We start from the raw sequence: 56,511 nt of genomic DNA, 5'->3' as shown, positions 1-56,511 counted from the left end.
ATAGTTAAACTTTTGAGTCTTTGTCCGCTCACCCGATCACGTCCCCTAGGAGGAGTCCCGCTGTGGCGTTGACATCCCAGGTCAAGGATGAGCTGAGCAGGCTCTCCATCACGCAGGTGAGCTGCCGCCGCGCCGAAGTGGCCTCCCTGCTGCGCTTCGCCGGCGGCCTGCACATCCAGGGTGGCAGGGTGATCGTCGAGGCCGAGGTGGACATGGGCATCATCGCCCGGCGCCTGCGCAAGGAGATCCTCGATCTCTACGGCTACAACTCCGATGTGCACGTGCTCAGCGCGGGCGGGCTCCGCAAGGCGGCCCGGTACATCGTGCGCGTGGTCAAGGACGGCGAGGCCCTCGCCCGGCAGACGGGCCTGCTCGATATGCGCGGCCGGCCGGTCGTCGGACTGCCCTCGCAGATCGTCGGCGGATCGGTCGGCGATTCGGAGGCGGCGTGGCGCGGAGCCTTCCTCGCCCACGGCTCGCTCACCGAGCCCGGACGGTCGAGTGCGCTCGAGGTCTCGTGCCCCGGCCCCGAGGTCGCGCTCGCGCTCGTCGGCTGCGCTCGGCGGCTCGGTGTGACGGCGAAGGCTCGGGAGGTGCGCGGGGCCGACCGGGTCGTGGTCCGCGACGGCGAAGCCATCGGTGCCCTCCTCACTCGGATGGGTGCCAACGACACCCGCCTGGTGTGGGAGGAGCGGCGCATGCGCCGTGAGGTCCGGGCGACGGCGAACCGTCTGGCGAACTTCGACGATGCCAACCTCCGACGGTCCGCCCGTGCCGCGGTGGCGGCCGCCGCCCGCGTCGAGCGCGCCCTGGAGATCCTCGGCCCCGACGTTCCCGATCATCTCGCCCAGGCGGGTTCGCTGCGCGTGCAGCACCGTCAGGCCTCGCTCGAGGAACTCGGTCAGCTGGCCGATCCGCCGATGACGAAGGATGCAGTGGCCGGCCGCATCCGCCGCCTGCTGTCGATGGCGGACAAGCGTGCCGCGGCCGACGGTGTCCCGGACACCGAGTCCGCCGTCACCGCCGACATGCTCGACGACGGCGAGTAAGTTCAACGCATTTGATATCCACTGATGTGGATATAGTCGACGTGTGAGCGAACCCGAGACCGGCAGCGCCAGCCGTCGCGGCTGCCTCGGGGCCGTCGTCGCAGTAGTGGCGGCACTTCTGTTGTGCGTACTCGTCGTGTTCAGTCCCGACCTGTACGGCAGGTTCCGCGCTGGCGACTCGGCGGCCGACCGGTGGTTGGCAGTGGCGACGGGGGCGTTCGCCGCGATTCAGCTGCTCATCCTGGCGACGGCCTACGGCTACGCCGTCATGGCATCGGTGCGGCGCCTGTACTGGTGCGCCCACCGCCGCAAGGCCGTCAAACGGTGGCGGCGAATAGCCCGGGCGGCGGGAATCGGTCCCGTCCGGCGATGGGCGGCGCTCCGGGCGGGGACCAACGCCCCGACGAAGCAATCGATCAAGCGTCTGTGGAAAGCGCGAACCCCGGCGTGGTTGGGGCGCGGCCTCTTTCTCCTCGGTTTTGCCGGCGCGATCGGCGCTTGGGTGGACATGGGCGCCGACCTCGCGGATCCGCCGATCGGTATGTTCTCCTTCGTGATCCTGGCGCTGGTCGTCCTCAGTGACGACCGGGCGCCCAGCGTCTTCGAATCGCCCACCCTCGGCAAGCATGCGCTGCGCCCCGACGACGATCCGGACTCCGCGACTCGTCACGCCCGCGCCGACTGATCGGCTCCCCGCCGGGAGCACGTGTCCCCCTGATTTGTCGGTGTCCCCTTGTCGGTTGTCGATGGGAGGCCACGCCGACGAGGGGAGGCCGGCTCCCCGCCGGGAGCGGGCGGTGGAGTTCGCCGGAAATGTCCGAAGCCAGGCGAAGAAAGTGTGACGAGCGCGAACCCCCAGCTCCCTGCCGGTGCGTACGGGCCACGCGATAGGGTGTGGTGACAGGCACATCCAGTCGAAGGAGCAGTTAAGTGACGGTTCGCGTTGGCATTAATGGTTTCGGTCGGATCGGCCGTAACTTCTTCCGCGCGGTGGCGGCCCAGAAGGCGCTGGGCACCACTGATATCGAGATCGTGGCGGTCAACGACCTGACCGACAATGCCACTCTGGCCCACCTGCTGAAGTTCGACTCGATCCTCGGTCGCCTGGACGCGGACGTCTCCGCCACCGGCGACGAGATCCGCATCGGCGACCAGGTGATCAAGGCTCTCGAGGTCCGCGAGGGCCCGGCCGCCCTGCCGTGGGGCGACCTCGGCGTGGACATCGTGGTCGAGTCCACCGGCATCTTCACCGCCCGCGACAAGGCTCAGGGCCACCTGGACGCCGGCGCGAAGAAGGTCATCATCTCCGCTCCCGCCTCGGGCGAGGACATCACCATCGTGATGGGCGTCAACGACGACCAGTACGACGGCAGCCAGAACATCATCTCCAACGCCTCGTGCACCACGAACTGCCTCGGCCCGCTGGCCAAGGTGCTCAACGATGAGTTCGGCATCGTCAAGGGCCTGATGACCACGATCCACGCCTACACCCAGGATCAGAACCTGCAGGACGCGCCGCACAAGGACCTGCGTCGCGCCCGCGCCGCCGCGATCAACATCGTTCCCACCTCGACCGGCGCCGCGAAGGCCATCGGCCTGGTACTGCCCGAGCTCAAGGGCAAGCTCGACGGTTACGCGCTGCGCGTGCCGATCCCCACGGGTTCGGTCACCGACCTCACCGCGCAGCTCGCCAAGTCGGCCAGCGTCGAGGACATCAACGGCGCCCTCAAGGCCGCCTCCGAGGGCAAGCTCAAGGGCATCCTCAAGTACTACGACGCGCCGATCGTCTCCTCGGACATCGTCACCGACCCGCACAGCTCGATCTTCGACGCCGGCCTCACCAAGGTCATCGACGATCAGGCCAAGGTCGTGTCCTGGTACGACAACGAGTGGGGCTACAGCAACCGCCTCGTCGACCTCGCCGGCCTCGTCGGCAAGTCGCTCTAAGCGGTCCGCGGCGTGAGTTCCGTCTCCACGCTCTCCGACCTCCTCGCCGAGGGCGTCGAGGGACGCACGGTTCTGGTCCGTAGTGATTTGAACGTGCCCCTCGACGGTGACCGCATCACCGACGCCGGCCGCATCGTCGCGTCCGTGCCGACCATCAAGGCCCTCGCCGAGGCGGGCGCCAAGGTGATCGTCACCGCGCACCTGGGCCGTCCCAAGGGCGAACCCGACCCGGCGTTCTCCCTCGCCCCCGTGGCGAAGGAGCTGGGCGAGCGGCTCGGCCGCAACGTTCAGCTCGCGGGCGACGTGGTGGGCCAGGACGCGCTCGCGCGCGCCGAGGGCCTCACCGACGGTGATGTGCTGCTGCTCGAGAACGTGCGTTTCGACGCGCGCGAGACCAGCAAGGACGATGCCGAGCGGGAGGCGCTCGCGCGTGATCTCGCCGAGCTCGTCGACGTCTCCTCGCACGCCGGCCCGGGCGCCTTCGTCTCCGACGGTTTCGGTGTGGTGCACCGTAAGCAGGCATCGGTCTACGACGTCGCCAAGCTGCTCCCGGCCTACGCCGGCCAGCTCGTGGACGCCGAGGTCCGGGTGCTCGCGCAGCTCACCGAGAACCCGTCGCGTCCCTACGCGGTGGTGCTCGGCGGCTCGAAGGTCTCCGACAAGCTGGGCGTGATCCGCGCGCTCGCGCCGAAGGTCGACACCCTGGTGATCGGCGGCGGTATGGCGTTCACCTTCCTTGCGGCGCAGGGATATTCGGTGGGTACCTCGCTGCTGCAGGAGGACCAGATCGACACCTGTAAGCAGCTGCTGCAGGAATTCGGCGATGTGCTGCACCTGCCGATCGACGTGGTGGTGGCCGACAAGTTCGCCGCCGATGCCGCCTCCAAGACGGTCGACTCCGACGCGATCGAGGACGGCTGGATGGGCCTGGACATCGGTCCCGAGTCGGCCCAGCGCTTCGGCGCCGTGCTGACCGAGGCCAAGACGGTGTTCTGGAACGGCCCCATGGGCGTCTTCGAGTTCCCGGCGTTCGCCGCGGGCACCAAGGCCGTCGCCGAGGCCGTCATCAAGGCCACCAGCAACGGTGCCTTCACCGTGGTGGGCGGCGGCGACTCGGCCGCGGCCGTGCGCACGCTCGGCCTCGACGAGGACGGCTTCAGCCACATCTCCACCGGTGGCGGCGCCTCGCTGGAGTACCTCGAGGGCAAGGAGCTCCCGGGCCTGCAGGTGCTGCAGAGGAGTGACGCATGAGCCGCAAGCCGCTGATCGCCGGCAACTGGAAGATGAACCTCAACCACCTCGAGGCGATCGCGGTGGTACAGAAGCTCGCCTTCGCGCTGCCGGAGAAGTACTTCGCCAAGGTCGACGTGACGGTGATCCCGCCGTTCACCGACCTCCGCTCGGTGCAGACCGCGGTGGACGGCGACGGCCTGCTCATCACGTACGGCGCGCAGGATCTGTCGCCGCACGACTCCGGCGCGTACACCGGCGACATCTCCGGTGCCTTCCTGGCGAAGCTGGGCTGCACCTACGTCGTCGTCGGGCACAGCGAGCGGCGCACCATCCACGGCGAGACCAACGAGATCGTGCTCGAGAAGACAAAGGCCGCGCTGCGTCACGGCCTGACCCCGATCGTGTGCATCGGCGAGGGTCTCGACGTGCGCGAGCGCGGCGAGCAGGTGGCCTACAACGTCGAGCAGCTCAAGGGCTCGCTCGCCGGCCTGACCACCGACGAGCTGTCGAAGATCGTGATCGCCTACGAGCCGGTGTGGGCCATCGGGACCGGCAAGGTCGCGACCCCCGCCGACGCGCAGGAGGTGTGTGCCGCGGTGCGCGCCACTGTCGCCGAGATCGGCTCCGCCGAGGTGGCCGCGGGCATCCGCGTCCTGTACGGCGGCTCCGTGAGCAGCAAGAACGTCGGCGAGCTCGTCGCTCAGCCCGATGTGGACGGCGGCCTCGTGGGCGGCGCGTCGCTCAAGCCCGACGAGTTCGCGGCCCTGAGCGCGATCGCCGCCGGCGGACCGCTCTGACCGACCGGGCCGAATCGCCGGTGCGCCGGCGACCCGTCCCCACTATGTAGACTGGATCCTCGTGGAAACTTTGCAGCTGGTGCTGAAGATCGCCATCATCGTGCTGAGCGTGCTGCTGGTGGTGCTCGTTCTGCTCCACCGCGGCAAGGGCGGCGGCCTCTCGTCGCTGTTCGGCGGCGGCGTCCAGTCGTCCCTGTCGGGCTCGTCGGTGGTGGAGAAGAACCTCGACCGCGTGACGATCTTCGTGGGCATCGTGTGGACCGTGTGCATCATCGGCGTCACCCTGAGCATCAAGCTCAGTTCCTGACGTCCGCGACCTCGAAGGCGCCGTGAACCCGACCGGGTTCACGGCGCCTTCGCTTTGTGCGGGGTCACCCACCGGTGGGTGATGCGGACCACAGTGGGCACGCCCGGAGCCCGTCCTTCATACTTGTTGTCATGACCAGTGAGCCCGCACGCGCCGCAACAGAACCCCTCCGCGACGACATCCGGCTGCTGGGCGGGATCCTGGGCGACACCATCCGCGAGCAGGCCGGTGATCGCATCTTCGATCTCGTCGAGAACGCCCGGCAGGAGTCCTTCCGAGTACGCCGCTCCGAGATCGACCGCGAGCAGCTGGCCGCGATGTTCACCGATCTGCCGACCGCGGAAGCGGTTCCCGTGATCCGCGCCTTCTCGCACTTCGCTCTGCTCGCCAACCTCGCCGAGGATTTGCACCGCGAGCGGCGGCGCGCGATCCACGTGCGCGCCGGGGAGCCCCCGCAGGCCTCCTCGCTCGCGCACACCTACTCCCTCCTGGAGGAGGCCGGGCTCGACGGTGCCGCGGTGCAGGCAGCACTCCGGCACGCGCTGGTGGTGCCGGTGATCACCGCGCACCCCACCGAGACCCGGCGGCGCACCGTCTTCGACACCCAGCACCGCATCACCGAGCTCATGCGCTACCGCGACCGCACGCAGCTCGATCCCCGCGAGGAGGAGCAGGTGCAGGTGAATCTGCGCCGCCAGATCCTCACCCTGTGGGACACGGCGCTGGTGCGCCTGGAGCGGCTGCGCATCCAGGACGAAGTGGTCAACGGCCTGCGCTACTTCGACTCCGCCTTCCTCGAGGTGATGCCCCAGATCAACCACGAGATCCGCACCCGGCTTCGCGAGCTGTACCCGGACACCGACCTGCTGTCCGAGCCGATCCTGCGGCCCGGATCGTGGATCGGTGGCGACCGCGACGGCAACCCGTTCGTCACCGGCGAGGTGGTCACCATGGCCTCGCGCCGCGCCGCCGCCACCGCGATCGAGCACTACCTGCGCCAGCTCCTGGAACTGGAGAAGGAGCTCGCGCTCAGCCTGCGGCTGACCACCGTCTCCGACGACCTGCTCGCCCTCGCCGCCTGGGACGAATCACCCAAGCAAGCCGACGAGCCCTACCGGCGCGCACTGCGCTGGATCCGGGGACGCCTGTCCGCGACCGCCGCAGCTCTGCTCGACGAGCCCCTCGACGCCCGGATCGACATCGACGCGCCGCGCTACGGCGCACCGTCGGAACTACTGGCCGACCTCGGTGCCGTGGACGCCTCACTGCGCACCGCCGGCGACGGCCTGATCGCCGGTGCCCGCCTCCAGGACCTGCGGGAGGCGGTGAACACCTTCGGGTTCCACCTGTCCGGGCTCGACATGCGGCAGAACTCCGATGTGCACGAGGAGACCATCGCCGAGCTCTTCGCCTGGGCCGGTGTGCATCCCGACTACGCCTCGCTGGACGAGGCGGAGCGCGTGCGCCTGCTCACCGACGAACTGCGGCTGCGCCGGCCGCTGGTGGGGCCGGGCGCCGAGTTCAGTGAGCAGACCGCGAAGGAACTCGGCGTGCTGCGCGCCGCCGCCGACGCGGTCGCTAACCTCGGGCCCGGAGCCGTCCCGAACTACATCATCTCCATGTGCACCTCGGTGTCCGATCTCCTGGAGGCGGCGGTGCTGCTCAAGGAGGCGGGCCTGCTGCGCCCGGGCGACGGGTCCGCTGCCGATGCCACCGCGACCTGCTCGGTGAACATCGTGCCGCTGTTCGAGACCATCGAAGACCTGCAGCAGGGCGCGGCCACGATGCGCGCCGCGTTCGAGGTGCCCGTGTACCGCTCCCTGGTGGACGGCAAGGGCGGCCTGCAGGAGATCATGCTGGGCTACAGCGATTCCAACAAGGACGGCGGCTACCTCGCCGCGAACTGGGCCCTGTACCGCGCCGAGCTGGATCTGGTGGCGATGGCCCGCGACGCGGGCGTCACGCTGCGTCTGTTCCACGGCCGCGGCGGCACGGTGGGCCGCGGCGGCGGCCCCAGCTACGACGCGATCCTCGCGCAGCCGCCGGGCGCCGTTCGCGGCACGCTGCGGCTCACCGAGCAGGGCGAGATCATCGCCGCGAAGTACGCCGAGCCCGCGCTCGCGACCCGCAACCTGGAATCGCTGCTCGCCGCCACGCTCGAATCGACGCTGCTCGACGTGGAGGGCCTCGGGGACGACGCCGAGGAGGCCTACGCCGTACTCGACGAACTCGCCGCCCTGGCGCGCGAGGCCTACGGCGATCTGGTGCACCGCACCGACGGCTTCGTGGAGTACTTCACCACGTCGACGCCGGTGGAGGAGATCGGCTCGCTCAACATCGGCTCGCGGCCCAGCTCGCGCAAGCAGACCTCGAAGATCTCGGACCTGCGGGCGATCCCGTGGGTGATGGCGTGGTCGCTCTCCCGCGTGATGCTGCCCGGGTTCTACGGCACCGGTACCGCGATCGAGAAGTGGATCGACGGCGATCCGGCCCGACTGGAGCGCCTGCGCGAGCTGTACCGGCGCTGGCCCTTCTTCCAGACCGTGCTCTCGAACATGGCGCAGGTGATGGCCAAGTCCGATCTCGGCCTGGCCGCGCGGTACGCGGAGCTGGTGCCCGACGAGGCCCTGCGCGAGCGGGTCTTCGGCAAGATCGCCGACGAGCACCGCCGCACCATCGAGATGTACTACGCGATCACCGAGACCGACGATCTGCTGGCCGACAACCCGGCGCTCAAGCGCTCGGTGTTCAACCGCTTCCCGTACCTCGAACCCCTCAACCACCTGCAGGTGGAGCTGCTGCGGCGGTACCGTGCGGGAGACACCGATCCGCAGGTGCAGCGGGGAATCCTGCTCACCATGAACGGCCTCGCGACCGCCCTGCGCAACTCGGGTTAGGCGAGAGGCGAAGGGAACCCGCGTGACCGAGAACGACGCGCCCGCCGTCCTGCGCCGGTTGCAGGCCGGCGCCACCCTCGACGAGGCCTTGGCCCTCTACGATTCGCTGCCACCGGTCCGGGTCGAGGAGATGATCGGGAGCTGGCGCGGCGCGGGGCTGCCCACCGGCAACCCGATGGACGGCCTGCTCGAGGTGTACGGCTGGCAGGGCAAGCGATTCGACTCGCCCGACGAGGCCCATCCGCTCGTCTTCGGCGGTCGCCGAGGCCTGTTCAGCACCAATCCCGCGGGCCTACCGCTCGGGGCCATGGTGCGGGCGAGCCCGCTGCTGCGGCTGCGCCCGGTCGCGGCGCTCGGGAGGGTGGCGATCGCATTGCGGCGCACTCGTTCACCGAAGGCGCGGCTGCGGATGATCGAGTACCGCGGCGTGCCCACCGCCACCATGTCGTACGACGCGTTGCCCATCAACGATCACTTCCGGCGGGTGGACGAGCGCACCCTGCTGGGAGTGATGGACCTGCGCGGCCTGCAGAACCCGTTCTTCTTTCTCCTCCTCCGGGAGGAGGACGGCCACTGAACCGCGGGGTACCGTCGAACCATGACTGAGGTTGCTGTCCTGGACGATCAGGCGACGGTGCGCAAGTTCCTCGCCGACCTCGCGGATGCGCGCGTCGACGATGCGCTCGCCGCCTTCAACGAGAACGTGGTCTACACGAATGTCGGCCTGCCCACCTTGCGCGGCCGGAATCAGGCGGGGCGCGTGGTGAAACTGCTCGCGAAACCCGGCCTGGGCTTCGGCGTCGAACTCACCTCCAGCGCCGCCGAGGGCGGCACGGTGCTCACCGAGCGGATCGACGAACTGCGCGTCGGCCCACTGCACGTGCGGTTCTGGGTGTGCGGCCGGTTCGACATCGTCGACGGCCGGATCGTCTTGTGGCGCGACTACTTCGACAATGTCGATGTCTTCAAGGGCATCGTCCGGGGTGTCCTCGCCCTCGCGATCCCCGCGGTGCAGCGGCCGATGACGCCCATCACCCGCTGAGGTCCGCCGATACCGGACGACGAAGGCGCCGCGACGGTTCCGTCGCGGCGCCTTCGTGCGCAGATCAGCCCGGTCAGAGGGTGCGGGCGATGATTTCCTTCATGATCTCATTGGTGCCGGCGTAGATCATGTTCACGCGGTTGTCCACGAAGAAGCGCGCGGCGGGGTACTCGGCCATGTAGCCGTAGCCGCCGAACAGCTGCATCATCTCGCTGGCCGCGTGCTGGGCGCGGTCCGAGGTCCACCACTTCGCCATCGCGACTGTCGGGATGTCGAGCTCACCCTTGATGTGCTTGGAGATGCAGTCGTCCACGAAGATGCGGGCGATCGTGGTCTCGGTGTGCACCTCGGCGAGCTTGAACTTGGTGTTCTGGAAGCCGAAGACGGGGCGGCCGAAGGCTTCCCGCTCCTTGGTGTAGCGCAACGTCTCTTCGAAGATGACCTCCATGCCGGACACGCACGCCTGGCCGATGATGAGGCGCTCCTGCGGCAACTGCTGCATGAGCTGGTAGAAGCCCTGGCCTTCTTCGGTGCCGAGCAGATTCGCGACGGGCACGTGGACGTCGTCGAAGAAGAGCTCCGAGGTGTCCTGGCCCTTCTGGCCGATCTTGTTGAGGATGTTGCCCTTGCGGAAGCCCTCGCGGTCGGCCTCCACCAGGATCAGCGAGATGCCCGCGGCGCCCTCGTCGGGGTTGGTCTTGCAGACCAGCACCACGATGTCGGCCTGCTGGCCGTTGGTGATGAAGGTCTTGCTGCCGTTGATCACGTACTCGTCGCCGGTCTTGATGGCGCGCGTCTTCACGCTCTGCAGATCCGAGCCGGTGCCGGGCTCGGTCATCGCGATGGCGCCGACGGCCTCGCCGGAGGCCATCTTGGGCAGCCACGTCTGCTTCTGCTCCTCGGTGCCGTACGCGAGGATGTAGTGCGCCACGATGCCGTTGTGCAGCGAGACGCCCCAGCTGGTGTCGACGGCCTGCGCCTGCGCCGCGATGAGCACGGCCTCGTGCCGGAAGTCGCCGCCACCGCCGCCGTACTCCTCGGGGATCGACAGGCACAGCAGGCCCAGCTCGCCGGCCTTGTTCCAGAGGTCGCGATCGACGTGGTGCTGTTCGGCGAACTTCTCGATGTTGGGGGTGAGCTCCTTGGCGAGGAACTTGTCCGCGAGGTCGCGGAGGGCGTCGAGCTCGTCGTTCATCCAGCTCGAGCGGCGGCGTGCGGCCATGGAAGACCACCTTTCTGCAGTCGGATCTGCGGAGGGTTGCTGTCCTACACCTAAGCAGACCGCCGCGAGCGGAAACAAGCACGGGTGCATGTTCCTGATGAAGCTCCAGGTGAGAGGCATTCAATCCGCGCCTATCATCGAGGAGTGCAGACGGTCGCGAGCGGCCGCGCCGCCCTTCGCCGGGTGTCGCGGCGCGAGCTGAGGGCGTTGCCGCGGATCGGTACCGGTCTCGCGGTGAACCTTCTGCTGGCCTTCGGCTGGATCCTGTTCTCGCCGCTGGAGTACACCGATCGCAACAAGATCTCGGTGATCATCGTCTACTTCGTGACCTTCGTGCTCGCCGATTCCGCGACCACCAACATGTTCGCCGACCAGGCGCGGCGTCAGGCCGGCGAACCGCATCGCTACGGGAAGTGCGTCGCCCTGGTGGTCGTGCGGAACGTGACGCTCTTCGTCGCTCTCGGTGCGCCGCTGCTGATCGCGACCGCCGTTCTGGTGATCCTGAGCGACCGCCCCGTCCTCGTCCCGTTCGCCATGGCCTCCGTCAGCGTGCAGGTCCTGGTGTGGCTCGGTGTCTGTTCGATCCTCGCGACCGCCTTCCCCGTGGCCCGGGTCGGACCGCGCGGTCTGTGGAACGGCCGCCGTGAGGTGCGCACCACGGTGCTGCGGCTCGCATCGATGGGCGTTCCCTACCTGGTGCTGTGGGTGCTGCTCCCCGCCGACGAGGGGCGTCGACGGCTGCCGGGCCTGGGTGCGGTGCACCGTCGCACTCCCGGCGCGCAAGGGATGGACCACCTGCACCAGGCGCTCGGCGCCGTGGTCGCCGCCCTCACGATCTGGCTGATCTGCGTGCTGATCGGTGCGGCCATCGCGCGACACCGCGCGTGGCGCGCATGGGTCTGACCTGCGAAATCAGAGGTCTTTCGAAATTATGAAGTCGGAGGGGAACCGATCGCCGTGATGGTGCGTCCAATTGATGCGGGAGGAAATCCAACGAGATCGGGGGGACGAGTTGGCAGACGTACCGCAGGTCGGTTCGTACGTCGCGCAAGCGGATGCGGCGTACGAGCAGGCGGACGAGGTTCGTGAGCGATTGGCCCGGGTATCGGGCACCGGGACGGCGGCGCGCGGCGACGTGCGTGTGACCGTCGGGATGGGGGGACGTCTCACGGGGGTGGTGATCGGGGGGCGTGCCACAGAGCTCTCGGGGGAGGCTCTGAGCGCGGAGATCATGACCGCGGCCTCCCTGGCCGAAAAGATCGCGGCCAGGGAGGTCCACTCGATCGCGTCGACCTACTACCCGGACATCGACGCGTGGAAACCGTTTCTGGGGGAGTCATGACGGAGAGCTGCATCGATCCCGCGGTGACCGCCGCACACACCAAGGCCCTCGCGGCCGCTGCGGACAAGGTCGACGCGGCCGGGACAGCCGCAGGAGCGAGGATCGGCGCCATGGACTTCGGAGCGCTGTTCGCCCCGTGGCTCGTACCCATGGTCAACCAGACGCTCCAGCAGACCGCTGAGAGTGTCACCCGGTACCGCGAGTCCTACGCGGAACATCGGAGGGACTTCGTGAAGAACATCGAGGCCGATGTGGACGCGGACCGGACGGGCGCCGCCGATGTCACGAAGGCGGGCTCGAAGTGAGCACCACTGAATCGATCGAGGAATCGATCTCGGGAGTGCCGCTCGCCGAAGCGGTGTTCGATGCGGGCTCGGCCGTCGTGGACGGAAACGGGTTGGGGGCCGTGGGCGGCGCCGTCGACACCGTGCTCAAGATCGACGGTGTCGTCACCGATCCCATCGGGTCGTTCGCCGCCGCCGGCGTCGGCTGGGTCATCGAGCACATCCCCGTCCTGAAGGAGGCCTTGGACGCCGTCTCGGGTGACGAGGAGGCGATCAATGCGGTGAAGACGGTGTGGGAGCAGAAGGTGGCACTCCCGCTCGACGAAGTGTCGAAGTCGGTGAAGGAGGCGGGCGCCGCCACCGCATCGGGCTTCACCGGCGTCGATGCCGACGCCTATCGGACCTCGACGGCCAAGCTCGCCGTCGAGACCAGCGCGCTGGCGTACTCGGCGAAGTCCGCCGCGACCGGGATCAGCTTCGCGGGTGCGATGGTCATCGAAGTGCGGAACTGGATCCGGGACGAGTTGTCGAAGTTCCTGGCATGGACCCTCGCCAAGATGGCGGCAGCCGCAGCCGCGTCCGTCCCGACGGCCGGCTCCTCAGTGGTCGCCGCCACCAATTCGGTTCTGCTGCAGGGGGCCATGCTCGGGCAGAAGTTCGCGCGCATGCTGCAGAAGCTCACGAGCAAGCTCGAGACTTTGGCGGGCAAGCTCAGCTCGCTGGGCAACGCCACCCAGGCGCTGCGCCGCGTGAGCGCGGGGATCGACGGAGTCGCGGCGAGAGCGACGACCGCACTCGACAACGGAGCCGTGATCAACACGGCATTCAGGCTCGCAGGTGACAAGCCCACCTTCAACATCGGAGCTGCCGCGGTCGACCTCGGCATCGCCGAGGTCAAAGCGGCGGGTGACACCTGGGTGACCAACCGCGAGGTCCAGGCGAAGTAGCGGATACGGCACGATGGTGAGGTGTGCACAACGGAGTCCCGTGACCTGCTGATCCTCGACGTCCCCGTGGAGAGCCGGGCCGCACACGCGCGACTGCTGGCGTCGACCGAGGCCGACGCCGTCACCGTCGGCGGTCTCGACGTCGTCCTCTCCGCCGACGGGACACCCTCGGGAGTGCTCGTGGCCGCCGACGTGCTCGACGGTGCCGTGCGTCTCGCCGACCGCCGTGGTCTCCCCGTCCGGCCGGACGGTGACCGGGCAGCCGCCGTCGTCGACGGACTCACCCTCGGACTCGTCGGCCCGACAAGGCCGTACCCCGCCGTCCCCGGCGCGGAGATCACCGGCATGGACCACCTCGTGTTGTCGTCCCCGAACCGCGACCGCATCATCGCGACACTGTGCGGGAGACTCGATTTCGACCTTCGCCTCGATCGCGTGCAGAGCTGGGGCGTGCATCAGTTGTTCTTCCGGCGGGGCGACCTGCTCGTGGAAGTGGTGCTCGCCGAGGGCGACGATGTCGACCCGTCCGGCCCCGACGCGCTGTGGGGCGTCGCCTGGCGCACTGCGGACGCCGATGCGACGCACCGCCGACTCACCGATCAGGGCATCACCGTGAGCGAGGTGCGCCGCGGGGCCAAACCCGGCACGCGCGTCGCCACGATCAAGGATCCCGCGCTGGGCGTCCCGACCATCGTGCTCGAACAGCGGTGACACTCACCCCGGCTGCTCCAGCGCGCTGATCAGGGGAGCTGCGAGGCGGCGGCCGGATCGAGATACCAGACCGTCTCCTCGGACCCGTGCGCACCGGCACAGGGCCAGTCGTCGGGATTCGCGCCGCCGACCCCGGCCGCCACGGCCTCGGCCTTCTCGGCGCCGGACACCAGCAGCCATACCCGGCGCGCAGCGCCGACCGCGGGCAGCGTGAGCGTGAGCCGGTTCGGCGGCGGTTTCGGCGAATCGTGCACCGGAACCACCGGGAGCTTCCGCTCGCGGACCGCGTCCGTGTGCGGGAAGAGGGAGTTGATGTGGCCCTCGCCGCCCATGCCCAACAGGTGCACGTCGAACTGCGGCACGATGCCGTCACCCGCCGGAACCGCGTTGCCTCGACGGGTCGCGTTCTGCGCCAAGCGCTGCGCGTACACCTGGGCGGCCAGCGTGGCATCGCCGCTGAACTCGTCGGCGGCGGGGAAGCGGTACACGTTGTCGGGATCGACCGGCACATGGTCCAGCAGCAGGCCTCGGGTCTGCAGTTCGTTGCGGTCGGCGCTCCGGTCGGCCACGAATCGCTCGTCGCCGAAGAAGACGTCCACGGTCGACCAGTCGATCGGCCGGTCCCGCAGGGCCGCGGCGACGCCGTTGCCGTTGCTGCCGCCGGTCAGCACGATCGACGCGAAACCGCGATCGGCCTGCGCCTGCGCGATCACGGCGGCCACATCGTCGGCGGCGGCCGCGACGAGCGCTGCCGCATCGTCGAACCTGCGCACCGTAGTGGTGGAATCGCTCACCCGGACACCTCCGTTCGGTCGACGCCGGCCACACCGGCCAGCGCCTTCTCGTAGATCACGTCGTCGTCGAGACGACGCAGTTCCTCGGCCAAGCACGCGGCCACATCGCGCCGCCGCACCGCGACCCGCCCGTCGGGCTGCCCCGTGCGGGTGAGCACCGCCGTCGAATTCTGGTCGAACTCCAGGGCCAACGGGCCGCCGGGGCGGATGAGGCGCACCCCGAACCCGCCCACCCGGCGGGAGACCGGCACGCCCAACTGCGCGTGCAGCCAGCCCGCCAACAGATCGGTGGCCGCACTCGATGCCGGGCCCGTGACCTCGGCCGAGGTCACGTCCTCGTACGGGGGCTGATCGAGCGCCGAGGCGAGCAGGGCACGCCACGGGGTGATCCGCGACCAGGTGAGATCGGAATCGCCCGGCCGATAGCCCGCGAGCCGCGCACGGAGCGCGTCCACGCCGTCGTCGGCCGAGGTGGCGTCGGTGATCCGGCGCGAGGCGAGGCGCCCGAGCCGGTCCTCCGCCGGGACCGCCGGCGCCGCGCCCGGCCACCACGCCACCACCGGCGTATCGGGAAGCAGGAACGGAACCACCACCGAGGCACCGTGATCGGCCATCTCGCCGTACAGGCGCAGTAGGACCACCTCGGAGGCGCCGGCATCGCCGCCGACGCGGATCTGCGCATCGAGCCGAGTGGCCTCGGTCCGGGAGCCGCGGGCGAGCACGATCACACGGCACGGGTGCTCCCGCGAGGCGGCGTTCGTGGCCTCGATCGCACTCTCCGTGGACTCGCCCTCCTCGGCCGAGATGATCAGCGTGAGAACGCGCCCCAGAGCGATCGCGCCGCCCGATTCGCGCAGTCGCACCAGGCTCTTGGAGACCTCCTGCGTGGAGGTGTCGGGGAGATCGAGAATCATGGTCGGCGCCACGTCCTTCCGGTGCGGGCCAGCATGGCGTCGGCCGACGCGGGACCCCAGGTTCCCGACTCGTACTCCTCGGGGCTGCCGTTCGCGGCCCAGTGCGCCAGCGCGGGATCGAGGATGCGCCAGGACAGTTCGACCTCGTCGTTGACCGGGAACAGGGAGGGCTCGCCCAGCAGGACGTCGAGGATGAGCCGCTCGTAGGCCTCGGGGGAGGCCACGGTGAAGGCCTCGCCGTAGCTGAAGTCCATGTTCACATCGCGCACCTCCATGGAGGCGCCCGGCACCTTGGAGCCGAACCGCAGCGTGACGCCCTCGTCGGGCTGCACCCGGATCACCAGGGCGTTGTGGCCCAGCTCCTCGGTCATCGTGTCGTCGAACGGGAGATGCGGCGCGCGCTTGAAGACGAGCGCGATCTCGGTGACGCGGCGCCCCAGGCGCTTGCCGGTGCGCAGGTAGAAGGGCACACCCGCCCACCGCCGGGAGGCGATCTCCACGGTGATGGCGGCGAAGGTCTCCGTGGTGGAGGTGTGACTGAAACCCTCCTCCTGCAGTAGGCCGACGACCTTCTCGCTGCCCTGCCAGCCGGGACCGTACTGGCCGCGGGCGGTGGTCTCATCGAGCGGCTCCACGAGCGAGGTCGCCGAGAGCACCTTGATCTTCTCCGACTGCAGCTCGGTGGGGCGGAAGCTGGTGGGCTCCTCCATCGCGACCAGCGCCATCAACTGCAGCAGATGGTTCTGGATCACGTCGCGGGCGGCGCCGATGCCGTCGTAATAGCCTGCGCGGCCGCCCAAGCCGATGTCCTCGGCCATCGTGATCTGCACGTGGTCCACGTAGTGGCTGTTCCACATCGGCTCGAACAACTGGTTGGCGAAGCGCAGCGCCAGGATGTTCTGCACCGTCTCCTTGCCGAGGTAGTGGTCGATGCGGAACACCGACTGCTCGGGGAAGACCTCGTTGACCACGGCGTTGAGCTGCTTGGCGGACTCGAGATCGTGCCCGAAGGGCTTCTCGATCACCACCCGCCGCCAGCCGTCATCTGGATTGTCCGGTCCCGCACCGTCGGCCAGGCCGGACCGCTTGAGCTGCTCGCACACAGTGGGGAAGGCGTCGGGCGGGACCGACAGGTAGAAGGCGTGATTGCCGGCGGTGCCACGGGTCTCGTCGAGATCGCGCAGAGTGCCCGCCAGCCGGTCGAAGGCCGCATCGTCGCCGAACTCGCCCTGGACGAACCGGATCCCCTCGGCGAGGCGGTCCCAGACCTCCTGTCGGAACCCGGTGCGGGAGTTCTGCTTCACCGCATTGCGCACGATCTCGCTGAAGTCCTCGTGACTCCACGACCGCCGGGCGAAGCCGACGAGAGCGAACCCCGGGGGCAGGAGCCCGCGGTTGGCGAGGTCGTACACCGCGGGCATCAGCTTGCGGCGCGCCAGATCTCCGGTCACACCGAAGATCACCAGCGCGGACGGCCCCGCGATCCGCGGCAGACGACGGTCGCGCGGATCGCGGAGCGGGTTCGTCCAGGTCATCCGGTGGCTAGGCCTCGGCCTTGAGCTGCTCCGCCGTCGCATCGAGCAACTGCTGCCAGGCCTGCTCGAACTTCTCCACGCCCTCGGACTCCAGCTGGTCGAAGACGTCGGAGAGATCGACGCCCACGCCCTGCAGGTTCTCGAAGACCTGGAGCGAATCCTCCGCCTGCCCGATGATCGTGCCGTCGACCACCTCGCCGTGATCGGCGAAGGCCGCCATCGTGGCACCGGGCATGGTGTTCACGGTGTTCGGCGCGATCAGGCCGGCCACGTACAGGGTGTCCGGGTAGTCCGGGTTCTTCACGCCGGTCGACGCCCACAGCGGGCGCTGCACGTTGCCGCCCTCGATGTTCGCGAACCGCGCGCCGCCGAACACCTCCTCGTAGGCCGCGTACGCGAGCCGGGCGTTCGCCAGACCGGCCTGCCCGCGCAGCGCCAGCGCCTCGTCGGTGCCGATGCCGTCCAGCCGCTTGTCGATCTCACTGTCCACGCGCGAGACGAAGAACGAGGCGACGCTGTAGATCTTCGATACGTCGTGGCCGTTCTTGGCGGCGGCCTCGATGCCGTCGAGGTAGGCGTCCATCACCTGGCGGTGCCGCTCGACGGAGAAGATCAGGGTCACGTTCACCGAGATGCCCTCGGCGAGAACGCGACTGATCGCGGGCAGGCCCTCCATGGTGGCGGGGATCTTGATCAGCGTGTTCGGCCGGTCGACGATCTTCCACAGCTCGATGGCCTGGGCCACCGTGCCGTCGGTGTCGTGCGCCAGCCGCGGGTCGACCTCGATCGACACCCGGCCGTCGACGCCGCCGGTCTTCTCGAAGACGGGGGCCAGCACATCGCACGCCGCGCGCACGTCGTCGGTGGTCACCGTGCGGATCGTCTGGTCGACATCGGCACCGCGGGCCGCGAGCTCGGCCACCTGCGCCGCGTACTCGGTGCCCTTCGACAGCGCGGCCTGGAAGATGGCCGGGTTGGTGGTGACGCCGGTGACGGAGTCGGTCTCGGTGAGCTCCTTGAGCTTTCCGCTGCCGATGAGGCTCCGCGACAGGTCGTCGAGCCAGACGGAGACGCCGGCCTCGTAGAGCGCGGCGAGATTCGGGTTCTGAGCCATGTGTGCTTATCCCTTCAGGTTGGCGAGGGACTGCTCGGCCTTCTGGGCCACGTTCTCGCCGGTGAATCCGTACTTGGTGAACAGGACCTTGTCGGGCGCCGACTCGCCGAAGTGCTCGAGCGAGACGACCTCGCCGAAGCCGCCGACGATGCGCCACCACGACTGCGCGATGCCCGCCTCGACCGCGACGCGAGCCTTCACCGAGGGCGGCAGCACGCTGTCCTGGTAGGCCTGGTCCTGGGCGTGGAACCACTCCACCGAGGGCATCGACACGACGCGGGCCTTGATGCCCTTCGCGGCCAGCAGCTCCGCGCCCCGCACCGCCAACTGCACCTCCGAGCCGGTGCCGATGAGCAGCACATCGGGGGTGCCCTCGGTGTCCTGGAGGACGTAGCCGCCGCGCGCGACGCCCTCGGCGGACGTGCCCGCGAGGATCGGCACGTTCTGCCGGGTCAGGATGAGGCCGGTGGGGCCGTTGCCGCCCGTGCGCTCCAGGGTCGCCTTCCACGCGGCGACGGTCTCGTTCGCATCGGCCGGGCGGACCACGTTGAGGCCCGGGATGGCGCGCAGCGCGGCGAGGTGCTCGACCGGCTGGTGCGTGGGGCCGTCCTCGCCGAGGCCGATCGAGTCGTGCGTCCAGACGTAGATCGGGTCGATGTCCATCAGGGCCGCGAGGCGCACCGCGGGACGCATGTAGTCGGCGAACTGCAGGAACGTGCCCGCGTAGGGACGCGTCGGGCCGTGCAGCACGATGCCGTTGAGGATCGACCCCATCGCGTGCTCGCGGATACCGAAGTGCAGGGTGCGGCCGTAGGGCTGCGCGTTCCAGTCCTCGGTCGAGATCGACGTGGGGCCGAAGGAGTCGGCGCCCTTGATCGTGGTGTTGTTCGAGCCCGCGAGGTCGGCCGAGCCGCCCCACAGCTCGGGCAGCGTCTGGCCGGCGGCCGCGAGGAAGGCGCCGGACGCGGCGCGGGTCGCCACGTCCTTATCGCCCACGGACCAGGTCGGCAGCTCGGCGTCCCAACCGGCGGGCAGGGCCTTGGCCTCGAGCCGGTCCAGCAGGGCCTTGCGCTCGGGGTTGGCGGCCGCCCACGCGCCGAACTTCGCGTTCCACGCCTCGTGCTCGGCCTGGCCGCGCCCCACCAGTTCCCGCGAGTGCGCGAGCACCTCGGGGGCCACGTCGAAGCTCTTCGCCGGGTCGAAGCCCAGGATCTCCTTGACCGCGGCCACCTCGTCGGCGCCCAGGGCCGAGCCGTGCACGCCGCCGGTGTTCATCTTGTTCGGCGCGGGGAAGCCGATGACGGTGCGCACGATGATGATCGAGGGCTTGTCCGTGACCGCCTTGGCGGCCGCGGTGGCCTCCTCGATCGCCGTGACGTTCTCGCCGCCCTCGACGTACTGCACGTGCCAGCCGTACGCCTCGTAGCGCTTCGCGACGTCCTCGGACAGCGCGATGTCCGTGTTGTGCTCGATCGAGATCTTGTTGTCGTCGTAGAACAGGATCAGGTTGCCCAGCTGCTGGGTGCCGGCGAGCGAGCTGGCCTCGGAGGTGACGCCCTCCTCGATGTCACCGTCGGAGGCGATCACGTAGATGAAGTGATCGAAGGGGCTCTGGCCCGGCGCGGTCTCGGGGTCGAACAGGCCGCGCTCGTAGCGCGAGGCCATCGCCATGCCGACCGCGGAGGCGAGGCCCTGGCCCAGCGGGCCGGTCGTGATCTCGACGCCCTTGGTGTGCCGGTACTCCGGGTGGCCCGGGGTGAGCGAGCCCTCGGTGCGCAGCGCCTCGATATCGCTGAGCTCCAGGCCGAAGCCGCCCAAGTAGAGCTGCAGGTACAGGGTGAGGCTGGAGTGGCCGCAGGACAGGACGAACCGGTCGCGACCGATCCAGTGGGTGTCCGACGGGTCGTGCACCATCACCTTCTGGAACAGGGTGTACGCCAGGGGAGCGAGGCTCATCGCGGTGCCGGGGTGGCCATTGCCCACCTTCTGCACGGCGTCGGCGGCGAGCACTCGGGCGGTGTCGACCGCGCGGGTGTCGAGATCGGTCCAGTCGGCGGGGTGATGCGGGGTGGTGAGGGCTTGGATCTCGGCGGTGCTGGTCACGGCGGGCGGGTTCTCCTGGTCGTGGGCGTACGTGCACGGGGTGCTGATCGCACGGTGGCTTTCGACACTGCACGGCACCGCGCAGTTCCTCGCACCGGTCGAGGCACCCTCAGTGTGAACCCTACTCGGCGGTGCTGCACGGTCTGCGGAAACGGCTCCTCTCCCCGCCTGGATTCGGTCAGTCCGGCGCGGAGGACTACCATGGCCTGTAGTAGTCGATCCGGCGATCGTCGTGATCGGTATGGAAGGCGCGCGCAGCGCGCAGCGAGCTCGGTTCAGCCCCGGGCGTGTCAGGAGAGATCGGGTGCCGATGGTTTTCAAGGGCGGGCACGGGACCAACACCCCCAGCGCTCGCGCCGAGGCCGTGGGCGTGCCCAAGACCATCTTCGGCCGGGTCGTGCAGACGGTGCTGGCCTACATCGCCCTCACCAAGCCCAAGGTGATCGAGCTGCTGCTCGTGGCCACCATCCCGGTGATGCTGCTCGCCGATCGCGGCCACGTGAACCTGCCGCTCATCCTGTCGACCCTGTTCGGCGGATGGCTGGGCGCCGCATCGGCCAACACCCTGAACATGGTGGCCGACGCCGATATCGACAAGAAGATGAAGCGCACCGAGCGGCGGCCGCTCGCGCGCCAGGCGGTGCCCACCCGGCACGCACTGATCTTCGGCCTGGCGCTGGCCGCGGCCTCGTTCGCCTGGCTGAGCGTGATGGCCAACCCGCTGGCCGCGTGGCTGGTGCTGGCCACCATCGCCTTCTACCTCTTCGTCTACACCATGCTGCTCAAGCGGCGCACCAGCCAGAACGTGGTGTGGGGCGGCGCAGCCGGCTGCATGCCCACCCTGGTGGGCTGGGCCGCGGCGACGGGCACGATCCAGTGGCCCGCGATCGTGCTGTTCATGGTGATCTTCTTCTGGACGCCGCCGCACACCTGGGCGCTGGCCATGCGCTACCGCGAGGATTACAAGGCCGCGGGCGTCCCGATGCTGCCGGTGGTGGCGCCGGAGACCACCGTCGCGCGGCAGATGGTCTGGTACACCTGGGCCACTGTGATCACCACGCTGGTGCTGATCCCCGCCGCCGGTGTCGTGTACGCCGTGGCCGCCGCACTGTGCGGTGCCTGGTTCCTGTACGCGGTGCACAAGCTGTACAAGCAGACCAAGGCAGGCCAGGAGATCAAGCCGCTCAAGGTGTTCCTGCAGTCGAACAACTACCTCGCCGTGCTGTTCTGCGCGCTGTCGGTGGACTCGATCCTCAACTTCCCGACCGTCGGCCACCTGCTGGGCCTGTAGGTCGCCGTGGCCGCCGCCGATCGCGCCGTGTGGCCGCTGATCTTCGCCGAACGGGCGGCACTCGCCGCCGATCTCGCCGGACTGACCGACGACCAGTGGGACACCCCGTCGCTGTGCGCGGGCCTGACGGTGCGCGAGGTGCTCGCCCACATCACCGCCGGCGCGTCCGACAATCCGGTCGTCTGGTTCGCGGGCGTGCTGCGGAACCGGTTCGACTTCGACGCCAATGTCGCGCAACGGCTGGCGAAGCGGCTCGGCGACGACCCCGCCGACACCCTGCGGCAGTTCCGCGCCGTCGAGACCAGTCGCACCAAGGCGCCGATACCGGTGGTCGCGATGCTGGGGGAGTCGATCGTGCACGGCGAGGACATCCGTCGCCCGCTCGGGATCGTCCGCGCCTACCCCGCCGAGGCCCTCGACCGGGTCGCACGCTTCTACGCGGGCTCCGATCTGATGCTGCCGTCCGCGACCCGGGCGAATGGCCTGCGGCTGCGCGCGACCGACACCGACTTCGCCGTCGGTGACGGACCCGAGGTGAGCGGTCCGACGATCGCGCTGATCATGGCGCTCACCGGCAGGGACGCCTACCTCGCCGAGCTCGACGGTCCGGGCCTGCCGGAGTTCGCCGCGCGCTGACGGCGCCGCCGTATCACCCGGACATCGGCCGTTCGCCGGTCACCGAGCGCACCCGCACGATCCGACCCGCGACGAAGTCGAAGGTATCGACCCCGCCGACGTGGCGGTCGCCCACGCGCGCATCCCACACGCAGTGCCCCCAGGAATCGGTGGTGTGCGCTTCCACGATGGAATAGGTCAGACCCGGCCGTGGTTCGCGGAACGCCCCGATCAGGTCGGCCAGCGCCTGTGGGGAATCCACGCGATCCCCGACGGTTCCGATCGCGGCGCCGCCGAAACGGATGGACACATGGTCCGCGCAGATCACCGCCGCACTATCCAGCTGCCCGTTCCACAGGTCGGTCCAGCCGTCCAGAAGATTCGCGTGCGGTCCCGTCGTTGTCATGTGACCGAGCATGGCCGAGGGGTGTGACAAGTCACCCGGAGCGACTGTCGACGCGTCCTCAGGAATGCGGCTGCAGGGCGGCGCGCACCGTCGCGCGGACGCGGCGGTCGACCTCCGCGGGGGAGGAGGAGTCGAGCTTGCCGTCCAGGTGCAGGAAGGCCAGGCCGTGCACGAGCGCCCAAACGGCGGTGGCGGTGTTGTCGGCGTCCTCGGAGGGAAGCGTCTGCGAGACGATGTGATTGAGGTACGCGGTGATCATCTCGACCGCCTCGACCCGATCGGGATCGGTGCCGCAGGGCTCGGCGAACATCGCCCGGAACAGGCCGGTGCGGTGCAGGGCGAAGTTCACGTACGCCACCGCGATATCGGCGAGGTCCTCGGGCGTCGACGGTTCCGGTGACGCCGCCGCGAGTGTCGCGGCCAGTTCCCGATAGCCGACGGCGGCGACCGCTGAGATCAGGGCGTTGCGGTCGGGGAAGTGGCGATAGGGGGCGGCGGTGGAGACCCCGGCACGCCGTGCCACCGCCCGCAGCGACAGGTCGTTCGCGCCGCCCTCCTCGTCGAGGAGTTCGACGGCGGCGTTGACGAGCGTGCCGGGAAGGTCGCCGTGGTGATAGGTGCCCGTCGTGGTCATGGAGACAATCTACCTCAGTGTTTGCGCCGCTTACATATCGGTCAGGGCAGCAGCGCCACCGAACCCGTGGTGCGGCGCGCCTGCAGATCGATGTGCGCCCGCGACGCCTCGGCCAGCGGGTAGGTGGCGCCCACGCGGAACCGCAGCGAACCGTCGTGCAGGCCGTCGAGCACGGCGCGGCTGCGCCGCGCGAACTCCTCCGGCGTGGCCACGTACGCGCCCAGGCTCGGCCGCTGCACGTAGAGCGAACCGAGCGGGTTCAGGCGCTGCAAGTCGAAGGGTGGCACCGGGCCGCTCGCGGCACCGAACAGCACCACGATGCCGCGCCGCCGCACTGCCGCGAGCGAGGCCTCGAAGGTGTCTTTGCCGACACCGTCGTACACCGCGGCGACGCCCTCGCCGCCCGTGAGCTCGCGCGCCCGTGCGGCGATGTCCTCGTCGTACCGCAGCACCTCCCACGCCCCGGCGTCCCGCGAGAGCCGCTCCTTCTCGTCGGTCGAGACGGTGGTGATCACGCGGGCACCGCGCGCGGCCGCGAACTGGGTCACCAGCAGGCCGGTACCGCCGGCACCCGCATGCACCAGCACGGTGTCGCCCGCCTGCACGGGGTAGGAGTCGTGGGTCAGGTAGTGCGCCGTCATGCCCTGCAGCAGGACCGACGCCGCGACCTCGGGTGCGACCCCGTCGGGCACCACCACGGTGCGCTCGGCAGCAACCGTCACCAGTTCGGCGTACGAGCCCGGCGCATCGCTCCAGGCGACCACATCACCGATCGCGCGGTCTGCGACGCCCTCGCCCACCGCCACCACGGTGCCGGAGCCCTCGCTGCCCGGGATGTACGGCAGGGCAGTGGGATACATGCCCTCGCGGAAGTAGGTGTCGATGAAGTTGACGCCGATGGCGGACGTGCGCACCAGCACCTGTCCCGGACCGGGCGCCGGATCCGGCGCCTCGCCGTAGTGCAGGACCTCGGGGCCGCCGTGTTCGCTCACAGTGATCGCACGCATGTGACTTTCAACCCCGAACCCGCCGAGCTATTCCCGGGCCGCCCGTAGGGTGAGACGCATGCGCTCACTGGTGTACTACGTCGCCGTCAGCCTGGACGGCCGAATCGCAGGTCCCCGAGGGGAATACGACTTCTACCCCGTCGACGACGAGTACTCGCGGCAGATGAACGAGGAGTGGTCCGACGGGCTGCCCACCGGGCTGCACGAGGCGCTCGGGATCACCCCGCCGCGCACCAAGTGGGACACCGTGGTGATGGGCCGCGGAACCTTCCAGCCCGCGATCGACATGGGCATCGCCGACCCCTACGCGCACCTGCGCACGATCGTCTACTCCTCGACGCTGAATCAGGCCGACCATCCCGCCGTGGAGATCGTGGCCGACGACCCCGTGGCGCACATGCGCGCACTGAAAGCGGAGGAGGGCGGCGACATCTGGCTGTGCGGCGGCGCGAAGCTCGCGGGCACGCTGGCCGATCAGATCGACCGCCTGGTGACGAAGATCTACCCGGTGACCGCCGGCGACGGCATCCCCTTGTTCCAGGACGGCTTCGCGCCGCGGCGCTGGACGCTGACCGACCACCGGGTGTTCGACATCGGGGTGATCCTGGCGCAGTACGACCGCGCCCGAAGCTAGTGCGCTATCTGGTGCCCAGAGCGCGGTAGCCGGCCATCCGGGCGTGGTGGCCCTGCTCGGTGGTCGCCTTCGAGACCAGCTCGCGGTCCCACTCCGAGGTGTCGATGCCGGCCCTCTCGGCGGCGTCGCGCGCCTGCGCCTCGTTGGCGACGATCTGATCGCCCATCACACCGTCCTCGCCGACGAGGGTGATCCGCACGCCCTCCTCGCCCATGTTCTGCAGCACGGCCTTGGCGCCGCCGTGGCGGCCCGCGAAGGCCTTCAGGCGGGAGACGACGTTCGACGGGGCCTGATCGCTCATACCGGCAGCATATCGCCCGTGCGGTCGGAGCCCCGCACCACCCGCGGCGACATCAGGCGGTACAGGATCGCGGTCTCGGCGATCACCGACATCGCGCCCGCGACGTGCAGCACCACCAGCAGCGCGGGAACACCGGTGAAGTACTGGACCACACCGATCAGCGACTGCGCGGCGACCACCGCGAAGACGATCTTCAGCCGTCGGCGCACCGCCTCCGACGACGGGCCGCGCGCGATGAGCACCGCGGCGCCGATCAGGATCGCCACGTACAGCGCGACCAGCAGGCCGTGCGTCAGGGACAGCAGGGGGATCGACGCGTCGAGCCGATCGATCGCCTTGGGATTGGTGCGGTCGCCCGCGTGCGGTCCGGCGGCGGTGACCACCACGCCCGCGGCCAGCACGAAGGCCATCACCACGGCGGAGACGGCGATCAGCCGGCGGGCGCCCGCGGGGGCGGCCTCGATCTCGGAGCCGTCGTCGGGCTCGGCGACCTTGGCGTACAGCGTGGCCGCGATCCACACCATGGCGCAGGAGACCAGCATGTGCGCGCCGACCACCCACCAGCGCAGCCCGGTGAGCACGGTGATACCGCCGAGAATGCCCTGCGCGAAGGTGGAGAAGGGCAGGATCCACGCGTAGACCAGGATCTCCTTGCGCCGCCGCGCCCTGGTCACCGCCAGCACGATCGCGATCGACGTGGTGACCACGATCCACACCGCGATCTGCCGGTTGCCGAACTCGATCGCCTGATGCCACCACGGAACGTCCTGCTGCGGGATGGGCAGCAGGGAATCGTCGAAGCACTTGGGCCAGGTGGGGCAGCCGAGGCCGGAGCCGGTCACCCGGACCACGGACCCGGTGACGGCGATCAGCGCCTGGGACAGCAGTGCCGCGAGCGCGAGACGCCGCTGCGTCCGCATGCTGGGCATCGGCAGGCGGTCGACGAGGCGCAGGAACAGCTGATACACGCCGTTCATCGTACTGGGAGCCGCACTGTCTACTACAAAGTGTCGGAGGTGCTGTCGGCGCGGGCGATCAACGCGAGGGAGAGCAGAGCCGCCACCGCTGCGGCGAGCGGCAGCGCGCCGATGCCCAGGGTGCCGAGCAGGGTGCCGCCGAGGGCGCCACCGGCGGCGACGCCCAGATGGGTGCCGGAGGTGTTGAGGGCGAGGGCCTGCGGTGCCACCGGCCCGGCGAGCGCGAACAGCCGGGCCTGGATCACCGGGGTGTTCCAGAACGCGAACCCGGCCCAGGCCGTGGCCACCACCAGGACCAGCGGGAACGGCATCGGCCGCGCCAGCCACAGCAACCACAGCGCGATCATGCACGCGGCCACCGCGCCGATGCCCACCACGAGGGCGCGGTCCGCTCCCCAGCGGTCGGCCGCCGATCCGCCGAGCCAGATCCCCACCGCGCCGGCGATCCCCGAGAGCGCGAAGGTCAGGGTCCTGGCGTCGAGTCCGGCGGATGTGGTGGCCGCCAGATACGGGGCCAGATACGTGTACAGCATCATCGAACCGGTCATCAGGGCCCAGTTCGCGGCCAGGCCGAGCGCCACCGGGCGGCTCCGCAGGGTCGCGAACTGTTCGGCCAAGGGCGGCGGTGTCGAGCCGCCCTCGTCCCGGGGCAGCACGGCCAGCATCGCGACCAGGACGACGGCGCCCGCGGCGGCCATCGTGGCGAAGGTCGCCTGCCAGCCGACGGTGCCGCCGATCCAGGTGCCGATCGGGACGCCCGCCGCGATCGAGCCGGTCACGCCGAGCGAGACCACGGCGAGGTAGCGGCCGGACCTGTCCGGTGGGGCGTGCTGCGCGGCGAAGGCGAACAGCGCCGGCGTGACCGATGCTGCGGCCAGTGCCGCGACGATCCGCAAGCCCAGGAGAAGAGGAAAGCTGGTCGCGAACGAGGCCGCCGCGTTCGCCGCGACGAAGACGAGCAGGCCACCCGCGAACAGGCGCCGCCGGGGCAGGCGGGCGAAGGCGATCGCCGAGACCGGTGCGGCCACGGCCACGGTGAGGGAGAAGGCGGTGATGAGCTGCCCGGCTTGGCCCTCGGAGACCCCGAGGTCCGTGGCGATCTCCGGGAGGATGCCGGCGATCACGTAATCGTCGGTGTACAGCACGAACCCGGCGCCGAACAGGACGAACAGCCAGGCGGGCACGGTGGGGCCTATCCCGTGAACCGGAACAGCCGGACCGCGGCGGTCGAGCCCAGCACGCCCCACACCAGGAGTACGGCGATCCCGAAGAGATCGAAGCCGCCGCCGGTGGTGGCGCGGATCAGTGCCTCGGTCAAGGCGCCCGACGGGGACAGTCGTGCGAGCAGGACGACGACGTCCGGCAGGTGCCGGTCGACCACCACGAGCGATCCGATCGCCGATCCCACGAACCACAGCAGATTCGCCAGGGCGAGGACCACTTCGGCCTTGAGCGTGCCGCCCAGGAGCAAGCCGAGCGAGGCGAAGGCGAAGACGCCCACGGCCATCGCGCCGGCGCCGATCACCAGGCCGAGCGGGTCGGGCCGCCAGCCGAGGGCGAAACCGATCGCGCCCAGGATCGTCGCCTGCAGACCGACCACGATCACCACGGCCAGCGTCTTGCCGGCGATCACGCCCCAGGTGGGCAGCGGGGTGGCGCCGAGTCGCTTGAGGGCGCCGTAGCGCCGATCGAAGCCCACGGCGATGGCCTGCCCGGTGAACGCCGTCGACATCACGGCCACTGCCATGATCGCCGGGACCAGCGTGTCGATGGTGAGCACGTCGTCGCCGATGGGCAGCACCGTCAGACCCACGAGCAGCGCGATCGGGATGAACATCGTGAGCAGCAGCTGCTCGCCGTTGCGGAGCAGCAGCGTGAGCTCCATCCGCGTCTGCGCGGCGATCATCGCGGCCGGTGCGGCGGGCCGCGGGGCCGGGGCGAAGGTTCCGGGGGTGAACCGGGAGTCGGTCGAGGTCACGTCATCCCCTCAGGTCGCGGCCGGTGAGATCGAGGAAGACGTCCTGCAGGCTCCGGGTACCCACCCGCAGATCGGAGATGAGGGCGTCGTGGTCGGCGCAGAAGGCCGTGGCGGCGGCGATCACGGCCGGCGTCACCTCGGCGCCGCGCACCACGTACACCGCGCGATCGTTCGGCTCACCGTCGTGCACGGTCACCGCGAAGCCCGTGCCCAGCCGGGCGGCCAGTCCGTCGGCGCTCAGGCCCGACGGTGCCGTGACTCGCAGTTCGTGTTCGGCCCCGGCCCGGGTCAGTTCCTCCGGCGTACCGTCGGCCACCGCGCGGCCGCGGTCGACGATGACGACCCGGTCGGCGAGAGCCTCGGCCTCGTCGAGCAGGTGGGTGGTGAGCAGTACCGAGACCCCGTCGCGGCGCAGCGCGGCGATGAGGTCCCAGACCAGCAGTCGGGCCTGGGCGTCGAGGCCCGCGGTGGGCTCGTCGAGGAAGACGAGTTCGGGGCGGCCGACGAGGGCGCAGGCGAGGGCGAGGCGCTGCTGCTGGCCCCCGGACAGCCGGCGGTAGCTGACGCCGACCACGTCGGAGAGGCCGAGGGTGGACAGCAGCCAGTCGGGGTCGAGCGGGTTCGCCGAGTAGGCGGCCACGAGGCGCAGCATCTCGCCGGCTTTGGCGCCGGGGTAGGCGCCGCCGCCCTGGAGCATCACGCCGATCCGGGGCTTGAGGCGGTCGGCGTCGGCGACGGGGTCGAGGCCGAGGACCCGGATCGTGCCGGAGTCGGGGGAGCCGAAGCCCTCGCACATCTCGACCGTCGTGGTCTTGCCGGCGCCGTTCGGTCCGAGCAGGGCGAGGACGCTGCCCTCATCGAGGGTCAGGCTCAGTCCGTCGACGGCGACGACGTCGCCGAAGCGCTTGGTGACGTCGATCGCGGACAGTGCTGGCACGGAAGGTCAGCGTACTGGACGGGCGGCCCGGCGCCGCGCGCGGTCGCGGGGCAGTTCGAAGGTCAGATAGACCGCGAGCGCCACCACGACCACGGTGGTCATACCGGCCTTGGCGATCACGTAGGGCTCGATCTCGCCGCCGTTGGGCATGAGCATCACGGAGATCACACTCGAGACGATGACCGCCGCGAGGCGGAATCCCGGTGCGGTGGCCCAGGCGGCCAGCGGGACGATGGCCCACAGCAGGTACCAGGGCTGCACCACGGGGAACAGCAGGACGAGCGCGCCCATCGAGATGCCCAGTGCGCCCACCGGGAGGATCCGTCCGGACAGTGTGGCGATCAGCATCCGCAGCACGATGAGGGCGCCCACCGCGGCGGCGATCGGCCGCGTGATCGCGAGGATCGCGGTGGTGTGATCGCCGAGCCCGAGCAGCACGCCCACCTGCCCGGTGCCGAGGCCGAGCACGGTGGGGATCGACATCCACGACCGGACCTTGTTGGCGGTGCCCAGGGTGCCCGCGTCGAGCCAGCCGTAGCCGAGTCCGGTGGATTGGCACACCACGACCACCACGATCACCAGGATCACGCCGAGGTACACCGCGGACACGGCGAGCGCGCCGAAGGTGCGTTTGGCGTGGGGACGGAAGTCGGCGAGCGCCTGCCGCCACCCGCCGAGCCGGCCGCCGATATCGGGGAAGCTGCCGCCCAGCCGGCGGGTGAGAGCCATGCCGATGAAGCCCAGAGCCAGCACCGAGGTGATCTTGATCAGGCCCGATGCGGCGATCGTCGCGGCACCGGCGGTGAGCAGCCAGCCGGTGGACGTGGGTTTGACACCGTCCACGAACTGCAGCCCGGAGGAGATCGCGCGCAGCGCCCACTCCATGCCGACGAGCATCATGCCGAGCATGAGCGCTTCGTTGTGGATGCCCGCGATGAGGTGGAAGATCACCAGTGGATTCGCCGCACCGAGCCAGAGCGCCGCGACCTCGCTGACGCCGCAGCGGCGGGCCAGGCGGGGGAGCGCCCACACGATCATGGCGACGCCGGCCAGCGCGAGCATGCGGTGTAGCACCACACCGGCGACGATGTTCTCACCGGTCAGGTAGGTGATGCCGCGGCCGAGGTAGAGGAACAGCGGCCCGTACGGCGCGGGGGTGTCGCGCCAGATGTTGGGGACCGACCGGGTGAAGACGTGGTCGATGCCCAGGGCCGCTGCGGGGCCGATCTTGTACGGGTCCAGGCCGCGGGCCGTGATCTCCGACTGCGCCAGGTACGAGTACACGTCCTTGCTGAACATCGGGGGCGCGAACAGGAAGGGGAGCACCCACAGTGCGAGGATGCGGTCGAAGGCGGGCCGGGTGAGCCGGCGGGTGGGTGCGGGATCGCGGTGCGCGCCGGGGACCAGGTAGCCGACGGTGTAGCGGCGCAGTAGTACCCACGCGATCATCAGCATCGCGGTGCCCACCATCGTCACGGTGAGCGCCGTGGACTGCATCCGGAACATCAGGCCCAGCACGCGCCGGCCGGCGATCGGGTTCTGCACCACGGGGAAGGCGCCCACGCCGAGCGCGCCGAAGGCGATGAGCACGGCGCCGACGCCGCCGAAGGTCGCGATGCGGCGCACCGAGGACTTCTCGGCGGCGGTCAGATCGGGGTAGCGGTCCTTCTCGTTGGCGTGCAGCCGCGTCACCGAACCGTGCTGGTCGCCGGACGACCCCGGCGGCTTGCTCAGTCCGAGGAAGTCCGCGACCGCGCGCGCACGATCGGGGAGCGTGGGGGTTGCGGACACGATCGCAAGCGTAGACGGTGCGCCGGATCACACCGGCTCGGTCGCGCCATCGCGCGGTGCGCAGGGCCTTCGGAACTTGAAGCTTAGCCTGGCCTTGCTGGAAAGCCCGTCCGATTTAAGAAACAATCGTGTTGTGAAATACGAGCAGGAGATCACCACGCGTGACGGGGACACCCGCGACGCCGTGGTCGCGCTGCTCATGAACCGGGGCCAGGCCACCGCGGCCGATATCGGCGAGGCCCTGGGGATCACGACCACCGCCGTGCGGCGTCACCTCGACAATCTGCTCGAGGCGGGCGACGTGACGGTGGCGCCACCGTCGGGACTCGGAGGGCGCGGGCGCGGTCGCCCGGCCAAGGAGTTCCTGCTCACGCAGTCCGGGCGGCGTCGCCTCGGTCAGGGTTACGACGCCCTGGCGGTCGACGCACTCCGCGCGCTGCGCGAGGTCGGCGGCGATGAGGCGGTGCGTGCCTTCGCGCGCCGTCGGGCCGAACAGGCCATCAGCACCGCAACCGTCAGCCCGACCGAGTCCGCGGACCCGGTCGACGGTGCCCGTAGGATCGCGGCGGCCCTCTCGGACGCCGGATTCTCCGCCGACGCCCGCGAAGTGGGCAGCGGCGTCCAGATCTGCCAACACCACTGCCCGGTGTCGGAGGTCGCAGCCGAGTTCCCCGAACTGTGCGAGGCCGAAATTTCGGCGATCGAACAGGCGTTGGGAACTCATGTACAGCGTTTGGCCACCATCGCCAACGGTGACCGCGCTTGCACGACCCATGTGCCCCTCGAGCACGTGGGACCGAAGAGCAACACCCGCTAAGGAGCTTCGATGACAACGGTCGACAACGGCCCGCTGTCCCAGGAGGAGACGATCGCCTCCCTGGGCACCTACGGCTACGGCTGGCACGACTCCGACGCCGCCGGCGCGTCGGCCCAGCGCGGACTCTCCGAGGCCGTGGTCACGGACATCTCGGCCAAGAAGAACGAGTCCGAGTGGATGCTCCAGCAGCGCCTCAAGGCCCTGAGCATCTTCGAGAAGAAGCCCATGCCCTCGTGGGGCAGCAACCTCGACGGCATCGACTTCGACAACATCAAGTACTTCGTGCGCTCCTCGGAGAAGCAGGCCGAGAGCTGGGAAGACCTGCCCGAGGACATCAAGAACACCTACGACAAGCTGGGCATCCCCGAGGCGGAGAAGCAGCGCCTCGTGGCCGGTGTGGCCGCCCAGTACGAGTCCGAGGTGGTGTACCACTCCATCCGCGAGGACCTGGAGGAGAAGGGTGTCATCTTTATGGACACCGACACCGGTCTGCGTGAGCACCCGGAGCTCTTCGAGGAGTACTTCGGCTCGGTGATCCCCGCGGGCGACAACAAGTTCTCCGCGCTGAACACCGCCGTGTGGTCGGGTGGCTCGTTCATCTACGTGCCCAAGGGCGTCCACGTGGACATCCCGCTGCAGGCCTACTTCCGGATCAACACCGAGAACATGGGCCAGTTCGAGCGCACCCTGATCATCGTCGACGAGGACGCCTACGTGCACTACGTCGAGGGCTGCACCGCGCCGATCTACAAGTCGGACTCGCTGCACTCCGCGGTGGTCGAGATCATCGTCAAGAAGGGCGGCCGCTGCCGCTACACCACGATCCAGAACTGGTCGAACAACGTCTACAACCTGGTCACCAAGCGCGCCAAGGCCGAGGCCGGCGCCACCATGGAGTGGATCGACGGCAACATCGGTTCCAAGGTCACCATGAAGTACCCGGCCGTGTGGATGATGGGCGAGCACGCCAAGGGCGAGGTGCTCTCCGTGGCCTTCGCCGGCGAGGGCCAGCACCAGGACACCGGCTCGAAGATGGTGCACTTCGCGCCGAACACCTCGAGCAACATCGTCAGCAAGTCCGTGGCGCGTGGCGGTGGCCGGGCCAGCTACCGCGGCCTGATCCAGATCAACAAGGGCGCGCACGGCAGCCGTTCCACGGTGAAGTGCGATGCGCTGCTGGTGGATACGATCTCCCGCTCGGACACCTACCCGTACGTCGACATCCGCGAGGACGACGTGACCATGGGCCACGAGGCCACCGTCTCGAAGGTCTCCGACGATCAGCTCTTCTACCTGATGAGCCGCGGCCTCACCGAGGACGAGGCCATGGCCATGGTGGTGCGCGGCTTCGTCGAGCCCATCGCCAAGGAGCTGCCGATGGAGTACGCCCTCGAGCTGAACCGACTGATCGAACTGCAGATGGAAGGGTCGGTGGGCTAGTGAGTTCCCAGCTCAACGAAGCCGTCGAGGCGCATCCCGTCGCCAACAAGGGCGAGCTGTTCACCTCGTTCGACGCGGACGCCTTCGAGGTGCCCAGCCATCGGGACGAGGCCTGGCGCTTCACCCCGCTGCGTCGTCTGCGCGGGCTGCACGACGGTTCCGCGCAGGCCGACGGTGCCGTCACGGTGTCCGTCGACGCGGTGCCCGAGGGGCTCACCGTCGAGACCGTGGCCAAGGGTGATCCCCGCCTCGGTGAGGCCGGCGTGCCCTTCGATCGTGTTGCCGCGCAGGCCTTCACCTCGATGACCGAGGCCACTGTGCTCACCATCGCCAAGGAGGCGGAGGTCGCCGAGCCGATCATCGTGCGCCTCGCCGGCCCCGGTGAGGGCAAGACCGCGTTCTCGCACATCCAGGTGCGCCTGGAGCGGCACTCGCGGGCCGTGGTCGTGCTCGACCACACGGGCTCGGGCACTGCCGCCGAGAACGTCGAGGTGATCCTGGGCGACGGTGCGTCGCTGCAGATCATCGACGCGCAGGACTTCGCCGACGATGCGGTGTGGGTCACCCAGCACCATGTGCGCCTGGGGCGCGACGCCCACGTGCGGCACTTCGCGGTGCAGCTCGGCGGCGAGCTGGTCCGGATGACCCCGCGCGTGCAGTTCGACGGCCCCGGCGGTAACGCGGAGCTGTTCGGCCTGTACTTCGCCGACGCCGGCCAGCACCTCGAGCAGCGCCTGCTGGTGGATCACTCGGTGCCGAACTGCAAGTCGAACGTGATCTACAAGGGCGCGCTGCAGGGCGATCCGGCCTCGAAGCTGCCCGATGCGCACACCGTCTGGGTGGGCGATGTGCTGATCCGTGCCGCGGCCGAGGGCACCGACACCTTCGAGCTGAACCGCAACCTGGTCCTCACCGACGGTGCGCGCGCCGATTCGGTGCCGAACCTGGAGATCGAGACCGGCGAGATCGAGGGCGCCGGCCATGCCAGCGCCACCGGCCGCTTCGACGATGAGCAGCTGTTCTACCTGCGTTCGCGCGGTATCGAAGAGGCCGAGGCCCGCCGCCTGGTGGTGCGCGGCTTCTTCCAGGAGCTGATCGACAGGATCTCCGTCCCCGAGCTGCGCGAGCGTCTCGCCGCGGCCATCGAAAACGAACTCGCCACCGCCGGCGTCTGATACGTACGAAGGAATCACTGTGTCTACTCTGGAAATCCGCGATCTGCACGTCAACGTGGTGCAGTCGGACGAGAACGCCGAGCCGATCGAGATCCTCAAGGGCGTGAACCTCACCATCAACTCGGGTGAGACCCACGCCATCATGGGCCCCAACGGTTCCGGCAAGTCCACGCTGAGCTACGCCATCGCCGGCCATCCCAAGTACCAGGTCACCCAGGGCAGCATCACGCTCGACGGCGAGGACGTGCTCGCGATGTCGGTCGACGAGCGCGCCCGCGCCGGCCTGTTCCTGGCGATGCAGTACCCCGTCGAGGTGCCCGGCGTCTCGATGTCGAACTTCCTGCGCTCGGCCGCCACCGCGGTCCGCGGCGAGGCCCCCAAGCTGCGGCACTGGGTCAAGGAGGTCAAGGAGGCGATGAGCGAGCTGGAGATCGATTCCCAGTTCGGTGAGCGCTCCGTGAACGAGGGCTTCTCGGGCGGCGAGAAGAAGCGCCACGAGATCCTGCAGCTGGGCCTGATCAAGCCGAAGTTCGCCATCCTCGACGAGACCGACTCCGGCCTCGACGTGGACGCGCTGCGCGTGGTCTCCGAGGGCGTCAACCGCTACGCCGAGCGGGAGAACGGCGGCGTCCTGCTCATCACGCACTACACCCGCATCCTGCGCTACATCCACCCGCAGTACGTGCACGTCTTCGTGAACGGCCGCATCGTGGAGTCGGGCGGCCCGGAGCTGGCCGACGAGCTGGAGGAGAACGGCTACGTGCGGTTCACCCAGGCCGTGGGAGCATGACGGCCACCGCGACTTTCGACGTCACGGCGGTGCGGGCGGATTTCCCGATCCTGTCCCGCACGGTCCGCGACGACAAGCCGCTGGTCTATCTCGATTCCGGCGCCACGTCGCAGCGGCCCCGGCAGGTGCTCGACGCCGAGTGGGACTTCCTCACCACCCGTAACGCGGCGGTCCACCGCGGCGCGCATCAGCTCGCCGAGGAGGCCACCGACGCCTACGAGGACGCTCGGGCCGCGATCGCGGACTTCGTGCGGGTCTCGCCCGACGAGCTGGTCTTCACCAAGAACGCGACCGAATCGCTGAACCTGGTGGCCTACACCCTCGGCGACGATCGCGCGGCCGGCGTGCTCGGCGGGCACCGCCTGCGCGAGGGCGACACCGTGGTGGTCACCGAGCTGGAACATCACGCGAATCTCGTGCCCTGGCAGGAACTCTGCCGCCGCACTGGTGCCACGCTCAAGTGGTACGGCGTCACCGACGACGGCCGGATCGATCTCGATTCGCTGGAGCTCGACTCCTCGGTGAAGATCGTCGCGTTCACCCACGCCTCCAACGTGACCGGCGCGATCGCCCCGGTCCCGGAGCTGGTGGCCCGCGCCCGCGCGGTGGGTGCGCTGGTCGTCCTCGACGCCTGCCAGTCGGTTCCGCACACGCCGGTCGATTTCGCGGCGCTCGATGTGGACTTCGCGGCCTTCTCCGGCCACAAGATGTACGGCCCCTCCGGTGTGGGCGTGTTGTACGGCAAGCGCGACATCCTCGCGCAGCTCCCGCCGTTCATCACCGGTGGCTCGATGATCGAGACCGTCACCATGGAGGGCTCCACCTACGCGGCTCCGCCGCAGCGGTTCGAGGCCGGCGTGCCGATGACCTCCCAGGCCGTGGGCCTGGGGGCCGCGGTGAAGTACCTCGGCGCCCTGGGCATGCCGCAGGTGGCCGCGCACGAGCACGCGCTGGTGGATGCGGCGCTCGATCGTCTCGATGCGATCGACGGCCTGCGGATCATCGGCCCCACCGACAACCACGACCGCGGCAGTGCCGTCTCCTTCGTGGTCGACGGGATCCACGCCCACGATCTCGGCCAGGTGCTCGACGACGAGGGCGTCGCGATCCGCGTGGGACACCACTGCGCGTGGCCGCTGCACCGCCGGTTCGGCGTGGCCGCCACCGCTCGTGCCTCGTTCGCCGTGTACAACACCGTCGATGATGTCGATGTGCTCGCCGAGGCCATCGTCAAGGCGCAGAAGTTCTTCGGGGTGATCTGATGCGGATGGAGCAGATGTACCAGGACGTGATCCTGGACCACTACAAACACCCGCACCATCGCGGTCTCCGCGAGCCCTTCGGTGCCGAGGTGCACCACGTGAACCCGACCTGCGGCGACGAAGTGACGCTGCGGGTTCAGCTCTCCGACGACCGCGAGACCGTGCTCGACGTCTCGTACGACGGCCAGGGCTGCTCGATCTCGCAGGCGTCCACCTCCGTGCTCACCGATCAGGTGATCGGCCAGTCGGTGGGCGAGGCCCTGAAGATGGTGCAGTCGTACACCGAGATGCTCCAGTCCCGCGGCCAGATCGAGGGCGACGAGGATCTGATCGGCGACGGCATCGCCTTCGTCGGTGTGTCGAAATATCCCGCGCGCGTGAAGTGCGCACTGCTCGGCTGGATGGCCTTCAAGGACGCCACCGCGCAGATCATCGACTCCGAGGAGAAGTCGGCATGACCGAGAACACCGCACCCGAGACGACGGCGCCCGAGACCGCTGCGTCGGCAGCGCCCGAGACTGCTGCGCCCGCCGCGGTCGGCCCGGGTACCGACAACCCGCTGAACCTGCCGACCCTCGACGATGTCGAGGAGGCCATGCGCGATGTGGTCGATCCCGAGCTGGGCATCAACGTGGTCGACCTCGGACTGGTCTACGACCTGCGGGTCGACGACGATGCGTCGGTCATCATCGATATGACGCTGACCTCGGCGGCCTGCCCGCTCACGGACGTCATCGAAGACCAGACCCGCGCCGCGCTGGTCTCGTCCGGCCTGGCCACCGACGCCAAGATCAACTGGGTCTGGATGCCGCCGTGGGGCCCGGACAAGATCACCGACGACGGCCGCGAGCAACTGCGCGCCCTCGGTTTCACTGTCTAGGTTCCACGGTCTCGGTCCCGCACGGGATCACAGGTCCTTCGCGAACCAGTGGTGCGCGTACGGATTGTCGTTGTACCGCTCCACCTCCCGGTACCCCAGCGCGCGGTACAGCGCGATCGCCTCGGTGAGCCCGGCGTTGGTGTCGAGCCGCACGGTGCGCACACCGGCGTCGCGGGCGCGTGACTCCAGCTCGGCCATGATCCGCCGACCCAGGCCCATGCCGCGCACCGTCGGGGCGGCCCACACGCGTTTGACCTCCGCGAAACCGTTCTCCTGGAAGGTGAGCGCGCCGCAGCCGACGGTCTCGCCGTGCAGCGTGGCCACCAGGAGCAGTCCGGCGGGCGGTGTGATCGCCGCGTCGCGGATGGCGCCGCCGACGGTCGGGTCGAAGCCGTCCCGCAGTCGCTCGCCGAGCTCGGTGTAGTACTGCCGGGCGGCGAATTGAGCCGGGGCAGTGGCGGCATCGGCCTCGTCGATGCGCACCTGGGACGCCAGGAGTAGGCGCTCCACCTCCGCCATGGCTGCGATCAACCGGGTCCGTTGTCCTGCGCTGAGCGGAGCCAGCAGTCCGCGGGCGGCGTCCTCCGAGCGCGCCTCCAGTTCGAGGTACTCGGCCGCACCGCGCTCGGTCACCCGGGCGGTGCGCACCCGCCCGTCGCCGTCGTCGTTGGTCACGGTGATCAGGCCGTCGGATTCGAGGGCGCGCAGGAGCCGGCTGAGATACCCCGAGTCGAGATCGAGACGGGTGCGCAGGTCGCGGACGTCCACACCGTCGGCACGACCGATCTCCCAGAGCAGCCGCGCCTGCCCCAGTGGCCGATCCTGTGCCAAATAGCGGTCCTGCAGCACGCCGAGTCGCTGGGTGACCGCCCGATTGAACCGCCGGAGCCCGGCGACCTGTTCCTTCATTCCTCTGACCTTAGTCAGAGGAATGGAGTGGCGCCAACCGATGGTATTGGGGCTTGGGAGTCGGGATGAGCCCGGGCTTCCTCGCAGGCTGAGTTCACGCCGCGCAATCCAGGTGGTCGCGGCTTGTTACTCGGGGTTGTGGCGGCCAAATGCCAATGCGCCACAGCAAATCTGCGAAACAGCCGGACGCCCCTGACCGAAATTCAGTTGCGATTCAATTCTAACTATCTTGGGGCTTTTTCGATGATCATGCCTAGGAGTTCCTTTGCCTCTGTCACGTTATGCGATTGAGTCTCGCCCAGGCGGCTAGCATCCTCGATAAATTGTTCAAGGTATCGTTTGGCCTCTGCGGGCAATTTCAGGTCTAGCATGTGTTTGGCTTGCTTGGTTGCTGTCGCGTGAAGCCACGCCACGTTGCCAATATCCAGGTAGTATTTGTACGCAATCTCAAGAGATCTTCGAGCGATTTCGTTGTCTCCGATGGACTGACTTAATGCTGATGTAGTCAAATGCAGCGAACCGATAGCATCTGGCTCAGCCTCGGGATTGATCGACGCACGCCCGAGTCTGAGGTATGCTTGAGCGATTTCGTGGTATCCGGGACCCAATTCGCCTAGGATCTCCGACATGCGGATAAGGGCCTTCCCTGCGCCGTAATTATCGGCGCTCTCAACACAAAATTCCCAGTCGGCAAAGTGACAGCGGTACGCCTCGTCGAGGTTGCCCGTGTGTCTCAGCACCAGACCAAGATCGTTAAGGGCGAAACTCTCGTGCACTCGGTCATCGAGTCTTCGATATATGTCTATTGACTCCGTGATGACTTTGATCGCTTCATCGTAGTCACCGCATGCACAATAGGTATTACCCAAGGTATTAAGCGTGTGGGCAACACCCAATAGGTCGCCTCGATCTCGGCATGACACAAGGTCTCTTTCCAAGTATGGAATGGCTTCTTCGTTTCGACCTAGTTCGCTTAGGGTTGCGCCTATGTTGTGGTCGGCCATTCGTTCGAGCGATATTGCACCCAGATCCTTCGCGAGCGCACCAGACTGCTTGAATGATGTGATTGCTTCCTTGTAAGAATGAAGAGATCGCTCTACGTTTCCCTTCATATTGAGAATCTCTGCAAACTGTAGTGATCTCTTTTCAACGCAAAGTGTCTCAGCTTGTTTGATCAATTTTGATGCCGCATCAAAATCGCGGAGGCCATGCTCAGCTTTCGCGATTTGGAGAAGGATTGATGTCTCTACCTCGGTAATGACAGGCTCGGCGCCTGTCCCTTTGCTGCGGACTCTATTGATCTCGATTGCGCCACGGGTTGCGACGTCGCGCAGCGACTTCCAATTCGCCCGAGTTTCCAGATATATTCCAAGCGGTATTGCAATCGCGAGCGCGGCATTGTGGTCGCGTCGCAGAGAGGAGGCGCGCAGAAGTCCGTCGATGTTCTCGAATGCGCCGTCTAGCCAACGAAGCAGGTCTCCATTCATTGCTGCGCGAATGAGCTGCTCGTCCATAGGTTCTCGCGACTTCGGATCGAAGGTCAGCATTGCATCGACCAGGCTGCGGTGGAGGTATCTCGCGACACGCTTCGACGACTGCTCTGATTCGTGCATCCACTTGTTATCTTGTGACTTTTCTTGGCCGAAAAGACGCAGTAGGTCATGGTACTGGTAGCGACCCGGTGTCCGAGACGGCTCCACGAGCCCCAGTTCGAGGAGTTCTGCGATTGTCGACGCCGCTTTTGCTGGGCTCGTGTTCAGGGCGGCAGATGCAAGGAACTCGTCGAACGTAGAACCGGGAATCAGGGAGAGGCTCCTAAAAGCCGATTGAACACGCTTAGGGCTCCTTCTGTAACTCAAAGAAAAGGTCGCTCTCACGGCAACGTCACCGATACTCAGTTGATCGAGGCGGGTACTTTCTGATGACAGCTGATTAGCGATGTGGTTCAGCGGCCATTTCGACGTTTGATCGGCCTTACGTCCGATGATCTTTAGCGCAAGTGGGAGCCTTCCGCAATGAAAAGCAATTTTCCTCAACGCTGCTGTTTCGGTAGCAGTCGTGTCGCAACGGTTTGGCATCTCCTTGCGTAACAATTCGATGGATTCACTGTCGCTTAGCGGATCTAAATGAATAGAGGTATTGCGGTCGAGGCCGCTCAGCCTAGATCGGCTAGTAATGATAGTGATTGAACCTTTAGCGCTGGTGATTAGCGGTCTGACTTGAGGTTCATTGGCGGCATTATCGAGAACTAATGTTACTCGACGGTCGGCCATTAGGGATCGATACTTTGTGATCGCAGACTCTAGGTCGAATTCGGTAGAGTTACCTCCGGCGAGCCCGAGGGAACTTAGGATCGTCGTGATGGCCTGCTCTGGGGTGACCGGGGAAGTCGTTCCTTGGAGATTCACGAGAATGGTGCCAGCAGGCGTTAGGTTTCGGTAAGAGCGTGCCACCTGGCGAGCCAGGGACGTCTTCCCCACTCCTGGCGGGCCAGAAATTATGGCAACGCCCCCAGGGCGAACTCTTGAAATGGTTTCGATCTCGGATTCTCGGCCGACGAAGTTGTCGGTATCCGCCGCCAGTTGGAATGGAACTGGTTCCGAACTATGGGGAACGGTTGGCGTCAAGCCAATCTGAATTGAGGTCCATTCATGTATCTCTGGATGAGTTTCGAGCCAGGCCTCGATGTCGCTGGCATCGTAGGCGTAAACATCGCGCCAAACACCTTCGCCTTGCTTCTCTGCCTTCCATTCGCGCTTTTTTGCCCAGTTTCGCATGGTAACGTAGACGAACGTGGTCGACTCTGGTTGTAGCGATCCTGGGTTTTTGGTTCGCTTTCGATATTCGTTGTTCGCGTTCTTATGGGGCGGGCGTCTATTCGAAACTTCCCATACAGAGCGTCCAGCGGGGATGAATGGCGTCGATGCCTCAGAAGAGACGATACCGTCGTAGCCGCTCCTCCATACAGATCTCCCAGCCGGAAAGTCGTACTCTGCTAAGGAGGGGGAGGATTGAATAAGTTTGCGGACTATGTGAGGCAACAATCGACTAGATTCTTGCTTCTCGCAGAAGGCGGACAGGTCCATTGCATCTGCCAAACCATTCGCGAACGGCATCCTCGATCCCCTTCTTCAGTGCCTCGTTTAGCTTACTATATATTAGTGGTGGTCGCAAAAGTGTGAGATTTCGAAATTGGTGCACCTGGCGAGGTTCGCGGGTGGTTGTCTGTCATGGCCCGTCGCGTGATGTGCCACACTGGGGAGAAATAGAACACGTTTCACCGAAGGGGTTGCCGATGTTCGAGTGGTCCGAGGAAGACCTGATGGTGCGGGACGCCTTGCGCGCGTTCATCGATAAGGAGGTGCGCCCGCACGTCGACGAGCTCGAGACCGGGGCGCTGCCGCCGTACGACATCACCCGCAAGATGCTCAAGACCTTCGGTATCGATCAGGTCAATCGGGAGAACCTCGAGGCGGAACTGGCCGCCGAGGAGGCGGGGGAGAAGCCCAAGGCGGGCGGCTCCAGCACGCTGAGCTCGTCGATGTTCCTCATCCTCAACGTGGAGATGGCCGGGGTCAGCCTGGGGCTGATCGGATCGATGGGCGTGAGCATGGGGCTCACCGTCTCGACCATCAAGTCCCGCGGCACGCTCGCGCAGAAGAAGCGTTGGCTCCCCGAGCTGGTCACGATGGAGAAGGTGGGTGCCTGGGCGATCACCGAACCGGACAGCGGCTCCGATGCGCTGGGCGGTATGAAGACCACGGTGCGCCGTGACGGCGAGGGCGGCTACATCCTGTCCGGGCAGAAGACCTTCATCACCAACGGTCCGCACGCCGACACGATCGTGGTCTTCGCCAAGCTGGACGAGGGCGACGGTACGCCGATCCGCGACCGCAAGGTGCTCACCTTCGTGCTGGACGCGGGTATGGAGGGGCTCACCCAGGGCAAGGCCTTCAAGAAGATGGGCATGATGAGCTCGCCCACCGGCGAGCTGTTCTTCGACCGGGTCAAGCTCGGGCCCGACCGCCTGCTCGGCGAGACCGAGGAGACGCCCGGCGGTGGCGGCGCGTCCGCCAAGGCGGGCTTCACCGCCGAACGGATCGGCATCGCCGCGCTCAGCCTGGGCATCATCAACGAGGCGCAGCGGCTGTCCATCGACTACGCCCGCACCCGCACGCTGTGGGGGCAGGAGATCGGCACGTTCCAGCTGATCCAGCTCAAGCTGGCCGAGATGGAGATCGCGCGGATCAACGTGCAGAACATGCTGTTCACCGCGATCGAGGCGTCCCGCGCGGGCAAACCGCCCACGCTGGCGCAGGCGTCGGCCATGAAGCTCTACAGTTCCCGCGCGGCCACGGAGGTGGCGATGGAGGCGGTGCAGCTCTTCGGCGGCAACGGCTACATGGCCGAGTACCGGGTCGAGCAGCTCGCTCGTGATGCGAAATCGCTGATGATCTACGCCGGCAGCAACGAGATCCAGGTGACCCATGTCGCCAAGGGGTTGCTGCGCGGCGAGTGAACGGCAGATGGAGTGCCGGTAGCGCGACGATGACGTTTTCTTGACGCGAAAACGGTTGCATCGGTCGATGGTCCGCGGTGATACTGGATTCAGTCAGTACCTCGCTAGGTGAGGCTCCTGCGCGAACACAGGCCACTGATCCGACGACGTCGAGAGACGCCCAGGGTTAGGACAGATCTTCCCGGATTAAGGGTTGATCCGAAGTGGCTTCCCGGACACGGGATCACGTCGCGCAGTGCCGAAGCCCGACGAGAGGGGTGCGAGACCGGTCGACGCGCCGTCGACGGGTTCTCGGCTTCTTCGTCGTCGCAGGTGCGGGCGCAGCACATCGACGATGCGACGAAGGAGGTGAGGACGGATGCCGTCCGGCGATAGTCCGTATTCCAGACCGGGGCAACGCCCGGTCCATCGAATCCTGTTCCACCCCACCACGCATCGCTCGTGCAGTTGATGCGTCCGCGGGGTCTTCACGAAAGGTGAAACCATCATGTTCGCATTCGCACGTCGCGTCCACGCCCGCTGGACCATGACACCCCAGGAGCGGCACAACCTGCGCCTCGCCAGCACGCCGCTCGCCGTCATCTCGGCCTCGCTCGGCGCGCACCCGCGCAGCTACGGCGCCTGAGCGGCAACGGAACGGCCGGCCTTCGAGACTCGAAGGCCGGCCGTTGTCGTCAACGCACGATCAGGGGCGATCAGGGAATGGTGATGACCTGGCCCACGTTGATCAGATCCGGGTTCGCGATGCCGTTGATCTGCGCGATCTCGGTGTAGCGGTTGCCGTCGCCCAGGTACTGCTCGGCGATGGCCCACAGGGTGTCGCCCGAGGCGACGGTGTGGGTGCGCGGGGCCGGGGGAGCGGCCGGGGCCGGCGCCTCGGCGGCGACGGGCTCGGGCTCCGGAGCGGCCTGGCGAGCCGGCGCCGGCTGGTCGGTGGCGGTGTTGGAGGCCCACTTGTCGGCGTCGCCCGCGTACACCACGAGGTTGCGGTCGTCCTGCAGGACGAGACGGTCGGCGCCGGAGCCCTCGGTCTGGGTGGACCAGACGCCCTCGCCGGCACCGTTGTAGAGCACGAAGTTACCGTCGGTCTGGAAGTTGGCCCGCTCGACGCCCTTGCCGTCGGTCCCGCTGGCCCACACCACGGTGCCGGCGCCCTCGGTGAGCACGAGGTTGCCATCGCTCTGCAGGGTCAGCGTGTAGCCGCCGTTGAGGGAGTCCAGGGTCTCCCCGAGGCCGAGCTGGTTACCTGCGCGAAGCACGTCGGTCATGTAAATCCCCTTAGTTGTACTTGGTGTACATCGATGCCCGCGGATGCGCGCACGACTAGAGGATAGCGATCTTCGGCGACAATTCAGCGAATGGGAATCATGCAGTCGGAAAATTTGTTGGAGGGGTCATGGCGACCACAGAATTGACTGCAGAGCAGTTCGACCAGACCGTGACCGGCAACGACATCGTGCTCGTTGACTTCTGGGCCTCGTGGTGCGGCCCCTGCCGCGCCTTCGCGCCCACCTTTGAGAAGGCATCCGAGACCCACCCCGATGTGGTTTTTGCGAAGGTCGACACCGAGGCGGAGCAGGGCCTCGCCGCCGCCGCGAACATCCGCTCCATCCCCACCCTGATGGTCTTCAAGAAGGGCAACCTCGTCTACAACGAGGCCGGCGCGCTCCCGCCCGCCGCCCTCGAGGACCTCATCGCCCAGGCGAAGGCGCTCGACATCGAGCAGGCGGACTTCAGCGGCGCGTCGGATACGCCCGCGGAGTAATCGCCCCGGCCAGGCGCCGTCGTAGATTCCACGGCGCCGCCGCGAACGCCGCCCCCATGGCAGCGGCGGTCGCGGCCGGTCCCGAACGTGCGGACAGGAATGCCCGCACGTGCCGGTCCGGCAGCCCGAAGAAGACCTCGAAGAACGCCCGCTGCTCCGCGGGCCGCATCCCGAGCAGCGCTCCGAGCGCCGCCGCACGCAGGCGGTGCGCGGCCAGGTCCGAGACCCCCACAGGGGAGCGTCCCGACGCTACGGCCTCGACCGCATCGTCCGCGAAGGCCAGCGAGGCCGCCACCGAGTAGCCCGTGGCCGGGTGCAGCGTGGTACCCCGCACCCCGACGCCGCACCACGACGATCCGCGGCGCGGCCCCCGCTCCAGGAGCGGGAAGTCCACCCGCTCGTGCACGTCCGCCGCGGCGAGTCCGCGCTCGGCGAGCCGGGCGCGCAACCGCGCCTCCAGCGCGTCGACGGTGAGCGCGGGCGCACCGGCCAGGCAGGTCTCCTCCACCAGCACCGCATCGGGCGTCACCCGCACCGCGTACAGGAACGACGCCGGCTCACGCGCGCCGACGCCCGGCGCCGGCCGCCAGTCCATCCACACCTCGTCGTACTCGCCCGCGGGCACCAGAACACCCGCGGCCGTCTGCCGCGGACCGTCCGCGCCGGGACCGGGGCCGCGTGCGTCCACCACGAAGGCGCCGCCGTGCCCGCGACGGTCGGCCGGCTCGGCGTGCACTCGCACATCGTCGAGCGGTAACGCGTCCTGCAGCCGATCGGTGTCGACAACCGCGTACTCCCGGCCCAGTTCCCGGCGCGAACCCGCGACCACCGCGGGGTACGAGCGCGCGGCGATCACCGCGTCCGGTAACCACCGGGGCGCCTCGTCCGACCACATCCCGAACGTGCGGCGCCACCGGGCATCCGGTGCGGGATCGTAGGCGCGCACCGTCATCCCCGCCGCGGCCGCACGGTGCGCCACCGCCCTTCCCGCCGGGCCGAGGCCGAGCACCACGAGATCGGTCACAGCGTCGCCCCCAGCAGCGCGAGCTGGGTCCGGTTCGCACAGTCCAACCGCGTCATCAGCGCCGAGACATAGCCCTTCACCGTGGATTCCGCCAAGAACAGGCCGGCCGCGATCTCGGCGTTCGAGGCTCCGCGAGCCAACTCCCGCAAGACATCCCGCTCTCGCGCGCCCAGGGCGTCGAGTCGGGGATCGCGCCGCGGCCGGTCGTCCGCCAGGCGCACCAGCCGGGCCAGCGCATCGGGGGAGAGCAGGGAACCGCCCGCCGCAGCCGTCCGCACCGCGGACGCCAGCAGTGCGGGCTCGGCGGTCTTGACCACGAATCCCGCGGCGCCCGCGGCCAATCCGTCCACCAGCACGGCGTCGGTGTCCAGCGTGGTGATCAGCACCACCGCGACCGGCGGATCCAACTCCCGCAGTGCGCGGGTGGCCACGATGCCGTCGACACCAGGCATTCGCACGTCCAGCAGCGCCACCTGCGGCGACTGCGCGATCCCCGCCTCCACCGCCGCCGCGCCGTCGGCCACCGCGGCCACCACCTCCAGGTCCGGCTCCGCGGACAGCACTGACCGCAGGTACTCGCGCACGATCGGATCGTCGTCCGCCACCAGCACGCGCACCGTCATCGGGCCGGCACCGGGAACTCGGCCGTCAGGGTCCAGCCACCGTCGGGTGAGCGGCCGTGCACTAGCGTGCCGCCCACCAGCGCGGTCCGCGCGGCGAGCCCGCGCAGGCCGGTGCCGCTGCCGGTGGCGGCGAGCGGTGCATCGGCCGCGGCGGCGGGGTTGCGCACGCGGACACCGTGATCGCTCACCTCGACCTCGACCGGCGCGCCCGCGGCGTGCTTGCGGGCATTCGCCAGCCCCTCCTCGAGCACCCGCGTCAGGCAGTCGGCCGTCGCACGGGGGAGCGTGGTCGCGACCGCACCCGTCAGATCGACCCGCTGGCCCGCCTCGCGGGCGCGGCGCACGGCCTCGGAGATCGCATCGTCGAGTTCCCCCGCCTCCGTGACGCCCTCGACGGCCAGCGATGCGGCGGGTGCATCGGAGGTCTGCAGGCCCACGACCACCCGGCGCAGATCGGCCAGTGCGGCCTGCGCATCCGCCTCGATCCCCGGTGTCTGCGCGGCACGCGCCGCGAGCACGATCCGGGTCAGCCGAGCCGTCGCCAGATCGTGGAGCTGCGCGGCGAGCGCGAGCCGCTCATCGGCGCGGGCCTGCCGTACCGCCAGCGCCCGGCGCTCCCGCTGCGCCGTCCGCAGCCGCACCCACAGACCGGCGGTCGTGCCGCCCAGCACCGGGGCGAGCGCACCCAGCGCTCCGAGCAGGGACTGCGACGAGAAGGCGACCGCCACCGCGAAGGCCGCGAACGGCGCGAAGGCGAGTGCCGCCTCGCGCCGGTCCACCACGGACTGCGCCGCAGCGGCCGACAGCAGCGAGACCGCCACCGCCACCCACACGGCGGCGCCGCTCGCCGTCGCCTCCGTCCACGGCCCGAGCACCAGATAGCAGGCGGTCGCGGCCGCGACCGGCGCGGCGTACGGGGGCCGCACGGCGCCGGTGACCGCCGAGGCCGCCAGCATGGCGGCGACTCCCAGCCACAGTCCCGCGCCCCGCAGCTGCGGGAACAGCACCCACACGAACGCCGTGGTGCCGACCGCGGTGGTCGCCAACAGGATCCCGTGCGTCAGGCGCGAGGCGGACGAGGACATGTGCCCATCGTAGGGAGCCGGCACGGGCCCGCGGCACCTACTTTCGTCGGTCCTACCGCCGACCTCCGGCGCTACCGGCCGGACCGCCGCCGGGAAACGCTGAGTGACATGAATCCGCCCGCCGTCGCCCGCACCCCACTGGCCGTGGTCACCGTCGCCGTGTTCGCGGTGATGGTGATCGGCAGTCGCAACTACGGCTACTTCTTCGATGAGGCCTACTTCGTGGTGGCCGGCCGCGACCACCCCGCCGCCGGCTACTTCGACCAGCCGCCCCTGGTCCCGCTGCTCGCGGGCGCGCTCGACTCGCTGGCCCACGGGAACCTCGTGGTGCTCCGTCTGCCCGCCACCCTCGCGGTCACCGCGATCACGCTGCTCTCCGGCCTGATCGCCCGCGAACTCGGCGGCCGCGGGTGGGCCCAGGTGTTCGCCGCCGCCGCGGTCGCGATGTCGCTCGTGAGCTCCGTGGGGCATTGGCTGGCCACCTATTCGCTCGACCCGCTGTGGTGGACGATCCTGTTCTACCTGCTGGTGCGCTGGACCCGTACCCGCGACGATCGGTTGCTGCTGCTCGCCGGTGCGGTGACCGCGCTGTCGCTGCTCACCAAGTTCCTGGTGCCCGCGCTGTGGATCGCGGTCGCGGTCGGGGCGCTGGCCTGTGGCCCACGGCGCCTGCTCACCCGGCCCGCGCTCTGGGGAGGAGCGGCGATCGCCGTGGTCGCCGTCGTGCCCACGCTGTGGTGGCAGGCGGGGCACGACTGGGCGTACACCCGGATGGGCGCCGTGGTCCGCGCCGAATGGCCCGGCGGCGCGGGTTTCGCCCTGGTGGGATTGTTCGGCGCCGGCCTGCTGATCGGACTGCCGCTGCTGCTGGCCGGCGTGGTCTCGCTCCTTCGATCGGGGCGGTACCGCTACCTCGGCGTGGCGGTGGTGCTGGTGGTGGCCGCGATCGTGCTCACCCACGGCCGCGCCTACTACCTGGCCTCGGTGTACGCACTGCCGATGGCGGCCGGTGCGGTCGCGGTACAGCGGTGGGCCGCGAACCGGATCGCCGGACGGACGGTGCGCCGCCGAGTGACCTCCGCGGTCGCGGCGCTCGTGCTGATCGCCTCGGCCGCGTCCTGGGTGTGGTCCTCACCGGTGTGGCCGCAGCAGGTGGCGCAGCGGCTCCCCGCCGCCCCCTTCCGCGCCCCGGCGAGCATGGTGATCGACGGTGACACGATGCTCCAGGACCTCGGCCACACCGTGATCGACGCCTATCGCAGCCTGTCCCCGCAGGAGCGGCAGAACCTCGCGATCGTCGCGGAGAGTTACCCGTTCGCCGCGGCGGTCGACTTCTACGGACGCGATGCCGGGCTGCCCCGCGCCTACAGCGGCCATCGCGCGTACTACTACTTCGGGCGCCCGGCCGACGACACCGCTGCCGTGCTGTGGATCGGCGACCCGTCCTCCGTGCTCGACGGGGCGTTCACGCACCGTCGGGCCGTGCAACCACCCGGCGCCGAGGGCGATCCGGTCGCCCAGCTGTACACCGGCCGCACTCAGCCGTGGGCCACCCTGTGGGAAGCGCTGCGCGCACAGTGACGCCGTGACCGGCCGGTCAGTAGGGTGTCCAGTGTGATTCTCGCGAGCATCCCCAGCCCGGCGCAGGGCGTATGGCACCTGGGGCCCGTCCCCATCCGCGCCTACGCACTGTGCATCATCGCCGGCATCATCGTGGCCTGTTGGTGGGGCGACCGGCGGTGGGTGGCGCGCGGCGGCAAGCCCGGCCAGGTGGTCGACGTGGCCGTCTGGGCCGTGCCCTTCGGCCTGATCGGCGGTCGGCTCTACCACGTGATCACCGACTTCTCGACGTACTTCGGTCCCAACGGCCGGGGCTTCTGGGCGGTGTTCCGGATCTGGGACGGCGGCCTCGGCATCTGGGGCGCGGTGGCCCTCGGCGGCGTCGGCGCCTGGATCGGCTGCAGGCAGATGGGGATCAAACTCGGCCCCTTCGGCGACGCCATCGCGCCGGCGATCATCGTGGCGCAGGCCATCGGTCGCCTCGGCAACTGGTTCAACCAGGAGCTCTACGGCGCACCGACGAACCTGCCGTGGGGCCTGGAGATCTTCGAGCGGGTCAACGACGTGGGTGACCGCGGGCCCGATGTGCTCGACGGCCGCAGCGACGGCATCGTGCTCGCCGTCGTCCAGCCCACCTTCCTGTACGAGCTGATCTGGAACCTGTTGGTGGCGGCCTTCCTCGTGATCGTCGATCGGCGGTACCGGATCGGCCACGGGCGCCTGTTCGCCCTGTACGTGGCCGGGTACTGCCTGGGCCGCTTCTTCATCGAGATGATGCGCGACGATCACGCCACGCAGATCTTCGGCATCCGGATCAACGTCTTCACCGCGGCCATCGTCTTCGCGTGCGCCATCGCCTACTTCGTGACGGCCCCGAAGGGCCGGGAGGACTCGGTCTTCGTCGACGGCCCCGAGACCGCCACCGAGGCGGCGGTCACCGCTGGTGAGGCGGCTGATTCCGCGAGCGGCACCGAGCCGGACAAGGCCGTGGTGGACGGCGCGGAGGATTCTCCGGATGATCCCGGAGTGAACGTTGCGGAGATTTCTACTGACGGGTTAACCAGTGAACCCGTCGAGCGGAAATCGGAGGACTAAAGTGTCTGTAGTGACTCGTCGAACCAAGATCGTCTGCACCCTCGGACCCGCCGTCGCCACCGATGAGAAGGTCCTTGCTCTCGTCACGGAGGGCATGGACGTCGCGCGGCTCAACTTCAGCCACGGCGAACACGCCGACCACGAGGTGAACTACAACCGCGTGCGTGCCGCCTCCGATTCCACCGGCCGCGCCGTCGGCATCCTCGCCGACCTCCAGGGGCCGAAGATCCGCCTGGGCCGGTTCGCCGGCGACGGCCGCACCGTCTGGGAGACCGGCGAGACGGTCCGGATCACCGTCGACGACGTGGTGGGCACGCACGACCGCGTGTCGACCACCTACAAGGAACTGGCGCAGGACGCCCGCCCGGGCGATCGGCTGCTGGTCGACGACGGCAAGGTGGGCCTGAAGGTCGTCACCGTCGAGGGCAACGACGTGGTCTGCGAGGTCACCGAGGGCGGCCCCGTGTCGAACAACAAGGGCGTCTCGCTGCCCGGCATGAACGTCTCGGTGCCCGCGCTCAGCGAGAAGGACATCGAGGACCTCGAGTTCGCGCTGCAGCTGGGCGTCGATTTCATCGCGCTCTCCTTCGTCCGCTCGCCGGCCGACATCGAGCGCGTGCACGCCGTGATGGACCGGGTGAACCGCCGCGTGCCCGTGATCGCCAAGCTGGAGAAGCCCGAGGCCATCGAGAACCTCGAGGCCGTGATCCTCGCCTTCGACGCGGTGATGGTCGCCCGTGGCGACCTGGGCGTGGAGCTTCCGCTGGAGGAGGTGCCGCTGGTGCAGAAGCGGGCCATCCAGATCGCCCGGGAGAACGCCAAGCCGGTGATCGTGGCCACGCAGATGCTCGAGTCGATGATCGAGAACAGCCGCCCCACCCGCGCCGAGGCCTCCGATGTGGCCAACGCGGTGCTCGACGGTGCCGATGCCGTGATGCTCTCCGGCGAGGTGTCCGTGGGCAAGTACCCGATCGAGACGGTGCAGACCATGGCTCGCATCGTGCGCGCGGTGGAGGAGGGCGGACCGTCGGTGCCGCCGCTCAACCACGTGCCCCGCACCAAGCGCGGCATCATCTCCTACGCGGCCCGTGACATCGGCGAGCGGCTCAATGCCAAGGCCCTCGTCGCCTTCACCCAGTCGGGCGACACCGTGCGCCGCCTCGCGCGGCTGCACACCCGGCTGCCGCTGTTGGCCTTCACCCCGTTGCCCGAGGTGCGCAGCCAGCTCGCGCTGTCCTGGGGCACGGAGACCTTCTTGGTCGCGGGCGCCGACAGCACCGACGCGATGATCCACCAGGTGGACCAGTCGCTGGAGGGCATCGGCCGCTACTCCAAGGGCGACCAGGTCGTGATCGTGGCCGGTGCGCCCCCCGGGACCATCGGCTCGACCAACCTGATCCAGGTGCACCGGATCGGCGAGGACGACCACTAACCACGACCAGTACGCTCAACTGTATGACCGACACGCTCACCGACTTCGACGCGTTCCTGGGCACCCTGGAACTGGCCGATCTCGGCGACGACACCTTCGCCGGGCGGCACCCGGTGAAGGTGGCGCCGCGCACCTTCGGCGGGCAGATCCTGTCGCAGGCGATCGTCGCGTCCGGCGCCACGGTGCCCGGATCCCGGGACTCGCTGTTCCTGCACGCCGCCCACACGCACTTCATCAACGGCGGCGACGTCACCCAGGACATCGAGTACCGGGTGACCCGGCTGCGCGATACCCGCAACGTGGCCAACCGGATGGTGTCCGTGGAGCAGAACGGCACGGTGCTGGCGCTGATGCAGCTCGCGTACCAGACCGATGCCCGCAATCCGCTGGTGCACGGCGACCCGGCGCCGCAGGTGCCCGCGCCCGAGGGGCTGCCGAACATCCAGGACACGCTCAAGGGCTACGAGGACGTCGTCACGATGTTCGTCGAGGCCCCGCAGCCCATGGACATGCGGTTCACCAACGATCCCGCCTGGATCGCCAAGGGCAAGGGACTAGTTCAGGAGGACAACCGGGTGTGGATCCGCGCGGCGGGTGATCTGCCCGACGATCGGGTGATCCACGACGCCGCCCTGGCGTACGCCTCGGACACCACCATCCTCGACTCGATCATCACCCGGCACGGCCTGTCCTGGGGTTTCGACCGGATCATGGCGGTCACCCTGAACCAGTCGCTGTGGTTCCACCGCCGGGTGCGGTTCGACGAGTACAACCTGTACGCCTCGCATTCGACGGTGGCCGACGGCGGCCGCGGCATGTCCAACGGGCAATTCTTCGATCGTGAGGGTGTACTGGTAGCCAGCACCACCCAAGAAGGCGTCCTCAAGTACTTCCCGGCAAGGAGCGCGAAATGACCACCCCCGAGACCACCGAGTCGGAGACGCAGTCGCAGCCGAGCCCGATCCCTTCGGTTCCGCAGGGCACCCCGGGCCACGACTGGCGTGCCGGCCTGCCCACCGCGCAGCCCCCCGGCGCTCAGCAGCCGTGGCGCCGGCTCGGGCCGGGCAACCGTGGCTGGGTCGTGGCCGTCACCGTGATCGCCCTGGTGATCCTCGGCGTGGCCTCGCTGTTCGCCGTGGGCATCGGATCGGTGTCCTCCGCGTTCACCGCGAAGGGCGTGGTCGTTCTCGATCCGTCGCAGTTCTCGGCCACCCAGCGCGGCTGCTCCGGCGAGGGTGTCGCGAGCGGGGTCGAGGAGGGCGGCACGATCACCTTCCAGGACGGCGACACCCAGTTCGACGCCCAGCTCGGCCCGGGCACGCTCAAGCAGGGCCGCTGCCAGGTGCCGTTCAACCTCTCGACTGTGGACTCGTCCACCAGCCGCACCTACTCGGTCACCGTCGGCGGTGTCCGCGGCACGCCCGTCAGCGGTGACGAGCTGATGAGCGGCAACACCGTCGTCGTGTACGTGGCGCCGCGCTGACCGGCTGCACCGACACCGCCGTGCGCCGCACCCGTCCGCGGCTCGGCGCACGGCAGATCACCGAGGCGGCCGCGCTCGCGGATGTGGCGGCGGCACTCGTCCTGATCTCCCAGGTCTTCCCGCTGCTGGTGGGTCTCGCCTTCGCGGCCTGCCTACCGTTCGGCGTGGTGGGCCTGCGGCACACCCTCCGTACCTGCGCGCTCGCGCTGGTGGTGGGGGTGTCGATGGCCTTCCTGCTCGGCGGCATCGCCCCGGTGGCGCTCACCATCGAGACGGGCCTGGTGGGATTGCTCCTGGGTGCGTCCATCCGGCGCGGCTGGTCGACGGGGCGGCTGGTGCTCAATTCGCTGCCGCTGCTGGCGATCCCGTCGTCGATGTTCGCGGTCCTGCTGCTCGTGATCTTCCCCGGTGCGCGGGATCTGATCTTCAAGATCACCGGCTCCACCATCACCGGCTTCGCGCGGATCCTGCGCAACATCCACCTCGGCTTCCTCGGCGACGCGATGGTGGCGCTGTGGGAGTGGGCGCTGCGGTGGTGGGTGCTCACGGTGCCGGCCGTGCTGATCGTCGCCGTGCTCGTGGTGGTCTGGTTCGCCCGGGTCATCTTCGGTGCGCTCCTCACGCGGGCCGATCGGGTACTGCCGCGCGCCACCGGGCATCTCGCCGATCTGGTGGACGACGATGCGGGTGATCGCACCGTGGGACCGGTGCCGATCCGGATGCAGGACGTCACCGTGCGGTACGGCGACCGCACGGCGCTCGCCGTTCCCGAGCTCACCGTCGAACCGGGGGAGTTCCTCGCCGTCACGGGCCGCAACGGCACCGGTAAGTCGACGCTGACCCGCATCCTGGCCGGCGCCGAGCCCACCTCGGGCACCGTCGAGCGGCCGGGCGATCCGGGGCTCGGCGACCCGGGCGGCACGGCGGTGGTCTTCCAGCGCCCGGAATCCCAGGTGCTCGGCGTGCGCGTGGGCGACGATGTGCGATTCGGCCGCGATCTCCCGGAGGGCACCGATGTGGAGGCGCTGCTGGACCGCGTCGGGCTCGGCGGGATGGCCGAACGCGAGACCGCCACACTGTCCGGCGGTCAGTTGCAGCGGCTCGCCGTGTCCGCGGCGCTCGCCCGCGACCCGGGCCTGCTGATCAGCGACGAGTCCACCGCGATGCTCGACGCCGAGGGCCGCACCTCGGTGCTCGGCCTCATGCGGGACGTCGCGGCGTCGGGAACCACCGTGGTGCACGTGACTCATCACGAGTCCGAGGCCGCCGCGGCCGACCGGGAGGTGCGGCTGGGTCCGCCGCGCACCGACGCCGCCGCGTCCACCCGGACCGTGCGCGCCGGATCGGCACGTTCCCGTGCCCGCGGCACCGTGGAACTGCGGGGTGTCTCGCTCATCCGCGACGGTGGGACCCCGTGGGACCGGCCGGTTCTCACCGATCTCGATCTCACCGTGCCGGGCGGTACCGCGCTGGCGATCACCGGCGACAACGGCGCCGGCAAGTCCACGCTGGCGTGGCTCATCGGCGGGCTCCTGGAACCCACTGCGGGCACCGTCACCGTCGACGGTCGGCCCGTGGTCAACGGCCGCGGCCAGGTGGTGATCGGCGTGCAACACGCGCGCCTGCAGGTGCTGCGCGACACCGTCTTCGACGATGTGGAGGACGCCTCCGGTGCCGACGAACGCGGAGTGCGGTCCGCGCTGGCGCTGGTGGGGCTGGACCCGGACGAGTTCGCCGAGCGCCGCGCCGACGAGCTGTCCGGCGGCGAGCAGCGGCGCGTGGTGCTGGCCGGGCTGCTCGCATCGAAGCCCCGCGTCCTGGTGCTGGACGAGCCGCTGGCCGGCCTCGACGACGATGCCACCGTGCGGATGACGGCGGCGCTCGCGGCGGCGAAGGCGTCGGGCACCACGCTGGTGATCGTCACGCACGATATGGAGCCGCTGCGCGGTGTGGTCGACGATGTGCATCACGTGACCGCGTCCACCGAGGAACCCCGGCCCGGCCGGGCGCGGGCGCATCTGCCGCAGTTCGGCGATGTGGTGGGACGGCCACTGCCGCAGGCGAACACCGCCCGTGAGGTGTGGGCCGGCACCAAGCTGGTCGCGCTCCTCGCGATGGGCGCCGTGATGGCGGTGCGCACCGACTGGTGGACCATCGGCGCCTCCGCGCTGCTGGTCTTCGGCTGGTTCCTGCTGGCCGGCGCGCCCTGGCGGGCGGTGCCGAAGTTGCCGCCCTTCTTCCTGCTGTTCGGTCTGGTCAGCCTCGTGCTCACCGGCCTCGGCAGCGGAGCGACCACGGGATCGCTGTTCGGGATGGAGATCAATCTCTCGGGTGTGGACGTCTTCTTCCGCGGCCTGGTCTCGGTGATGGTCTCGCTGTTCGCGGCCCTGCTGTTCTGTTGGACCACGCCGCTCGGCGACGTCCCGGGCTTCCTCCAGACCTGCCTCAACCGCCTCGGCGCACTGGGCTCGCGCGGCGTGGCCTTCGCCTCGGCGCTCGCCCTCGCCATCCGGTTGGCGCCGCTCGCGCTCGCCGAGGTGCGCACCATGTGGGGCCTCGCGCGGCAGCGACGGCCGCTGCGCCGCAACGGCACACCGCGCGGCCTCACGATCGAGGCGATCCTGGAACTGCTCCTGCTGGCCACCGTCCAGTCGTGCCGCCGGGCGGGGGAGTTGGCCGATGCCATCACCTCCCGGGGCGGCCTGGGGGTGGTCGCCCGGCCCGACCGCGGACCGCGGCGGCTCGACGGTGCGGTGCTCGCCGTGGTGGTCGTGGTGCTCGGTGCGGCGTACGGGCTCGGGGGCGTGTTCCCCGCGATGGTGCCGTAACCCGTGGTCGGTAGCGCGCCGCCGGTCGTGGTGAACTAGAGCGGTGACCACCGTTTCGACCAGCCGCAGCTGGCAGCCCGTGCTGACCTATTCGCTGATCGCCGTCAACGTGATCGCCTTCGCGTTCAGCGCGAAGGCCTCCGGCAGCATTCAGTACAACATGTCGGCACCCGAGGTCCGCGAGCTCGCGTTGTCGGAGGCGGCCACCGCGAACGGCTGGTGGTGGACCGCCATCACCTCGGGCTTCCTGCACTTCGGACCCATCCACCTGCTGGTGAACATGTACTCGCTGTACGTGCTGGGCCGCAGCGTGGAGCAGGTGATGGACCGCGCGCACTACGGCGCGATCTACGCGATCTCGCTGCTCGGTGGCAGCGCCTCGGTGCTGTGGTTCGGCCTGGAGAACACGATCACCGTGGGCGCCTCGGGGGCGATCTTCGGCCTGATGGGCGCCGAACTGGTGCTGCTGCTCCGGATGCGGATGAATCCCACCTCGCTCGTGGTGGTGATCGCCGCGAACGTGGTCGCGTCGATGATGATCCCCGGCATCTCGCTCATGGGACACCTCGGCGGGCTGGTCGCCGGCGCCGCCGTGGCGGCCGCGATGGTCTACGTGCCCGAGCTGCTGCCCCGCGATAAGCGCACCGCCAAGCAGATCCAGGCCGTGGGCTGGGCGTGCACCGGGGTGATCGCCGCCGTCGTGGTGGCGCTGATCGCGGTGCGGTTCGGCACCTACCCGGGTATCAGCAGGTACGTCGTCGACTGATCAGCCGTGGCGCTGATTCATCTCCCGGAGCCGCGCGTTGTACGCGGCGAGCGCGGCCTCATCGTCGTCGACGTCCACGTCGGAACCGTCGCCGATCAGCGTGCCCCGGCGGGCGGAGTCGAGCCAGGTGCCCATGCCGCCGCCGCGCTTGCCGGTGGCTTCGGCGGTGATCCACTGGAAGGCGACGATCAGCAGGAGCAGCATCATCAGGCCGTCGCCGCCGAACCACATGATGGCGCCCGCGGCGGC

General features: G+C 68.9%; 58 protein-coding genes and 1 riboswitch (2 of these 59 running past the window's edge). Of the genes, 36 read left to right on the top strand and 22 right to left on the bottom strand.

The features are described 5' to 3' along the window. From yvcK to TTY48_RS00805, 10 genes are all read left to right on the top strand, one after another. Positions 1-4, top strand: the final stretch of a protein-coding gene (gene yvcK, locus TTY48_RS00850) for a uridine diphosphate-N-acetylglucosamine-binding protein YvcK (RefSeq protein WP_220655711.1). It extends 959 nt beyond the left edge of the window; 4 of the gene's 963 nt are visible here — the last part of the coding sequence; its start codon lies off the left edge, out of view; it ends in the stop codon at positions 2-4. 58 nt (positions 5-62) lie between these two features. Then, positions 63-1,049: a DNA-binding protein WhiA gene (whiA, locus tag TTY48_RS00845; RefSeq protein WP_220655710.1), complete on the top strand. Its 987-nt coding sequence runs from the start codon at positions 63-65 to the stop codon at positions 1,047-1,049. A gap of 43 nt (positions 1,050-1,092) precedes the next feature. Continuing rightward, on the top strand, positions 1,093-1,734 hold the full coding sequence (locus TTY48_RS00840; protein ID WP_220655709.1) for a hypothetical protein: 642 nt from the start codon (positions 1,093-1,095) through the stop codon (positions 1,732-1,734). A 245-nt stretch (positions 1,735-1,979) separates the two neighbouring features. Further along, positions 1,980-2,996 (top strand): type I glyceraldehyde-3-phosphate dehydrogenase, encoded by a 1,017-nt coding sequence (gene gap / locus TTY48_RS00835; RefSeq protein WP_220655708.1) that lies wholly within the window; start codon positions 1,980-1,982, stop codon positions 2,994-2,996. Between the two features lie 12 nt (positions 2,997-3,008). Next, positions 3,009-4,247 carry a phosphoglycerate kinase gene (gene pgk / locus TTY48_RS00830; RefSeq protein WP_220655707.1) on the top strand — a complete coding sequence of 413 codons (1,239 nt, stop codon included), beginning with the start codon at positions 3,009-3,011 and terminating at the stop codon, positions 4,245-4,247. After that, the gene (gene tpiA, locus TTY48_RS00825; protein WP_220655706.1) at positions 4,244-5,026 is read left to right on the top strand and encodes a triose-phosphate isomerase; all 783 of its coding nucleotides are present in this window, start codon (positions 4,244-4,246) and stop codon (positions 5,024-5,026) included. Before pgk ends, tpiA begins: the two co-directional genes overlap by 4 nt. 70 nt (positions 5,027-5,096) lie before the next feature. Next, positions 5,097-5,333 (top strand): preprotein translocase subunit SecG, encoded by a 237-nt coding sequence (secG, locus tag TTY48_RS00820; RefSeq protein ID WP_220658394.1) that lies wholly within the window; start codon positions 5,097-5,099, stop codon positions 5,331-5,333. Positions 5,334-5,464: 131 nt separating this feature from the next. Further along, positions 5,465-8,230, top strand: coding sequence for a phosphoenolpyruvate carboxylase (ppc, locus tag TTY48_RS00815; RefSeq protein ID WP_220655705.1), 2,766 nt, complete (start codon positions 5,465-5,467; stop codon positions 8,228-8,230). Between the two features lie 22 nt (positions 8,231-8,252). Continuing rightward, positions 8,253-8,807: a DUF4334 domain-containing protein gene (locus tag TTY48_RS00810; protein ID WP_220655704.1), complete on the top strand. Its 555-nt coding sequence runs from the start codon at positions 8,253-8,255 to the stop codon at positions 8,805-8,807. A gap of 21 nt (positions 8,808-8,828) precedes the next feature. After that, positions 8,829-9,272, top strand: a complete 444-nt coding sequence (locus TTY48_RS00805; protein ID WP_220655703.1) for a limonene-1,2-epoxide hydrolase family protein — start codon at positions 8,829-8,831, stop codon at positions 9,270-9,272. A gap of 73 nt (positions 9,273-9,345) precedes the next feature. On the opposite strand, the gene TTY48_RS00800 is transcribed toward TTY48_RS00805, so the two are convergent. Continuing rightward, positions 9,346-10,494 carry an acyl-CoA dehydrogenase family protein gene (locus TTY48_RS00800; RefSeq protein WP_220655702.1) on the bottom strand — a complete coding sequence of 383 codons (1,149 nt, stop codon included), beginning with the start codon at positions 10,492-10,494 and terminating at the stop codon, positions 9,346-9,348. Positions 10,495-10,638: 144 nt separating this feature from the next. Between TTY48_RS00800 and TTY48_RS00795 the strand changes: the two genes are divergently transcribed. The 5 genes from TTY48_RS00795 (at position 10,639) to TTY48_RS00775 (ending at position 13,778) form a co-directional block, all read left to right on the top strand. After that, entirely contained in the window at positions 10,639-11,397 is a 759-nt protein-coding gene (locus tag TTY48_RS00795; protein WP_220655701.1) for a hypothetical protein, read from the top strand. 109 nt (positions 11,398-11,506) lie between these two features. Next, positions 11,507-11,836, top strand: a complete 330-nt coding sequence (locus TTY48_RS00790) for a YbaB/EbfC family nucleoid-associated protein (RefSeq protein ID WP_220655700.1) — start codon at positions 11,507-11,509, stop codon at positions 11,834-11,836. Then, complete coding sequence (locus TTY48_RS00785) at positions 11,833-12,141, top strand: hypothetical protein (RefSeq protein ID WP_220655699.1); 309 nt, start codon at positions 11,833-11,835, stop codon at positions 12,139-12,141. The genes TTY48_RS00790 and TTY48_RS00785 overlap by 4 nt, the downstream gene beginning before the upstream one ends. Next, entirely contained in the window at positions 12,138-13,067 is a 930-nt protein-coding gene (locus TTY48_RS00780; protein ID WP_220655698.1) for a hypothetical protein, read from the top strand. Before TTY48_RS00785 ends, TTY48_RS00780 begins: the two co-directional genes overlap by 4 nt. A 21-nt stretch (positions 13,068-13,088) precedes the next feature. Next, a complete protein-coding gene (locus TTY48_RS00775) occupies positions 13,089-13,778 on the top strand; it encodes a VOC family protein (RefSeq protein ID WP_220655697.1) in 690 nt (229 codons plus the stop codon). Positions 13,779-13,807: 29 nt separating this feature from the next. Here TTY48_RS00775 and pgl read toward each other — a convergent pair whose 3' ends face one another. The 5 genes from pgl to tkt are packed head-to-tail and all read right to left on the bottom strand — an operon-like array spanning position 13,808 to position 20,238. After that, the gene (gene pgl, locus TTY48_RS00770) at positions 13,808-14,572 is read right to left on the bottom strand and encodes a 6-phosphogluconolactonase (protein ID WP_220655696.1); all 765 of its coding nucleotides are present in this window, start codon (positions 14,570-14,572) and stop codon (positions 13,808-13,810) included. Next, on the bottom strand, positions 14,569-15,486 hold the full coding sequence (locus TTY48_RS00765; protein ID WP_220655695.1) for a glucose-6-phosphate dehydrogenase assembly protein OpcA: 918 nt from the start codon (positions 15,484-15,486) through the stop codon (positions 14,569-14,571). The genes pgl and TTY48_RS00765 overlap by 4 nt, the downstream gene beginning before the upstream one ends. Then, the gene (zwf, locus tag TTY48_RS00760; protein WP_220655694.1) at positions 15,483-17,021 is read right to left on the bottom strand and encodes a glucose-6-phosphate dehydrogenase; all 1,539 of its coding nucleotides are present in this window, start codon (positions 17,019-17,021) and stop codon (positions 15,483-15,485) included. Before zwf ends, TTY48_RS00765 begins: the two co-directional genes overlap by 4 nt. A 7-nt stretch (positions 17,022-17,028) precedes the next feature. Then, a complete protein-coding gene (gene tal, locus TTY48_RS00755) occupies positions 17,029-18,135 on the bottom strand; it encodes a transaldolase (protein WP_220655693.1) in 1,107 nt (368 codons plus the stop codon). A 6-nt stretch (positions 18,136-18,141) separates the two neighbouring features. Next, positions 18,142-20,238, bottom strand: coding sequence for a transketolase (gene tkt, locus TTY48_RS00750; protein WP_220655692.1), 2,097 nt, complete (start codon positions 20,236-20,238; stop codon positions 18,142-18,144). Between tkt and TTY48_RS21210 the strand changes: the two genes are divergently transcribed. The 3 genes from TTY48_RS21210 (at position 20,228) to TTY48_RS00740 (ending at position 22,165) form a co-directional block, all read left to right on the top strand. Continuing rightward, complete coding sequence (locus TTY48_RS21210) at positions 20,228-20,356, top strand: hypothetical protein (RefSeq protein ID WP_255585447.1); 129 nt, start codon at positions 20,228-20,230, stop codon at positions 20,354-20,356. The two genes, tkt and TTY48_RS21210, sit on opposite strands and share 11 nt — an antisense overlap. Positions 20,357-20,548: 192 nt before the next feature. Further along, positions 20,549-21,529, top strand: a complete 981-nt coding sequence (locus tag TTY48_RS00745) for a heme o synthase (protein WP_374758696.1) — start codon at positions 20,549-20,551, stop codon at positions 21,527-21,529. A gap of 6 nt (positions 21,530-21,535) precedes the next feature. Beyond that, the gene (locus TTY48_RS00740) at positions 21,536-22,165 is read left to right on the top strand and encodes a maleylpyruvate isomerase family mycothiol-dependent enzyme (protein WP_255585446.1); all 630 of its coding nucleotides are present in this window, start codon (positions 21,536-21,538) and stop codon (positions 22,163-22,165) included. 13 nt (positions 22,166-22,178) lie between these two features. Here the strand turns inward: TTY48_RS00740 and TTY48_RS00735 are convergent, their stop codons facing one another. Genes TTY48_RS00735 through TTY48_RS00725 form a run of 3 tightly spaced genes read right to left on the bottom strand, consistent with a single transcriptional unit; the run spans position 22,179 to position 24,191 of the window. Continuing rightward, a complete protein-coding gene (locus TTY48_RS00735; RefSeq protein ID WP_220655690.1) occupies positions 22,179-22,562 on the bottom strand; it encodes a hypothetical protein in 384 nt (127 codons plus the stop codon). Positions 22,563-22,608: 46 nt separating this feature from the next. Continuing rightward, a complete protein-coding gene (locus tag TTY48_RS00730; protein WP_220655689.1) occupies positions 22,609-23,184 on the bottom strand; it encodes a TetR/AcrR family transcriptional regulator in 576 nt (191 codons plus the stop codon). A gap of 41 nt (positions 23,185-23,225) precedes the next feature. Next, the gene (locus TTY48_RS00725) at positions 23,226-24,191 is read right to left on the bottom strand and encodes a quinone oxidoreductase (protein WP_220655688.1); all 966 of its coding nucleotides are present in this window, start codon (positions 24,189-24,191) and stop codon (positions 23,226-23,228) included. Positions 24,192-24,249: 58 nt separating this feature from the next. Here TTY48_RS00725 and TTY48_RS00720 point away from each other — a divergent pair, with 58 nt between their 5' ends. Then, on the top strand, positions 24,250-24,825 hold the full coding sequence (locus TTY48_RS00720) for a dihydrofolate reductase family protein (protein ID WP_220655687.1): 576 nt from the start codon (positions 24,250-24,252) through the stop codon (positions 24,823-24,825). Between the two features lie 4 nt (positions 24,826-24,829). On the opposite strand, the gene TTY48_RS00715 is transcribed toward TTY48_RS00720, so the two are convergent. The 6 genes from TTY48_RS00715 to mptB are packed head-to-tail and all read right to left on the bottom strand — an operon-like array spanning position 24,830 to position 30,752. Further along, complete coding sequence (locus tag TTY48_RS00715) at positions 24,830-25,126, bottom strand: hypothetical protein (protein ID WP_220655686.1); 297 nt, start codon at positions 25,124-25,126, stop codon at positions 24,830-24,832. Then, positions 25,123-26,103, bottom strand: a complete 981-nt coding sequence (locus TTY48_RS00710) for a heme A synthase (protein WP_220655685.1) — start codon at positions 26,101-26,103, stop codon at positions 25,123-25,125. The genes TTY48_RS00715 and TTY48_RS00710 overlap by 4 nt, the downstream gene beginning before the upstream one ends. Before the next feature lie 23 nt (positions 26,104-26,126). Next, complete coding sequence (locus TTY48_RS00705; RefSeq protein ID WP_220655684.1) at positions 26,127-27,287, bottom strand: MFS transporter; 1,161 nt, start codon at positions 27,285-27,287, stop codon at positions 26,127-26,129. 8 nt (positions 27,288-27,295) lie between these two features. Then, positions 27,296-28,081, bottom strand: a complete 786-nt coding sequence (locus TTY48_RS00700) for an ABC transporter permease (protein ID WP_220655683.1) — start codon at positions 28,079-28,081, stop codon at positions 27,296-27,298. 1 nt (position 28,082) lies between these two features. After that, positions 28,083-29,018 (bottom strand): ABC transporter ATP-binding protein, encoded by a 936-nt coding sequence (locus TTY48_RS00695; protein ID WP_220655682.1) that lies wholly within the window; start codon positions 29,016-29,018, stop codon positions 28,083-28,085. 6 nt (positions 29,019-29,024) lie between these two features. Then, entirely contained in the window at positions 29,025-30,752 is a 1,728-nt protein-coding gene (gene mptB / locus TTY48_RS00690; protein ID WP_374758695.1) for a polyprenol phosphomannose-dependent alpha 1,6 mannosyltransferase MptB, read from the bottom strand. Between the two features lie 190 nt (positions 30,753-30,942). Here mptB and TTY48_RS00685 point away from each other — a divergent pair, with 190 nt between their 5' ends. The 7 genes from TTY48_RS00685 to TTY48_RS00655 are packed head-to-tail and all read left to right on the top strand — an operon-like array spanning position 30,943 to position 37,173. After that, the gene (locus TTY48_RS00685) at positions 30,943-31,626 is read left to right on the top strand and encodes a metalloregulator ArsR/SmtB family transcription factor (protein WP_255585445.1); all 684 of its coding nucleotides are present in this window, start codon (positions 30,943-30,945) and stop codon (positions 31,624-31,626) included. Positions 31,627-31,635: 9 nt separating this feature from the next. After that, entirely contained in the window at positions 31,636-33,066 is a 1,431-nt protein-coding gene (sufB, locus tag TTY48_RS00680) for a Fe-S cluster assembly protein SufB (protein ID WP_220655680.1), read from the top strand. Further along, the gene (gene sufD / locus TTY48_RS00675) at positions 33,066-34,241 is read left to right on the top strand and encodes a Fe-S cluster assembly protein SufD (protein WP_220655679.1); all 1,176 of its coding nucleotides are present in this window, start codon (positions 33,066-33,068) and stop codon (positions 34,239-34,241) included. The genes sufB and sufD overlap by 1 nt, the downstream gene beginning before the upstream one ends. Positions 34,242-34,260: 19 nt before the next feature. After that, a complete protein-coding gene (gene sufC / locus TTY48_RS00670; protein ID WP_220655678.1) occupies positions 34,261-35,031 on the top strand; it encodes a Fe-S cluster assembly ATPase SufC in 771 nt (256 codons plus the stop codon). After that, on the top strand, positions 35,028-36,293 hold the full coding sequence (locus TTY48_RS00665) for a cysteine desulfurase (RefSeq protein WP_220655677.1): 1,266 nt from the start codon (positions 35,028-35,030) through the stop codon (positions 36,291-36,293). Before sufC ends, TTY48_RS00665 begins: the two co-directional genes overlap by 4 nt. Beyond that, positions 36,293-36,751: a Fe-S cluster assembly sulfur transfer protein SufU gene (gene sufU / locus TTY48_RS00660; RefSeq protein ID WP_220655676.1), complete on the top strand. Its 459-nt coding sequence runs from the start codon at positions 36,293-36,295 to the stop codon at positions 36,749-36,751. The genes TTY48_RS00665 and sufU overlap by 1 nt, the downstream gene beginning before the upstream one ends. Continuing rightward, positions 36,748-37,173: a metal-sulfur cluster assembly factor gene (locus TTY48_RS00655; protein ID WP_220655675.1), complete on the top strand. Its 426-nt coding sequence runs from the start codon at positions 36,748-36,750 to the stop codon at positions 37,171-37,173. The genes sufU and TTY48_RS00655 overlap by 4 nt, the downstream gene beginning before the upstream one ends. A gap of 27 nt (positions 37,174-37,200) precedes the next feature. Here the strand turns inward: TTY48_RS00655 and TTY48_RS00650 are convergent, their stop codons facing one another. Next, positions 37,201-38,082: a helix-turn-helix domain-containing GNAT family N-acetyltransferase gene (locus tag TTY48_RS00650; protein ID WP_220655674.1), complete on the bottom strand. Its 882-nt coding sequence runs from the start codon at positions 38,080-38,082 to the stop codon at positions 37,201-37,203. Between the two features lie 224 nt (positions 38,083-38,306). Next, positions 38,307-40,859, bottom strand: a complete 2,553-nt coding sequence (locus TTY48_RS00645) for a tetratricopeptide repeat protein (protein ID WP_220655673.1) — start codon at positions 40,857-40,859, stop codon at positions 38,307-38,309. 518 nt (positions 40,860-41,377) lie between these two features. On the opposite strand from TTY48_RS00645, the gene TTY48_RS00640 reads away from it, so the two are divergent. Both TTY48_RS00640 and TTY48_RS00635 read left to right on the top strand, forming a co-directional pair. Beyond that, positions 41,378-42,601, top strand: coding sequence for an acyl-CoA dehydrogenase family protein (locus TTY48_RS00640; RefSeq protein ID WP_220655672.1), 1,224 nt, complete (start codon positions 41,378-41,380; stop codon positions 42,599-42,601). Positions 42,602-42,694: 93 nt separating this feature from the next. Next, positions 42,695-42,865: riboswitch (M-box (ykoK) riboswitch) on the top strand. Positions 42,866-43,088: 223 nt separating this feature from the next. Next, positions 43,089-43,226: a hypothetical protein gene (locus tag TTY48_RS00635; RefSeq protein WP_220655671.1), complete on the top strand. Its 138-nt coding sequence runs from the start codon at positions 43,089-43,091 to the stop codon at positions 43,224-43,226. Between the two features lie 70 nt (positions 43,227-43,296). Here TTY48_RS00635 and TTY48_RS00630 read toward each other — a convergent pair whose 3' ends face one another. Continuing rightward, positions 43,297-43,869, bottom strand: coding sequence for a LysM peptidoglycan-binding domain-containing protein (locus tag TTY48_RS00630; RefSeq protein WP_220655670.1), 573 nt, complete (start codon positions 43,867-43,869; stop codon positions 43,297-43,299). Between the two features lie 128 nt (positions 43,870-43,997). On the opposite strand from TTY48_RS00630, the gene trxA reads away from it, so the two are divergent. Further along, complete coding sequence (gene trxA, locus TTY48_RS00625) at positions 43,998-44,366, top strand: thioredoxin (protein WP_220655669.1); 369 nt, start codon at positions 43,998-44,000, stop codon at positions 44,364-44,366. On the opposite strand, the gene TTY48_RS00620 is transcribed toward trxA, so the two are convergent. The 3 genes from TTY48_RS00620 to TTY48_RS00610 are packed head-to-tail and all read right to left on the bottom strand — an operon-like array spanning position 44,335 to position 47,098. Next, entirely contained in the window at positions 44,335-45,390 is a 1,056-nt protein-coding gene (locus TTY48_RS00620; protein ID WP_220655668.1) for a lycopene cyclase family protein, read from the bottom strand. The two genes, trxA and TTY48_RS00620, sit on opposite strands and share 32 nt — an antisense overlap. Next, on the bottom strand, positions 45,387-46,013 hold the full coding sequence (locus tag TTY48_RS00615; protein ID WP_220655667.1) for a response regulator transcription factor: 627 nt from the start codon (positions 46,011-46,013) through the stop codon (positions 45,387-45,389). The genes TTY48_RS00620 and TTY48_RS00615 overlap by 4 nt, the downstream gene beginning before the upstream one ends. Then, positions 46,010-47,098 carry a sensor histidine kinase gene (locus TTY48_RS00610; RefSeq protein WP_220655666.1) on the bottom strand — a complete coding sequence of 363 codons (1,089 nt, stop codon included), beginning with the start codon at positions 47,096-47,098 and terminating at the stop codon, positions 46,010-46,012. The genes TTY48_RS00615 and TTY48_RS00610 overlap by 4 nt, the downstream gene beginning before the upstream one ends. Positions 47,099-47,206: 108 nt before the next feature. Here TTY48_RS00610 and TTY48_RS00605 point away from each other — a divergent pair, with 108 nt between their 5' ends. From TTY48_RS00605 to TTY48_RS00575, 7 genes are read left to right on the top strand one after another with little or no spacing between them, the layout of a single operon-like run. Beyond that, positions 47,207-48,679: a glycosyltransferase family 39 protein gene (locus TTY48_RS00605; RefSeq protein WP_220655665.1), complete on the top strand. Its 1,473-nt coding sequence runs from the start codon at positions 47,207-47,209 to the stop codon at positions 48,677-48,679. 33 nt (positions 48,680-48,712) lie between these two features. Beyond that, positions 48,713-49,753 (top strand): prolipoprotein diacylglyceryl transferase, encoded by a 1,041-nt coding sequence (gene lgt, locus TTY48_RS00600; protein WP_220655664.1) that lies wholly within the window; start codon positions 48,713-48,715, stop codon positions 49,751-49,753. Between the two features lie 10 nt (positions 49,754-49,763). Further along, positions 49,764-51,185 carry a pyruvate kinase gene (gene pyk, locus TTY48_RS00595; RefSeq protein WP_220655663.1) on the top strand — a complete coding sequence of 474 codons (1,422 nt, stop codon included), beginning with the start codon at positions 49,764-49,766 and terminating at the stop codon, positions 51,183-51,185. A gap of 23 nt (positions 51,186-51,208) precedes the next feature. Beyond that, positions 51,209-52,099 carry an acyl-CoA thioesterase II gene (locus TTY48_RS00590; protein ID WP_220655662.1) on the top strand — a complete coding sequence of 297 codons (891 nt, stop codon included), beginning with the start codon at positions 51,209-51,211 and terminating at the stop codon, positions 52,097-52,099. Next, positions 52,096-52,668, top strand: a complete 573-nt coding sequence (locus TTY48_RS00585) for a hypothetical protein (protein WP_220655661.1) — start codon at positions 52,096-52,098, stop codon at positions 52,666-52,668. Before TTY48_RS00590 ends, TTY48_RS00585 begins: the two co-directional genes overlap by 4 nt. A gap of 20 nt (positions 52,669-52,688) precedes the next feature. Continuing rightward, complete coding sequence (locus TTY48_RS00580) at positions 52,689-55,496, top strand: DUF2232 domain-containing protein (protein ID WP_220655660.1); 2,808 nt, start codon at positions 52,689-52,691, stop codon at positions 55,494-55,496. Between the two features lie 43 nt (positions 55,497-55,539). Further along, complete coding sequence (locus TTY48_RS00575; RefSeq protein ID WP_220655659.1) at positions 55,540-56,262, top strand: rhomboid family intramembrane serine protease; 723 nt, start codon at positions 55,540-55,542, stop codon at positions 56,260-56,262. On the opposite strand, the gene TTY48_RS00570 is transcribed toward TTY48_RS00575, so the two are convergent. Beyond that, on the bottom strand, positions 56,263-56,511 hold the 3' end of the coding sequence (locus TTY48_RS00570) for a cytochrome c oxidase assembly protein (protein ID WP_220655658.1). The gene runs 723 nt beyond the window's last position; the window shows 249 of its 972 coding nt (coding positions 724-972); its start codon lies beyond the right edge, outside the window; it ends in the stop codon at positions 56,263-56,265.

Origin of the sequence: Tsukamurella sp. TY48 (genome assembly GCF_019656655.1) — a bacterium.
In the GTDB taxonomy this organism is placed as follows: domain Bacteria; phylum Actinomycetota; class Actinomycetes; order Mycobacteriales; family Mycobacteriaceae; genus Tsukamurella; species Tsukamurella strandjordii.
Note: the sequence above shows the minus strand (reverse complement) of the source record. Positions and strands in the feature narration are given on the sequence as shown.

What these genes read in the sequence shown, in the direction of transcription:
- tpiA (WP_220655706.1), top strand. Translation starts at nt 4,244, where the DNA reads ATGAGCCGCAAGCCGCTGATCGCCGGCAACTGGAAGATGAACCTCAAC.
- ppc (WP_220655705.1), top strand. Translation starts at nt 5,465, where the DNA reads ATGACCAGTGAGCCCGCACGCGCCGCAACAGAACCCCTCCGCGACGAC.
- TTY48_RS00805 (WP_220655703.1), top strand. Translation starts at nt 8,829, where the DNA reads ATGACTGAGGTTGCTGTCCTGGACGATCAGGCGACGGTGCGCAAGTTC.
- TTY48_RS00800 (WP_220655702.1), bottom strand. Translation starts at nt 10,494, where the DNA reads ATGGCCGCACGCCGCCGCTCGAGCTGGATGAACGACGAGCTCGACGCC.
- TTY48_RS00785 (WP_220655699.1), top strand. Translation starts at nt 11,833, where the DNA reads ATGACGGAGAGCTGCATCGATCCCGCGGTGACCGCCGCACACACCAAG.
- TTY48_RS00765 (WP_220655695.1), bottom strand. Translation starts at nt 15,486, where the DNA reads ATGATTCTCGATCTCCCCGACACCTCCACGCAGGAGGTCTCCAAGAGC.
- zwf (WP_220655694.1), bottom strand. Translation starts at nt 17,021, where the DNA reads ATGACCTGGACGAACCCGCTCCGCGATCCGCGCGACCGTCGTCTGCCG.
- tal (WP_220655693.1), bottom strand. Translation starts at nt 18,135, where the DNA reads ATGGCTCAGAACCCGAATCTCGCCGCGCTCTACGAGGCCGGCGTCTCC.
- TTY48_RS00745 (WP_374758696.1), top strand. Translation starts at nt 20,549, where the DNA reads ATGGTTTTCAAGGGCGGGCACGGGACCAACACCCCCAGCGCTCGCGCC.
- TTY48_RS00735 (WP_220655690.1), bottom strand. Translation starts at nt 22,562, where the DNA reads ATGCTCGGTCACATGACAACGACGGGACCGCACGCGAATCTTCTGGAC.
- TTY48_RS00730 (WP_220655689.1), bottom strand. Translation starts at nt 23,184, where the DNA reads ATGACCACGACGGGCACCTATCACCACGGCGACCTTCCCGGCACGCTC.
- TTY48_RS00725 (WP_220655688.1), bottom strand. Translation starts at nt 24,191, where the DNA reads ATGCGTGCGATCACTGTGAGCGAACACGGCGGCCCCGAGGTCCTGCAC.
- TTY48_RS00720 (WP_220655687.1), top strand. Translation starts at nt 24,250, where the DNA reads ATGCGCTCACTGGTGTACTACGTCGCCGTCAGCCTGGACGGCCGAATC.
- TTY48_RS00715 (WP_220655686.1), bottom strand. Translation starts at nt 25,126, where the DNA reads ATGAGCGATCAGGCCCCGTCGAACGTCGTCTCCCGCCTGAAGGCCTTC.
- TTY48_RS00710 (WP_220655685.1), bottom strand. Translation starts at nt 26,103, where the DNA reads ATGAACGGCGTGTATCAGCTGTTCCTGCGCCTCGTCGACCGCCTGCCG.
- sufB (WP_220655680.1), top strand. Translation starts at nt 31,636, where the DNA reads ATGACAACGGTCGACAACGGCCCGCTGTCCCAGGAGGAGACGATCGCC.
- TTY48_RS00665 (WP_220655677.1), top strand. Translation starts at nt 35,028, where the DNA reads ATGACGGCCACCGCGACTTTCGACGTCACGGCGGTGCGGGCGGATTTC.
- sufU (WP_220655676.1), top strand. Translation starts at nt 36,293, where the DNA reads ATGCGGATGGAGCAGATGTACCAGGACGTGATCCTGGACCACTACAAA.
- TTY48_RS00655 (WP_220655675.1), top strand. Translation starts at nt 36,748, where the DNA reads ATGACCGAGAACACCGCACCCGAGACGACGGCGCCCGAGACCGCTGCG.
- TTY48_RS00650 (WP_220655674.1), bottom strand. Translation starts at nt 38,082, where the DNA reads ATGAAGGAACAGGTCGCCGGGCTCCGGCGGTTCAATCGGGCGGTCACC.
- TTY48_RS00645 (WP_220655673.1), bottom strand. Translation starts at nt 40,859, where the DNA reads ATGCGAAACTGGGCAAAAAAGCGCGAATGGAAGGCAGAGAAGCAAGGC.
- TTY48_RS00640 (WP_220655672.1), top strand. Translation starts at nt 41,378, where the DNA reads ATGTTCGAGTGGTCCGAGGAAGACCTGATGGTGCGGGACGCCTTGCGC.
- TTY48_RS00635 (WP_220655671.1), top strand. Translation starts at nt 43,089, where the DNA reads ATGTTCGCATTCGCACGTCGCGTCCACGCCCGCTGGACCATGACACCC.
- TTY48_RS00630 (WP_220655670.1), bottom strand. Translation starts at nt 43,869, where the DNA reads ATGACCGACGTGCTTCGCGCAGGTAACCAGCTCGGCCTCGGGGAGACC.
- trxA (WP_220655669.1), top strand. Translation starts at nt 43,998, where the DNA reads ATGGCGACCACAGAATTGACTGCAGAGCAGTTCGACCAGACCGTGACC.
- TTY48_RS00615 (WP_220655667.1), bottom strand. Translation starts at nt 46,013, where the DNA reads ATGACGGTGCGCGTGCTGGTGGCGGACGACGATCCGATCGTGCGCGAG.
- TTY48_RS00610 (WP_220655666.1), bottom strand. Translation starts at nt 47,098, where the DNA reads ATGTCCTCGTCCGCCTCGCGCCTGACGCACGGGATCCTGTTGGCGACC.
- TTY48_RS00605 (WP_220655665.1), top strand. Translation starts at nt 47,207, where the DNA reads ATGAATCCGCCCGCCGTCGCCCGCACCCCACTGGCCGTGGTCACCGTC.
- TTY48_RS00590 (WP_220655662.1), top strand. Translation starts at nt 51,209, where the DNA reads ATGACCGACACGCTCACCGACTTCGACGCGTTCCTGGGCACCCTGGAA.
- TTY48_RS00585 (WP_220655661.1), top strand. Translation starts at nt 52,096, where the DNA reads ATGACCACCCCCGAGACCACCGAGTCGGAGACGCAGTCGCAGCCGAGC.